Source organism: Fusibacter sp. QWL-12 (assembly GCF_058683495.1).
Map to the genome: position 1 here is coordinate 1611672 of NZ_CM178745.1, position 57032 is coordinate 1668703.

Annotated in this window: 69 protein-coding genes, 2 tRNA genes and 1 other RNA gene (2 of these 72 cut by a window edge); 54 read left to right on the forward strand and 18 right to left on the reverse strand. The window is 32.8% G+C overall.

All coding sequences use genetic code 11. The features are described 5' to 3' along the window. Both dnaN and dnaA read right to left on the reverse strand, forming a co-directional pair. Nucleotides 1-907, reverse strand: partial view of a DNA polymerase III subunit beta gene (gene dnaN, locus AC4PID_RS08075; RefSeq protein ID WP_492135058.1) — the 5' portion only. The gene continues 200 nt to the left of window position 1, outside the view; the window shows 907 of its 1107 coding nt (coding positions 1-907); the start codon lies at nt 905-907; its stop codon lies off the left edge, out of view. Nucleotides 908-1138: 231 nt separating this feature from the next. Further along, nucleotides 1139-2470 carry a chromosomal replication initiator protein DnaA gene (gene dnaA / locus AC4PID_RS08080; protein ID WP_492135059.1) on the reverse strand — a complete coding sequence of 444 codons (1332 nt, stop codon included), beginning with the start codon at nt 2468-2470 and terminating at the stop codon, nt 1139-1141. A gap of 618 nt (nt 2471-3088) precedes the next feature. Between dnaA and rpmH the strand changes: the two genes are divergently transcribed. The 17 genes from rpmH (at nt 3089) to AC4PID_RS08165 (ending at nt 17630) form a co-directional block, all read left to right on the forward strand. Continuing rightward, nucleotides 3089-3223, forward strand: coding sequence for a 50S ribosomal protein L34 (rpmH, locus tag AC4PID_RS08085; protein WP_492135060.1), 135 nt, complete (start codon nt 3089-3091; stop codon nt 3221-3223). A gap of 57 nt (nt 3224-3280) precedes the next feature. Beyond that, complete coding sequence (gene rnpA, locus AC4PID_RS08090) at nt 3281-3619, forward strand: ribonuclease P protein component (RefSeq protein WP_492135061.1); 339 nt, start codon at nt 3281-3283, stop codon at nt 3617-3619. A 5-nt stretch (nt 3620-3624) separates the two neighbouring features. After that, on the forward strand, nt 3625-3834 hold the full coding sequence (yidD, locus tag AC4PID_RS08095) for a membrane protein insertion efficiency factor YidD (RefSeq protein ID WP_492135062.1): 210 nt from the start codon (nt 3625-3627) through the stop codon (nt 3832-3834). A gap of 17 nt (nt 3835-3851) precedes the next feature. Next, nucleotides 3852-4571 carry a YidC/Oxa1 family membrane protein insertase gene (locus AC4PID_RS08100; protein WP_492135063.1) on the forward strand — a complete coding sequence of 240 codons (720 nt, stop codon included), beginning with the start codon at nt 3852-3854 and terminating at the stop codon, nt 4569-4571. Beyond that, nucleotides 4571-5206, forward strand: a complete 636-nt coding sequence (gene jag / locus AC4PID_RS08105; RefSeq protein ID WP_492135064.1) for an RNA-binding cell elongation regulator Jag/EloR — start codon at nt 4571-4573, stop codon at nt 5204-5206. Before AC4PID_RS08100 ends, jag begins: the two co-directional genes overlap by 1 nt. An 84-nt stretch (nt 5207-5290) precedes the next feature. Continuing rightward, the gene (gene mnmE / locus AC4PID_RS08110; RefSeq protein WP_492135065.1) at nt 5291-6655 is read left to right on the forward strand and encodes a tRNA uridine-5-carboxymethylaminomethyl(34) synthesis GTPase MnmE; all 1365 of its coding nucleotides are present in this window, start codon (nt 5291-5293) and stop codon (nt 6653-6655) included. Between the two features lie 64 nt (nt 6656-6719). Further along, complete coding sequence (gene mnmG, locus AC4PID_RS08115) at nt 6720-8609, forward strand: tRNA uridine-5-carboxymethylaminomethyl(34) synthesis enzyme MnmG (RefSeq protein WP_492135066.1); 1890 nt, start codon at nt 6720-6722, stop codon at nt 8607-8609. Next, entirely contained in the window at nt 8602-9300 is a 699-nt protein-coding gene (gene rsmG, locus AC4PID_RS08120) for a 16S rRNA (guanine(527)-N(7))-methyltransferase RsmG (protein WP_492135067.1), read from the forward strand. Before mnmG ends, rsmG begins: the two co-directional genes overlap by 8 nt. A gap of 90 nt (nt 9301-9390) precedes the next feature. Further along, nucleotides 9391-10158, forward strand: a complete 768-nt coding sequence (locus tag AC4PID_RS08125; RefSeq protein ID WP_492135068.1) for a ParA family protein — start codon at nt 9391-9393, stop codon at nt 10156-10158. 2 nt (nt 10159-10160) lie between these two features. Beyond that, a complete protein-coding gene (locus tag AC4PID_RS08130; protein ID WP_492135069.1) occupies nt 10161-11039 on the forward strand; it encodes a ParB/RepB/Spo0J family partition protein in 879 nt (292 codons plus the stop codon). A 1218-nt stretch (nt 11040-12257) separates the two neighbouring features. Beyond that, on the forward strand, nt 12258-13196 hold the full coding sequence (locus AC4PID_RS08135) for a diacylglycerol/lipid kinase family protein (protein WP_492135070.1): 939 nt from the start codon (nt 12258-12260) through the stop codon (nt 13194-13196). A gap of 122 nt (nt 13197-13318) precedes the next feature. Beyond that, complete coding sequence (locus AC4PID_RS08140) at nt 13319-14743, forward strand: helix-turn-helix domain-containing protein (protein ID WP_492135071.1); 1425 nt, start codon at nt 13319-13321, stop codon at nt 14741-14743. 546 nt (nt 14744-15289) lie between these two features. Further along, nucleotides 15290-15700, forward strand: coding sequence for a hypothetical protein (locus AC4PID_RS08145; protein WP_492135072.1), 411 nt, complete (start codon nt 15290-15292; stop codon nt 15698-15700). A 3-nt stretch (nt 15701-15703) separates the two neighbouring features. Then, nucleotides 15704-16093, forward strand: a complete 390-nt coding sequence (locus AC4PID_RS08150) for a hypothetical protein (protein ID WP_492135073.1) — start codon at nt 15704-15706, stop codon at nt 16091-16093. 12 nt (nt 16094-16105) lie between these two features. Then, nucleotides 16106-16819 (forward strand): hypothetical protein, encoded by a 714-nt coding sequence (locus tag AC4PID_RS08155; protein WP_492135074.1) that lies wholly within the window; start codon nt 16106-16108, stop codon nt 16817-16819. 3 nt (nt 16820-16822) lie between these two features. Then, on the forward strand, nt 16823-17548 hold the full coding sequence (locus tag AC4PID_RS08160) for an OmpA family protein (RefSeq protein WP_492135075.1): 726 nt from the start codon (nt 16823-16825) through the stop codon (nt 17546-17548). Between the two features lie 6 nt (nt 17549-17554). Next, a tRNA-Arg gene (locus AC4PID_RS08165) sits at nt 17555-17630 on the forward strand. An 85-nt stretch (nt 17631-17715) separates the two neighbouring features. On the opposite strand, the gene AC4PID_RS08170 is transcribed toward AC4PID_RS08165, so the two are convergent. The 16 genes from AC4PID_RS08170 to AC4PID_RS08245 form a co-directional block, all read right to left on the reverse strand. After that, complete coding sequence (locus AC4PID_RS08170; RefSeq protein ID WP_492135076.1) at nt 17716-18654, reverse strand: tyrosine-type recombinase/integrase; 939 nt, start codon at nt 18652-18654, stop codon at nt 17716-17718. Between the two features lie 96 nt (nt 18655-18750). Continuing rightward, nucleotides 18751-18957, reverse strand: coding sequence for a hypothetical protein (locus tag AC4PID_RS08175; RefSeq protein WP_492135077.1), 207 nt, complete (start codon nt 18955-18957; stop codon nt 18751-18753). After that, nucleotides 18954-19118, reverse strand: a complete 165-nt coding sequence (locus tag AC4PID_RS08180; RefSeq protein ID WP_492135078.1) for a hypothetical protein — start codon at nt 19116-19118, stop codon at nt 18954-18956. The genes AC4PID_RS08175 and AC4PID_RS08180 overlap by 4 nt, the downstream gene beginning before the upstream one ends. Nucleotides 19119-19129: 11 nt before the next feature. Beyond that, a complete protein-coding gene (locus tag AC4PID_RS08185) occupies nt 19130-19261 on the reverse strand; it encodes a hypothetical protein (RefSeq protein WP_492135079.1) in 132 nt (43 codons plus the stop codon). A gap of 4 nt (nt 19262-19265) precedes the next feature. Further along, nucleotides 19266-20375: a hypothetical protein gene (locus AC4PID_RS08190; RefSeq protein WP_492135080.1), complete on the reverse strand. Its 1110-nt coding sequence runs from the start codon at nt 20373-20375 to the stop codon at nt 19266-19268. A gap of 315 nt (nt 20376-20690) precedes the next feature. Beyond that, nucleotides 20691-20873, reverse strand: a complete 183-nt coding sequence (locus tag AC4PID_RS08195; protein ID WP_492135081.1) for a hypothetical protein — start codon at nt 20871-20873, stop codon at nt 20691-20693. A gap of 330 nt (nt 20874-21203) precedes the next feature. Then, nucleotides 21204-21926, reverse strand: coding sequence for a zonular occludens toxin domain-containing protein (locus AC4PID_RS08200; protein ID WP_492135082.1), 723 nt, complete (start codon nt 21924-21926; stop codon nt 21204-21206). Beyond that, entirely contained in the window at nt 21923-22243 is a 321-nt protein-coding gene (locus AC4PID_RS08205; protein ID WP_492135083.1) for a DUF5658 family protein, read from the reverse strand. The genes AC4PID_RS08200 and AC4PID_RS08205 overlap by 4 nt, the downstream gene beginning before the upstream one ends. Before the next feature lie 60 nt (nt 22244-22303). Continuing rightward, nucleotides 22304-22477, reverse strand: a complete 174-nt coding sequence (locus AC4PID_RS08210; protein WP_492135084.1) for a hypothetical protein — start codon at nt 22475-22477, stop codon at nt 22304-22306. Between the two features lies 1 nt (nt 22478). After that, complete coding sequence (locus AC4PID_RS08215; protein ID WP_492135085.1) at nt 22479-22655, reverse strand: hypothetical protein; 177 nt, start codon at nt 22653-22655, stop codon at nt 22479-22481. Next, a complete protein-coding gene (locus AC4PID_RS08220) occupies nt 22652-22870 on the reverse strand; it encodes a hypothetical protein (RefSeq protein WP_492135086.1) in 219 nt (72 codons plus the stop codon). Before AC4PID_RS08220 ends, AC4PID_RS08215 begins: the two co-directional genes overlap by 4 nt. Further along, nucleotides 22867-23043: a hypothetical protein gene (locus AC4PID_RS08225; protein WP_492135087.1), complete on the reverse strand. Its 177-nt coding sequence runs from the start codon at nt 23041-23043 to the stop codon at nt 22867-22869. The genes AC4PID_RS08220 and AC4PID_RS08225 overlap by 4 nt, the downstream gene beginning before the upstream one ends. A 1-nt stretch (nt 23044) precedes the next feature. Next, nucleotides 23045-24349, reverse strand: a complete 1305-nt coding sequence (locus AC4PID_RS08230) for a hypothetical protein (RefSeq protein WP_492135088.1) — start codon at nt 24347-24349, stop codon at nt 23045-23047. A 92-nt stretch (nt 24350-24441) separates the two neighbouring features. After that, a complete protein-coding gene (locus AC4PID_RS08235; protein ID WP_492135089.1) occupies nt 24442-24672 on the reverse strand; it encodes a hypothetical protein in 231 nt (76 codons plus the stop codon). 29 nt (nt 24673-24701) lie between these two features. After that, nucleotides 24702-24911 (reverse strand): hypothetical protein, encoded by a 210-nt coding sequence (locus tag AC4PID_RS08240; protein WP_492135090.1) that lies wholly within the window; start codon nt 24909-24911, stop codon nt 24702-24704. After that, on the reverse strand, nt 24904-25122 hold the full coding sequence (locus AC4PID_RS08245) for a hypothetical protein (RefSeq protein WP_492135091.1): 219 nt from the start codon (nt 25120-25122) through the stop codon (nt 24904-24906). The genes AC4PID_RS08240 and AC4PID_RS08245 overlap by 8 nt, the downstream gene beginning before the upstream one ends. Before the next feature lie 185 nt (nt 25123-25307). On the opposite strand from AC4PID_RS08245, the gene AC4PID_RS08250 reads away from it, so the two are divergent. The 37 genes from AC4PID_RS08250 to ispE form a co-directional block, all read left to right on the forward strand. Continuing rightward, nucleotides 25308-25649, forward strand: a complete 342-nt coding sequence (locus AC4PID_RS08250; RefSeq protein ID WP_492135092.1) for a helix-turn-helix domain-containing protein — start codon at nt 25308-25310, stop codon at nt 25647-25649. 4 nt (nt 25650-25653) lie between these two features. Beyond that, nucleotides 25654-25884 carry a hypothetical protein gene (locus tag AC4PID_RS08255; RefSeq protein WP_492135093.1) on the forward strand — a complete coding sequence of 77 codons (231 nt, stop codon included), beginning with the start codon at nt 25654-25656 and terminating at the stop codon, nt 25882-25884. A 267-nt stretch (nt 25885-26151) separates the two neighbouring features. After that, on the forward strand, nt 26152-26610 hold the full coding sequence (locus AC4PID_RS08260) for a nucleoside deaminase (protein ID WP_492135094.1): 459 nt from the start codon (nt 26152-26154) through the stop codon (nt 26608-26610). Nucleotides 26611-26616: 6 nt separating this feature from the next. Further along, a tRNA-Ser gene (locus AC4PID_RS08265) sits at nt 26617-26706 on the forward strand. 22 nt (nt 26707-26728) lie between these two features. After that, an RNA gene (ffs, locus tag AC4PID_RS08270) (signal recognition particle sRNA large type) lies at nt 26729-26993 on the forward strand. A gap of 149 nt (nt 26994-27142) precedes the next feature. Further along, entirely contained in the window at nt 27143-28999 is a 1857-nt protein-coding gene (locus AC4PID_RS08275; RefSeq protein ID WP_492135095.1) for an HD domain-containing protein, read from the forward strand. Continuing rightward, entirely contained in the window at nt 28989-30884 is a 1896-nt protein-coding gene (locus tag AC4PID_RS08280; RefSeq protein ID WP_492135096.1) for an HD domain-containing phosphohydrolase, read from the forward strand. The genes AC4PID_RS08275 and AC4PID_RS08280 overlap by 11 nt, the downstream gene beginning before the upstream one ends. Before the next feature lie 20 nt (nt 30885-30904). Next, nucleotides 30905-32563: a DNA polymerase III subunit gamma/tau gene (dnaX, locus tag AC4PID_RS08285; RefSeq protein WP_492135097.1), complete on the forward strand. Its 1659-nt coding sequence runs from the start codon at nt 30905-30907 to the stop codon at nt 32561-32563. Nucleotides 32564-32588: 25 nt separating this feature from the next. Further along, nucleotides 32589-32927 (forward strand): YbaB/EbfC family nucleoid-associated protein, encoded by a 339-nt coding sequence (locus AC4PID_RS08290; RefSeq protein WP_492135098.1) that lies wholly within the window; start codon nt 32589-32591, stop codon nt 32925-32927. A 9-nt stretch (nt 32928-32936) separates the two neighbouring features. Then, complete coding sequence (recR, locus tag AC4PID_RS08295) at nt 32937-33536, forward strand: recombination mediator RecR (RefSeq protein WP_492135099.1); 600 nt, start codon at nt 32937-32939, stop codon at nt 33534-33536. Between the two features lie 135 nt (nt 33537-33671). Further along, on the forward strand, nt 33672-34793 hold the full coding sequence (locus tag AC4PID_RS08300) for a CpaE/TadZ family protein (RefSeq protein WP_492135100.1): 1122 nt from the start codon (nt 33672-33674) through the stop codon (nt 34791-34793). After that, nucleotides 34793-35974, forward strand: a complete 1182-nt coding sequence (locus AC4PID_RS08305; RefSeq protein WP_492135101.1) for an ATPase, T2SS/T4P/T4SS family — start codon at nt 34793-34795, stop codon at nt 35972-35974. Before AC4PID_RS08300 ends, AC4PID_RS08305 begins: the two co-directional genes overlap by 1 nt. 95 nt (nt 35975-36069) lie before the next feature. After that, nucleotides 36070-36843 (forward strand): type II secretion system F family protein, encoded by a 774-nt coding sequence (locus AC4PID_RS08310; RefSeq protein ID WP_492135102.1) that lies wholly within the window; start codon nt 36070-36072, stop codon nt 36841-36843. Between the two features lie 53 nt (nt 36844-36896). After that, on the forward strand, nt 36897-37502 hold the full coding sequence (locus AC4PID_RS08315) for a hypothetical protein (protein ID WP_492135103.1): 606 nt from the start codon (nt 36897-36899) through the stop codon (nt 37500-37502). Between the two features lie 12 nt (nt 37503-37514). Beyond that, the gene (locus tag AC4PID_RS08320; RefSeq protein ID WP_492135104.1) at nt 37515-37754 is read left to right on the forward strand and encodes a hypothetical protein; all 240 of its coding nucleotides are present in this window, start codon (nt 37515-37517) and stop codon (nt 37752-37754) included. Further along, nucleotides 37754-38140: a hypothetical protein gene (locus tag AC4PID_RS08325; protein ID WP_492135105.1), complete on the forward strand. Its 387-nt coding sequence runs from the start codon at nt 37754-37756 to the stop codon at nt 38138-38140. The genes AC4PID_RS08320 and AC4PID_RS08325 overlap by 1 nt, the downstream gene beginning before the upstream one ends. A gap of 10 nt (nt 38141-38150) precedes the next feature. Beyond that, nucleotides 38151-38588, forward strand: coding sequence for a hypothetical protein (locus AC4PID_RS08330; RefSeq protein WP_492135106.1), 438 nt, complete (start codon nt 38151-38153; stop codon nt 38586-38588). Between the two features lie 60 nt (nt 38589-38648). Next, a complete protein-coding gene (locus AC4PID_RS08335) occupies nt 38649-39230 on the forward strand; it encodes a hypothetical protein (protein ID WP_492135107.1) in 582 nt (193 codons plus the stop codon). 111 nt (nt 39231-39341) lie between these two features. Next, nucleotides 39342-40910: an ATP-binding response regulator gene (locus AC4PID_RS08340; protein WP_492135108.1), complete on the forward strand. Its 1569-nt coding sequence runs from the start codon at nt 39342-39344 to the stop codon at nt 40908-40910. A 126-nt stretch (nt 40911-41036) separates the two neighbouring features. Beyond that, nucleotides 41037-42194, forward strand: a complete 1158-nt coding sequence (locus AC4PID_RS08345; RefSeq protein WP_492135371.1) for a THUMP domain-containing class I SAM-dependent RNA methyltransferase — start codon at nt 41037-41039, stop codon at nt 42192-42194. 21 nt (nt 42195-42215) lie between these two features. Further along, a complete protein-coding gene (locus AC4PID_RS08350) occupies nt 42216-43313 on the forward strand; it encodes a DUF5711 family protein (protein ID WP_492135109.1) in 1098 nt (365 codons plus the stop codon). Between the two features lie 12 nt (nt 43314-43325). After that, nucleotides 43326-44042, forward strand: a complete 717-nt coding sequence (locus AC4PID_RS08355) for a CvpA family protein (protein ID WP_492135110.1) — start codon at nt 43326-43328, stop codon at nt 44040-44042. 12 nt (nt 44043-44054) lie between these two features. After that, nucleotides 44055-44651: a sulfurtransferase-like selenium metabolism protein YedF gene (yedF, locus tag AC4PID_RS08360; protein WP_492135111.1), complete on the forward strand. Its 597-nt coding sequence runs from the start codon at nt 44055-44057 to the stop codon at nt 44649-44651. A 22-nt stretch (nt 44652-44673) separates the two neighbouring features. Then, complete coding sequence (locus AC4PID_RS08365; RefSeq protein WP_492135112.1) at nt 44674-44961, forward strand: putative Se/S carrier protein; 288 nt, start codon at nt 44674-44676, stop codon at nt 44959-44961. After that, nucleotides 44945-45151, forward strand: coding sequence for a DUF951 domain-containing protein (locus AC4PID_RS08370; protein ID WP_492135113.1), 207 nt, complete (start codon nt 44945-44947; stop codon nt 45149-45151). The genes AC4PID_RS08365 and AC4PID_RS08370 overlap by 17 nt, the downstream gene beginning before the upstream one ends. Before the next feature lie 116 nt (nt 45152-45267). Next, nucleotides 45268-45555, forward strand: a complete 288-nt coding sequence (rpsF, locus tag AC4PID_RS08375) for a 30S ribosomal protein S6 (RefSeq protein WP_492135114.1) — start codon at nt 45268-45270, stop codon at nt 45553-45555. Nucleotides 45556-45575: 20 nt separating this feature from the next. Beyond that, the gene (locus AC4PID_RS08380) at nt 45576-46019 is read left to right on the forward strand and encodes a single-stranded DNA-binding protein (protein ID WP_492135115.1); all 444 of its coding nucleotides are present in this window, start codon (nt 45576-45578) and stop codon (nt 46017-46019) included. A 17-nt stretch (nt 46020-46036) separates the two neighbouring features. After that, the gene (gene rpsR, locus AC4PID_RS08385; protein ID WP_492135116.1) at nt 46037-46258 is read left to right on the forward strand and encodes a 30S ribosomal protein S18; all 222 of its coding nucleotides are present in this window, start codon (nt 46037-46039) and stop codon (nt 46256-46258) included. A gap of 118 nt (nt 46259-46376) precedes the next feature. Next, nucleotides 46377-47339 (forward strand): YybS family protein, encoded by a 963-nt coding sequence (locus AC4PID_RS08390; RefSeq protein WP_492135117.1) that lies wholly within the window; start codon nt 46377-46379, stop codon nt 47337-47339. Nucleotides 47340-47369: 30 nt separating this feature from the next. Further along, complete coding sequence (locus AC4PID_RS08395) at nt 47370-49361, forward strand: DHH family phosphoesterase (RefSeq protein ID WP_492135118.1); 1992 nt, start codon at nt 47370-47372, stop codon at nt 49359-49361. Further along, a complete protein-coding gene (gene rplI / locus AC4PID_RS08400; protein ID WP_492135119.1) occupies nt 49358-49804 on the forward strand; it encodes a 50S ribosomal protein L9 in 447 nt (148 codons plus the stop codon). Before AC4PID_RS08395 ends, rplI begins: the two co-directional genes overlap by 4 nt. Before the next feature lie 255 nt (nt 49805-50059). Beyond that, entirely contained in the window at nt 50060-50977 is a 918-nt protein-coding gene (locus tag AC4PID_RS08405) for an AAA family ATPase (protein WP_492135120.1), read from the forward strand. Between the two features lie 8 nt (nt 50978-50985). Next, nucleotides 50986-52152: a DUF58 domain-containing protein gene (locus AC4PID_RS08410; protein WP_492135121.1), complete on the forward strand. Its 1167-nt coding sequence runs from the start codon at nt 50986-50988 to the stop codon at nt 52150-52152. Next, nucleotides 52142-54490, forward strand: a complete 2349-nt coding sequence (locus AC4PID_RS08415; protein WP_492135122.1) for a transglutaminase-like domain-containing protein — start codon at nt 52142-52144, stop codon at nt 54488-54490. Before AC4PID_RS08410 ends, AC4PID_RS08415 begins: the two co-directional genes overlap by 11 nt. A gap of 39 nt (nt 54491-54529) precedes the next feature. Further along, the gene (dnaB, locus tag AC4PID_RS08420; RefSeq protein ID WP_492135123.1) at nt 54530-55861 is read left to right on the forward strand and encodes a replicative DNA helicase; all 1332 of its coding nucleotides are present in this window, start codon (nt 54530-54532) and stop codon (nt 55859-55861) included. A gap of 4 nt (nt 55862-55865) precedes the next feature. After that, nucleotides 55866-56426, forward strand: a complete 561-nt coding sequence (locus tag AC4PID_RS08425) for a GNAT family N-acetyltransferase (protein WP_492135124.1) — start codon at nt 55866-55868, stop codon at nt 56424-56426. A 164-nt stretch (nt 56427-56590) separates the two neighbouring features. Further along, a protein-coding gene (gene ispE, locus AC4PID_RS08430; protein ID WP_492135125.1) for a 4-(cytidine 5'-diphospho)-2-C-methyl-D-erythritol kinase crosses the window boundary here: on the forward strand, nt 56591-57032 show its 5' portion. The gene runs 437 nt beyond the window's last position; 442 of the gene's 879 nt are visible here — the first part of the coding sequence; it begins with the start codon at nt 56591-56593; its stop codon lies off the right edge, out of view.

Sequence of the window (57032 nt, forward strand, 5' to 3'; positions counted from 1 at the left end):
TAGAGCTACCCATTTCTGAGTTAGAACTAATTTTAATGATATCGTCTTTTATTTCAAGTTTAATTGCTACATTTTTATTTTCTCTCGCCATTAAGAAAGATCGATCGATTGCAGTTAAAAATTGATCTGTATCAGTGATGACTAAAGATTTATATTCATTTGGAAGTATTTGATTATAATTAATAAACTCACCTGCAAGTAGTCGAGAATAGACTTTAAGTTCTGGTGTTGAAAATAATACTTGTTTGTCATCAAATGAAATTCTTAAATCGCCTTTACCTTCAGCTAAAGATAATAACTTATTGATTTCATTTAGCGTTCTGCCAGGAACAACAGCTTTTCTACTTAATTCTGTTTTGACAATCGCCTTTTTTATCGCCATTCTGAAGCCATCAATAGCAACCATATTGAACTTACCATTTTCAATTTCGAGTAAAGCACCTGTTAAAATAGGTCTAGATTCATCTTGAGATATGGCAAAGCTGGTTTGACGAATCATATTTGCAAACAATTCTCTATCAATTAAGAATGAATTGTTTTCGTCGATCACTGGTAGCTCTGGATATTCATTACCTGGTAATCCAACAATTTTAAAATTTGAATCACCACATGTAATATCAACCACACAATTATCATTGATATCAAATGTAATTAAATCATTTGGTAATTTTCTAATTAATTCAGAAAACAATCTTGCTGGAATAACAATGGATCCAGATTCAATAATTTCTGCTGGAATAGATGTTTCTATACTTAGATTTAAATCGTTACCGATCACTTTAATTGATCCATCCATAGCTTCAAAATAAATACCTGAAAGAATTGGTAAAGTTGTTTTACTTGAGACTGCTTTAGATACCATGTTAATCGCATTCGATAATAAATTTTGCTGACATTTAAATTTCATTTGAAGCCTCCTTTGGATTTAGCTATATAAACAAAAAAATATATAAACAAAGATAGTAATAGTAGTAGGCGTTGTTGATTTGTGGAAATGGTACTTGAACCATTGAAAAACTTATAAAAACTGTTCGAAATGTCTTGTTGATTAAATAATAAAAATTAAAGAGTTATCAACAGTGGATAATCGAAACAATTTTTATGAGTTATCAACAGATTTTTTATACACATACCAACACTACTCACCTTTAATTTCCTTAATGATGCTATCAATTTTATTTTTAAGATCAAAATCAGATAACATTTCTGTACTGATTTTTTCACATGCGTGAATAACTGTCGTATGATCTCTACCTCCGAATTCTTCTCCTATCTTCGGCAAAGATAAATCTGTGAGCTCTCTTGCTATATACATTGCAATCTGACGAGGATAAGCAATTTGACGCGTTCTTTTCTTTGATTCAAAATCTTCAATTTTCATATTAAAGTACTCAGCAACTGTTGATTTTATAAAATCGACATCTATTTTTCTAACTTTAGTAGTTGAGAAAATATCCTTTAATGCTTCATTGACGAGTGAAATATCAACTTCGCGTTTTGTAAGTGTTGAGTATGCAACGACTCTATTAAGAGCGCCTTCAAGTTCTCTAATATTTGATTTTATTTTAGTGGCGATAAATTCAAACACTTCTCCTGGAATATCTATTCTATCGCGTTCTGATTTCTTCTTTAATATAGCAATTCTAGTTTCGTAATCAGGTGCTTGAATGTCAGTAATAAGTCCCCATTCAAATCGCGATCTTAATCGATCTTCTAATGTTGGTATTTCTTTTGGTGGACGATCTGAAGAAACGATAATCTGCTTATTAGCTTCATAAAGTGCATTAAAGGTATGGAAAAACTCTTCTTGAGTTCTTTCTTTACCAGCAATAAATTGTATATCATCCACTAGTAGAACATCTACTGTTCTATACTTATTTCTAAACTCTTCGTTTTTATCGTCTTTAATAGAGTTGATCAACTCATTTGTGAACTTCTCACTTGATACATAATAGACTTTAGCATTTTTATTTTGAGATAAAATATAATGACCAATCGCATGCATTAAGTGCGTTTTTCCAAGACCTACGCCTCCATATATAAATAGAGGGTTGTATGATTTAGCAGGTGACTCAGCTACTGCAAGTGAAGCAGCATGCGCAAAACGGTTACTGTTACCAACGACAAATTCATTGAATACATATCTTGGATTTAAGTTAGTTGATTCGAAGAGATCATTTGTATCTGATTCTTTGGATTTATTATGTTCAAGTGTATTCTCTTCTGGAATAATGTATTTAATAATGTAATCCTGATTGGTTACGTACTTTATGGTATTGGTAATTAAATCGTTATATCTGTTTTCAAGAATATTACGATTCAAGTTACCTGAAGTTTGAAGAATCAGCGTATTCCCTTCTATAGCAATTGGTACTACATTTTCGATCCAAGTGCTAAAACTTAAGGGCATAAGCTCGTTTTTCATATTATTTCGCGCTTCTTCCCAAATTTCTACCAAACGGTTATCCATGATATGTCCTCCTAATAGTACTTGTTTATCCACAATAAATCAGTTGCATTGTTGATAACTCTTATATATTTTTTTTTGCATTTATTTAAATTTTCAGTAGAAAAAAATGTGGATAATATTATTGAAAATTGAGTTATCAACAGAAAGTGGCGTGTTTTATCAACACTATACACAGCTAAAAACTCAAAAAGCCAAAAAAAAATTGACAAATAATCAACAAAATCGAGTTATCCACAAATTACATAATGAAAAAATTTAATACTGTGAGTACAAATCATTTTAACAAATTTCTATCCAATTTTCAAACTTATCCACAAAAATAGTCCAAAGTTATTTTTGTGGATAAGCCTTGAAACGATTTAAATTTTAAATTTTTGTGGAATATTGTTCGATTTTATTCACATTTCTGTTGATGAATTGTGAATAACTACAATATATAACTTTTGACTCATTTTCCACAACTATATATAGTAGGTATTTTCGATTTTCTACTATAGTAAAGTCTTTCTGCTTATAACTTGACATAGCAAAGTCTTCAAGTTATAATGTTTTAGCAGACTTGTGAAAAAAATATGTTTATATATATGTATATGTAACGCATGTAAGGAGGTGGCTGAAGTGAAAAGAACGTATCAACCAAAAAAGAGACAAAGAAAAGTTGAACACGGTTTCCGTAAAAGAATGAAAACAAGTTCTGGAAGAAACGTGCTTAAGGCTAGAAGAAGAAGAGGTAGAAAGAAATTATCTGCTTAAAGGATTAAAAGACCGCAGCCAGTGGTCTTTTTTTGTAAGTAGTGTTTTGGAGGTATGATGATTTTTACAAGCTTAAAAAAACCTTCAGAATTCGCCAAAGTTTATAAACGTGGAAAGTCGTATGCTGATCGAAATATTGTCGTATATTACTTACCTAATAATACTGATGATCTTAAGATTGGGTTTTCTATAAGTAAAAAAGTAGGAAACGCTGTCGTCAGAAACAGAGTAAGGCGCTTAATAAAGGAAGCTTTTCGCAATGAGTTTCCTATATTAAAGGGATATGATATAGTTTTCGTTGCTAGAGTAAGGTCAAGTCAGGCCGATTATCATGAAATAACGAAGTCTTTAAAGTTTATCTTTAGGAGAATCGATATTTTTAATCAGAAAGTGTAATGAGAATGAAACATATACTAATTCTAATGATTAAATTCTATAGAAAATTCATTTCACCGTTGTTGGGTAGTAATTGTAGATTTTATCCAACTTGCTCACAATATTCTCTTCAGGCGATTGAGAAATATGGAGCTATAAAAGGGACGCGTTTAAGTATAAAACGTATTTCAAAATGTCATCCCTTTCATCCGGGAGGTTATGACCCATTAGAATAGTTTAGGAGGGTAAGGATTTGGCTATTTTCGCACAAATTTTTGGTTATTTGTTAGGTCTGATATATGGAGTTGTTAAGGATTATGGAATCGCCATAATCATTTTTACTTTAATTACTAAATTATTGTTAATGCCATTTACAATTAAACAGTTGAGATCTCAAAAAGCAATGGCAGATATTCAACCTAAAATGAAAGAAATTCAAGAAAAATACAAAGACAATAAAGAAAAGCAAAATCAAATGCTTGTTGAATTATATAAGGAACATAAGTACAATCCATTAAGTGGTTGTTTGCCACTTTTAATTCAGTTTCCAATCATCATTGGTTTATTTACTGCGATGAGACAACCTGAAACATATGTATTTGTTAACAATCCTGATTTACTAGCTCAAGCAACACAAGATGCTTTCTTATGGATTGGTAATTTATCTCTTCCTGATTTAATGAGTAATATTTTTAAATCAGGTCCAGAATGGTTTTTAGGCTTTCCAGGTTTAATGCCAATTATTTCTGCTGCACTTACCTACTTCCAAATGTCGAGTACAACTTCGTCAACTGGTGGGTCAGATGCGATGAATAATCAAATGAAAATCATGCAAATATTCTTCCCTGTAATGATCCTATTTTGGGGTAAAACAATGTCTGCAGGTTTGATTCTCTATTGGACTGTCGGTAGTATTTTCCAAATCGTTCAACAGTATATTATGAAACGACCAGCTAAGGGGGATGCTAAGTAATGAAATTTGTTGAGAAATCAGGAAAAAGTGTTGAAGAAGCATTAAGACTCGCACTTATTGATCTCGAAGTCTCTAGAGATCAAGTTGAAATTGAAATTTTGGAAGAAGGCTCTAAAGGATTTCTTGGAATTGGAGCTAAAGAGACGCGTATTAGAGTAACTAAAAAAAATGATGTTATTGAAACCGCAAGAAATTTTCTTTCGAATATTCTTAACCAAATGTCAATTAATGCTAAGCTAGAAATTGAACAAAATGATGAAGTTTTAAGCATTAATATGATTGGTGAAGATATGGCTATTTTAATAGGTAAAAGAGGACAGACTTTAGATTCTTTACAATATCTTGTGAGCTTAGTAGTAAACAAAGAAAGAGAAGATTATTTAAGAGTTGTGCTTGATACTGAAAACTATAGAGCAAAAAGAAAAGAAACTCTTGAAGCTTTAGCAGAAAAATTGGCTTCAAAAGTTAAAAAATCAAGAAAAAATGTTATTCTTGAGCCAATGAATCCTTATGAGAGAAGAATTATTCACTCAGCACTTCAAAATAATCCTAGTGTTAGTACGAAATCTGAAGGAGAAGAACCTTATAGAAAAGTAATTATCTACTATGATTATAAAAAAAATAAAACGAACTAATTCGTTTTGTATATCTAAATTTGACGATCTAATGATAACCCAGTTAACTAACTGGGTTATATTTTAATTTGTAAGGAGAAAGATATGATAACAGATACAATAGTTGCAATATCTACGCCTATAGGTGAAGGTGCAATCGGTATCGTTAGAATGAGTGGTCCTGAATCATTTGGAATTTTAGAATCAATATTTAAGTCAAGCCAAGTTTTATCAAATCATAGAGAGCTTGTGTATGGCCATATAATGAATGATGATCAAATTGTAGATGAAGTCATGGCAGTAAAAATGTTTGCACCTAAAACTTATACGAAAGAAGATATGGTTGAAATCAATTGCCACGGTGGTATACTGTCTGTCAAAGAAGTGTTATCATTGTGTATTCAAAAAGGTGCAAGACTCGCTGAAAAAGGTGAGTTTACACAGCGTGCTTTTCTAAATGGACGAATTGATTTAGCTCAAGCAGAGTCAATCATGGATTTAATTAGTGCTAAGACTAAAACTGGATTTTCAGTAGCTATGAATCAACTGGAGGGCGTTTTATCAAGAAAAATAAAGTCGACTCGTAACCAATTAATAGCAACAATGGCTCAGATTGAAGTTGGAATTGATTATCCAGAGGAAGACATAGAAGATATTACCTACAAACAGATTATTAATGAGTTAACCGTTGTAAAAAATGCTTTAAAACAATTGTTGGCAAATGCTGAAAATGGTAAAATCATCCGAGAAGGGTTAAAAACTGCTATTATTGGTAAACCTAACGTTGGAAAATCTAGCTTAATGAATGCACTTTTAAGGGATTCTAGAGCGATTGTTACAGAAATTGCGGGTACGACGCGCGATTTAATAGAAGAATTTATGAATATTGGCGGTATACCTATTAAATTAATCGATACAGCTGGTATTAGAGAGACTGCTGATATTGTCGAAAAGATAGGCGTTGAAAGGTCTAAGAGTGCTTTTAATGAAGCCGATTTAATTATTTTTATGCTCAATGCATCTGAAGCTTTAACGGATGAAGATTTGATGTTGATGGAGTTGGTAAAGGATCGTCACGCTCTCATTATCATTAATAAGACGGATTTAGAAATCGTAATTGATGAAGCATATATTAAAAATCATTTTGAAGATAAAATTGTTATAAAAACCTCTCTTGAATTAGATCAAGGTATTGAAGACGTTGAAAAATCAATACAGGAGATAGTATTTGGTAAGCAATTTGAAATTAATAATGATGAGATCGTAAGTAATTCAAGACATATAGCTTTGTTGAACTTAGCATATAATAACATTGTTGATGCAATTAGTGCTGCAAATGATAGAATGCCTTACGATTTTATTGAAGTTGATATAAAAGATAGTATTACTCATCTAGGTAATATTACTGGTGAGGCGGTTGAAAAGGATTTATTAAATTCAATATTTAGTAATTTCTGTTTAGGAAAATAATAATCTATAACGATTGGGTTTTAGATTTTCCACAAATGTATTGTGGTTCGATAAGGAGAAATAAATGGTAAGAACTTATGATGCAGGTCAATATGATTGTATCGTCGTTGGTGCAGGTCACGCAGGAGTCGAAGCTGCTTTGGCAAGTGCAAGAATGGGTGTCAAAACTTTAATATTGTCTATTAATTTAGATTCTATTGCTATGATGCCATGTAATCCATCAATTGGTGGAACTGGTAAAGGTCATTTGGTTAAGGAAATAGATGCTTTGGGTGGAGAAATGGGTCTAAATATAGATCGTTCATTTGTTCAAAGCAAAATGTTAAACAGTTCAAAAGGTCCTGCGGTTCATTCGCTTAGAGCACAAGCAGATAAAAATAAATATCATACTGAAATGAAACGTGTTTTAGAAAATACGGATAATCTATTTGTAAAGCAGGGTGAAGTCAAAGAGCTAATAATTGAAGACCATACTGTAAAAGGTGTTGTCACTCAGACGGGAGCGAGATATTTGGCGAAAGTTGTTGTTTTAGCGACTGGAACTTACCTTGGAAGTAAGATCTTTATTGGAGATGCCATTTTAAATAGTGGTCCAAATGGCCTTTCTGGCTCATATGATTTGGCTCAAAATATGAATGCTCATCATTTTAATCTGAGAAGATTTAAAACTGGAACACCTGCAAGGATTGATGCGAGAACTTTAGATTATGATGAGATGGAAATTCAGTGGGGAGATAAAAATTACGAACTGTTTTCCTTTATGAATGATCACATTGAACTTGATGAGCTACCTTGTTGGTTGACCTATACCAATAAGAACACACATGAAGTAATATTAAATAATTTAGATAAATCCGGTTTATTCACTGGTACAATTGAAGGTACTGGCCCTAGGTATTGTCCATCAATTGAAACTAAATTAATACGTTTTACAGATAAAGAAAGACATCAATTATTTATAGAGCCCGAAGGCAGAGATACACATGAGATGTATGTACAAGGTATGTCGACTAGTATGTCTGAGGATGTTCAACTCGCTTTTATGCGTACAATACCTGGACTTAAACGATGCGAAATTATGCGCCCAGCTTACGCTATTGAATATGATTGTATTGATCCGCTTGATTTAAATTTGACTTTGGAAGTTAAGTCAGTGCAAAATTTATTTTCGGCAGGTCAATTTAATGGAACTTCTGGTTATGAAGAAGCTGCAGCTCAGGGCATTATCGCAGGTATAAATGCGGCTTTAAAAGTTAAAGGTGAGCCACCATTTATACTTGATCGTTCAGAAGCCTATATTGGTGTATTAATTGATGATTTGGTAACTAAAGGTACGGATGAGCCATATAGAATGATGACTTCTCGTGCTGAGTATAGGTTGTTGCTTAGACAAGATAATGCTGATAAGCGTTTAACTGAAAAGAGCTATCAAATTGGTTTAGCTACTGAGGAACGTTATTTTAGATTTAAAGAAAAAATGCAAAATATTGAAGTTGAAATGACGCGCATATCCACTACGACACTTAAAGCAGACCTTGTTAATCCAATATTGGAAGAGCTTCAAATTCCAACGATTGTACATGGTATAAAAATTGTTGATTTGCTGAAGCGCCCTGAAATTCACTATGATCATCTATCAGATATAGATACAACTCGACCATCTGATTTACCAATTGATGTTATGAAACAAGTTGAAGTAAGTGTTAAATATGAAGGGTATATTAAAAAGCAATTGGCTCAAGTTGAAAAGTTCAAAGCATTAGAAGAAAAATTAATTCCAGATGGTATTATTTACAGTTCTGTAGACAATCTACGCTTGGAAGCTAGACAAAAACTGGATGAAATCAGGCCTGCATCTATCGGACAGGCTTCTAGGATTTCTGGTGTTTCACCAGCTGATATCTCAGTATTATTAGTTTATATTGAACAGTACAAGAGGAAGAATAATGATTGATTTAATACGTTCTTATGGATTTGATTTAAATGAAATTCAAGTCACTCAATTTAAAAAATACTATGATTTGTTAATTACTGAAAATGAAAAGTATAATCTTACTGCAATTACTGAAGAAAAGGAAGTATATGTGAAGCATTTTTTAGATTCAATATTACTTCTCTCTTCTGATATTGATTTAAGTGAAAAGTCAATGATTGATATAGGAACAGGTGCTGGTTTTCCTTCACTGCCTTTAAAAATCATGGCTCCTAGTTTAAAGGTTACTGGATTAGATTCTTTAAATAAGCGAATTAACTTTTTAGAAATGGTTAGTCAAAGTTTACATTTTACTCAGACTAAATTTGTTCATGGTCGCGCTGAAGATTTTGGACAAGATAAGTTGTATAGAGAGTCTTATGATTTTGCAGTTTCAAGAGCGGTTGCTGAGTTGAGATTACTTTTAGAGTTGGTTATGCCTTTTGTAAAAGTTGGAGGTATGTTTTATGCATACAAAAGCTTAAAGACTAAAACTGAACTGGATGAAGCCAAAAATGCATTATCATTAATGAAATCTTCTTTAGTGGATATCAAATCATATGATTTGCCTTTTGAAATGGGAACTAGAGATATTTTAGTGATTCAAAAAATGGGAAAAATTGACAAAAAATACCCTAGAAAACCGGGCATTCCTAAGAAATCACCTTTATAACGATTAAAACATAGTTTAAACCCTTTTTAGGGTTTTTTTTTATTGTGCAACTAGTGTATAATATTACTAGTATTCTCAAAAGGAGGTTATATGAGCAAGGCAATAGCTATTTTTAACCAAAAAGGCGGCGTAGGCAAAACAACTACTGCCGTAAATTTTTCAGCTGCCTTAGCTGAAAAGGGAAAAAAGGTTCTTTTAATTGATAATGACCCTCAAGGTAATTTATCTAGTGGTGTTGGAATAGATAAAAAGAGTCTTGAAATGACCATATATAATGTACTTCTTGGAGAAAATGATATTAGGGAAGTTATTATAAATACTGCTTTTGAGAACTTAGATATCTTACCAGGTAGTATGGACTTAGCTGGTGCAGAGATTGAATTGATTGAGTTTGAGAATAGAGAGTTTTTATTGAAAAATCAACTTTTAAAAGTTAAAGATCAGTATGATTATATTATTGTAGATTGCCCCCCTTCTCTGGGCATGCTTACAATCAATGCACTTGTCGCTGTTGATAGTGTCATTATTCCTATCCAGTGTGAGTATTATGCTCTTGAAGGTGTAAGTCAGCTTGTAAATACGTATAATTTGGTTAAGAGAAGTATTAATCCAAATTTGGAGATTCAGGGTGTACTATTAAGTATGTTTGATGGTAGAACCAATCTATCCATTCAAGTCGTGGATGAAGTTAAAAAACATTTTAAGCATTTGGTTTATGCTACGATTGTACCTAGAAATATTCGATTAGCAGAAGCTCCTAGTTTTGGTTTACCAATAATACACTACGATAGAAAATCTAAAGGTGCAGAAGCTTACTTGGATTTAGCGGATGAATTTCTTAACTTAGAAGAGGAGTAATTATGAGTGTAAAGAAGAGTGGTTTGGGAAGAGGGCTAGGGGCATTGATACCTAACGAAACTTTTGAAAGCATCGAAAGTAAAGTAACTGAGACGGGTGAGTTAATCCATGAGGTTGATATTAATCTAATTATGCCTAATAAGGATCAACCTAGAAAACATTTTGATATGGAAAAAATCATATCCTTATCTGAGTCTATTGATGAGCACGGTTTAATGCAGCCGATTGTGCTTCAAAAAAAGGGTAATGTATACGAGATTATTGCAGGTGAAAGAAGATGGCGAGCTTGTAAGTATCTAAATTTAAAAAAAGTGCCATCGATTATTAAAAATGTAGATGAATCAACCATTGCGCAGCTTGCTTTGATAGAAAATTTACAGCGTGAAGATTTAAATCCTATTGAAGAAGCTATGGCATATACACGTTTAATTGAGGAATATAGTATTACTCAAGAGAAAATGAGTAAAATAGCAGGAAAGTCTCGTGTACATATAACGAATACTATGAGACTCCTTAAATTAGACGATTTTATTAAGGATGGCATCGTTTTAAAATCTATATCTAGTGGTCACGGTCGTGCTTTGCTTGCATTAGATCATGAAAAGAAGAGAAAAAATGTTTTTGATTTAATTTTATCTGATTCTTTAAGTGTTAGACAGACTGAGGATATCGTTAAAAATTATGATAATTATTTTAAGGCGGCTACAAGTAAGGCAAAACCTGTTAAAAATAGAGAAATCTCATCGATCGAGGATGAATTATCTGTTTATGTTGGAACTAAGGTAAATATTAAAGAGCGTGATGGAAAAGGAAAAATTTCAATCGATTTTTATAATTACGATGATCTAAATAGAATACTTGATTTAATACAGAAAAAATAGATGTTTCACGTGAAACATCTATTTTTTTTACTATCTAGAGTATACTTATCAACATTTGTACATAATGTGGTATTTAAATATCGATGTGCAATTAAAATCTATAATCATATTCATAACATTAATTTTTCATTTACAATTAATTCATGGTGATTCATAGGTGATGTACGTCATTCCAGTAAGATCCGTTTAAAGTTAAGTATATAGCATTTATAATATCACACACTATTTATAGTATAATACAATATTTAATATAAGCCATTTCATTTTAAACTATGTCTTGGAAATTTTAATACTGTCAAAACGATATATCTAATTATCAATAGGTTAGAATGTATCAAATTAGTCCTATCTTGTGTTAATTATCTATGATAATTAGGACAAAAGCACTAAATATCTATTTGCTTATACAAAATCAGATTTTTGTACTATTTTGATTCAAGATGAGAGTGCTTATATGAAAAAAATAGAATGTTTCACGTGAAACATTCAAAAAACCCCTATATTTGACTCAGATTGATAATAAAACCGAATATATAGGATAGCATGTCAAATCAAATAAAACTAAATAGAGAAAAATATCAAAAAAAAATAATGTCAATATATTGGAAAAGCAGTAATCTTAATAACAAAATTTATGACTAAATCGAGAAAAGTAATTAAGAAGACCAATAACAGATTATTTAAAACAAATTTGTAAGTTTGATATGATTGAGAGGTAACTCCAATTATAAAATACTGAAAAATATGAAAAAAATCAAAGTGGAAAGCACATACAAAATTAAAAGATTACCCATAATATTAATTAAAAACTCATATAAAATATTAATTGGTATTAAGAAATTGATAACTTGTAATTGCTCGAGTGAAAGTTACATGTCTTTTAGAAGCATAACTTAAATCTTTTAGTTAAAGATCTAAATCAATAAGATAATATCTAGATCATTTAATAAGTAAAAAGACATAAATCTATGCTTACTAAAATGAGAGAAAATGATTTTAAAAATGAAAACAGGATCATCTACAAGATTTAGTAGGAAAATAAAAAAAAGGAATTTGGGTACACATTTAGTGCTTAATAGGGTAATATAGATACAAGAACATAAATAAAGAATAGTTAAAATTAGTCGACTATATCAGTATTCTTAATGAAGCAGCAAATAAAATAAAACACATACAATAGAATGTTTCATATATAAAAAAAATATGTTAGGAGATTCCATGAGTTCTTTTATAAATACAGAGTTTAATCCGAATACAAGGAATATTCTCTTTATCGTAAACCCTGTTGCAGGAAATGGTAAAACTAAAGAAGTATTACCAATTATAAACGAAAAGTTAGTTCAATATAGACATTTAATCAGCTACAAAATATTAATATCTAAGTTTAAAGGAGACATTATAACCGAAGTAAAAAATCATTATGATCAAGGTTACAGAGAATTTGTTGCAGTTGGAGGAGATGGTACTCTTTCTGAATTGATTAATGGTTTTATTTTGCCATTAGTAGATAAACCAACTATTGGTATTATACCAATGGGAACTGGAAATGATTTTGTAAGAAATATTGATTCGAATAGAGACGTGGATAAAATTTTTCATGCGATTATAGAAAACGAGTATAAAACAATAGATGTAGGTGTCGTGAATAATTACTATTTTTTAAATGTTTGTTCTTTTGGAATTGATGGTCCAATAATTGAGGATACGGATCGACTTAAAAAATATATACCAGGACAAGGATCCTATTTGCTAAGTACATTGAAAGCAGGTTTAACTTTTAAAGCATCGGAAGTAAGTTTGAAATATTCTGGTAAAAGTATTAAAGAAAAAATGATTTTGGTAGCAATTGGAAATGGCAAATATTTTGGTGGAGGTATGAAAATATTTCCTGATGCAAATTTAGAAGATGGTTACCTAGATATGGTGAAAGTTAAAAATGTAGGCAAATTAAAATTCGTGAAAGAAATGTCAAAAATATATTCTGGCAAACTTGATCAAGTAGAAGAAGTTACTTATTCAAGAATAAATGAGCTTGAAATTGATAATGATGAAAAAAAGTACTGGATTAATGCTGATGGAAATTTGGTGGGTAGGACGCCTGCAAAAGTTAGGATTATTTGTAAAGGAATTAATTATTTTGCATCAGATTTGGTATAATTTGTATAAAATATAGCCCTTAAATTCAATTTTTATATAACGACCTATATTTTTATATTAAAAGAGATTAAAATCGACTACGCGTCTAAATAGCGGGGATTAGAAAGAAACTAGGAGTTTTTATGGAAACGTCAATAAAAGATATAAAAAGTGTATACATCGAGACTGGAAGACTGAATAGAAATGTAATTGAAAAAGAAATTGCAATCTCATGGTATAAATGTAAATTACAAACTTTGCATCCAGGGGATCAAATAAAGAGAAATTTTACAGAATCAAAATGCAATTTTGAAAAGAAGTTTCTAAATTTTATAGATTCAATTATTGCAAATAAATTTCAGTATTTATTAGCAAATAAAAATCTACATGTATGCCATTCTAGATTGATAGATAATCCATTGAAGCAAATCAATAGTATAGATGATCTTTTTATTGGCACAAATGCTGGATATATTGCGAATAAATTAAAAGCAAACTATCAAGTTAAATACGACGAACATTTTTTAGATGTTCTTTCAGGCTACTGCACATATGGTATTTACTTAAGTGATGGAAATACCAGCTATGGCACCTTAACCTTAGTATCAAAAGACGAAATAACAAATTATGAAGTTGTTAAAATTGTTGAAAATCTTAATAAGTATTATCGTAAAGAAGATTTTGATGTAATGCCAGCTGAAGAAAAAAAAATAAATACGGATTTGTCTTTATCCGATCTTTTCAATTATGAACCAAGCTATTTCAATGAATTTGAGTATAAAATTAATCGTCTTATCAGCCAAACGCATACATTTCTGATAAAAGGAACACCAGGCTCAGGTAAAACAACACTTTGCCAGTACTTAGCTATGAGAAGAGAAGGGATCATTGGGTATATTGATGTTAAAGAGCTGAGTTATAAGTTACAAGAGCAATATATTATAAGGGTATTGTCTCAAAATGATACAGTAATAATTGATAACATAGAGTATTTAAATGAATCAGTTCTTAATGTGTTAACTGTTTACAGCGAAGGATTAATCACACAGAAAATACATCCTAACTATAGTGGTTTCAAATGCAATGGGTTGATATTGTCAACTGCTAACACCGCAGAAAAAAACGAACTTAACGCGCCAGAATCTAAAGCATATACAAAGCTAATCTCAAAGTTATCTTTATGTACTGTAAACCTTGTTAACAGCAATTGTTTTAAAGAAGAAAGTAACGCATTTGCAAGAAAATATATCGAGATGAGAAATATAAAAGCATCCAATTCATTTGTTAAAAAGGTAGCTGAGGACTTAGAAAAGACCAACTTTAAGAATGCAGTACAAAATTTCGAAAAATCACTTAAATTGCCTGCAAATACTGAATTAGACCAAGTTCGATTGCACATTTCTGATCACGAAATTAGCATTAAAACTCTTGAAGAATACGAACTTGACTATATTTTAAGAGTATACAAACAGTTTGATGAAAATATAGCTGCAACTGCAGAAGTTCTGGGAATAGGTAGATCCACTCTCTATAGAAAGTTAGAAAAAAAGAATAATGTATCAAAATGATACACAAATAAGAATTTTTAAATTAACTCAAAATGAAACATAGCTTAAGACGTATCAAAATGCAACACTTTTGATATATCTTAAGCTATTTTACAATTCTATTAATGATGTAAAGACAAAAATGCTTATGTCGATTAAATACTTCAGAAAGAGCCAATTTAACAAGGAGAAATAGTCAATTTTCTTACACTCAAAAAAAAAAGAATGTTTTATATTATCTAAAATAATCAATAATGATGCTGTTAAGCAGTATTAGTAAATAATATGACGTAATTTCAAGCGTTTCAAGTAGAATCTGTAAATCATATATAAGGGATATAAATAATATATAGGAAACTAGTAAAGTTTACTGTGTTTATATATATGCATTGAATTCAAAGGATCAAGGCGTTATTTTAATATTAAATTCATTTTAGTGAGATAAATAAAAATAGTATTTGAATAAAAGTATTAGATTATGTAGAATTAGATATATAGTTCAAATCCAGTTTATAAGCGAATTTAGTAATTTACAGTTAATTTACTGTAAACTATAGGGGGGTTGTTGTGTATAAGGTAAGTGATGTAGCCGAGCTAATCGGTGTAGAAAAAACTGAAATATTTGAAAAAATGATCACTCACAAAGCTTTACTAGATTTGAATATTTCCAAGATCGATGGCGTTACTTATTTTGATGAAAGAGGATTTGAAATTCTGAAAACTCTCTTTTCTAAGAATGAAGATATCATTCAGGTTGAAAAGATTGAAGTAAAGCCTATAAAGAGTATTTCAAAATTTGAGAAAGAAAGAGACATTCTGTACGATAAAGTCGAAATACTTAAAAATGAATTATATAATTTAGATTCTGAACTGGAGTTGAAAGACGAAATGATTCAGAAATTCCAGGAAAAATTACTTGAAGATGTAGAATTGCTAAATAAACTTCAATATCAAATGATGAAGAAATATGTGGAGTAGTATATGTATCGAGTTATAGAAGTAGCGAGAATGTTAGGAGTTAGTAAAGTAACTATTTACAAGAAAGTAAATAAGAATAAAAAACTTCTAAAGAATCACATTCATACAAGAAGTAATATCACATACATCGATGATATTGGTGTTGATATTATAAAAGACACAATTGAAATCAATTCTTCAAGCTCATTAGGTGGTATAAATGAACTTGATGATTTAAAAAAGGAGTATATAGACGATCTAACGGAAATGATTGATTATCTAAGTTCTCAAATACAAATTAAAAAAAAGCAAGTTCAAAAGAAAGATGAAATAATTGAGTCTTACAAAAGTATATTAAAAAGCAATAGAGGAAAAATACAATATCTTGAAAGCAAGATAAATCAAGTTAATTAGGAGGATAAAGCTGTGGTACCTAAAAAATCTATTTTCGAAAGAATGGGTTTAATCGAACATACTCAAAAAGAAGAAGAATTCGGAATTGAAGAGTCGAACGAAGCCATTGACTTAGATAATGTTCCAGAACCAGATTATGTACCGGACTTGACCCACATGGACTTAGACGTTAAAGAAGAAAAAAAAGTTGAGCAAAATGAAATTTCAAGCGAGAAAGTACTAGAAACTCAAGCTAAAATTGACGTTGATGATATTCCCAAAAATATTAGCGATAAGCTCGATTTAATTATTGGTGCATATGAAAAAAATAAACTAATGACCATAGATGAAATTTATCGTAATTCTCATCTTGAGTCAGAAGTAAAAAAGACAATTTTTATGACTGATGTTTATCTTAAAGCGATACCTGAGAACTTACCACTTGATATTAAAAGAGAAACAGTCTTAAATATCATGAATGTATCCAATATTAGTTTAGATGATTTATTAAATGACGCCTATAAGAGAATTGATTCACTTAATACGGTTTTAGAAGAAACCGTTTCAACAACGCAAGAAGTATTTAATCGAAATGATGCTACGATTAGAGAACTTGAAAAGAGAATTGAAGATATTAAAGAAATCAACAAGAATCGTAAAAAGTTCCAAGAAGATCAGAATACAATGATAGAATATGAAATTCAAAAAATCATCAATTTAGTAGAGTTTGTAAAACCGAAGAAATAGCTTATGGCAGATTATAAGTTAACGAGAAAAGGTAAAATCGTGTTGACTGTTTTTATCTTAGTTCTTTTGATTGGGTGGATATATTCCGGCCTTTATATATTGAATTATTTTAGAGATCAAGCAGTTAATGAATTGAGTTCGACAACTGATGAAGGAAGTTCAGAATATAGTTCATCCGATAGCTCAACAGAAGAAGATACGAGTGAAGCAATAACTTTAGAAACTGCTACAGATTCAAGTGATGAGTCTACAGAAGTGTTTACTGAAGAATCTACCGAAGAATCTACCGAAGAATCTACTGAAGATAAGCAGGAAGGTGATGGCTCACAGTCAAATATCTATTCAGTATATGATCTTGAGGATTTGAAATTATTTAAATTAATTATTTACTATGATAATGAACTGTCAAAATTAGTTTTAAGTAGTGAAGATCAACAATCAATATTCGAAATGCTTTCGTCGTATCCCAATGAGGTCATTGCAGTTTCAGGATATATAAATGGGTATCCAAAGTTTAATAACAGTGATAAACTTAAACTTGAGTCACTAGAAATGGCTAATAGTGTTAAGGAAATTCTAGTACAAAATGGACTAGAGGCGACGATGATCAATGTATATGGTTATGGAACCGATTATCCTATTTCCAAGGATTATGGAAATCAAGAAAAAAATAATCGCGTTGAAATATATTTTGAAAATCATTATGTTATTGGTAGTCAGTCAAAATAGTCATTCGCACTCGTAGCTCAGAGGATAGAGCAATCGCCTCCTAAGCGATAGGTCGGATGTTCAAATCATCTCGGGTGCGCCAAATAGTATTAAAGCCTTGTAATCAGTGGATTACAGGGCTTTTTTTATTTGTATTAAATTATTCAGTTTTCAGTATTGAGTATAGGTCACTTTTTACGATTCATGTTCTTTTGAACATTAGTAAGTATGCCATACCGTTGAGTCTTTATCAAATATTGATTTGCTAAATGAAGATATTGTCGGGTGACTCTAGTTGACTCATGCCCTAAAATCTCTCTAAGTTGCTCAATATCAGATACACCAGTAAGTGTAATTTGATTAATCAAGAATTTAGTAGCGAAAGTATGCCGAAAGTAATGAGCATTAAATTGTCGAATTTCTAATTTTTTTTGAAGTCTTTGAAGTACCATTTTCATAGACCATTCTGTCATAGGCTCTCGATCTATATTAATGAATACATTACAATGAGAAGTTAATGGTCTATTATTTATGTATTTCAAATATAGCTTCTTAGTAATACGACCAAGAGGTACATTCCTATCTTTTGAACCTTTACTATCTTTGATACGGATTAGGTCATTGATCACATCAACATTAAAAATCTCAAGGTTAAGTACTTCTTGTTTTCTAAGACCTGAATCTAACATCATATAAATCATGAGTTTATTTCTCTGCTGAGTCCAACCATTTTCGGGTAATTTCATAATCTGGTCAATTTCATGATCTTCAAGAATATCCAATACTTTTTTAGGTACTTTAAGCAATTTAATTTTGAATTTAGGAATAAGCTCATAATCAAAAAGATAGTTCATAAACGTTCTCAGAGTTCTAAGATAAGAGTTTATAGTTTCTTTAGATAAATCTCCGCCAGTTGGTTTAAAATCGTGATTATCGTTCTTTTGCTTATTTAGAAGATATAATCGATATTGAATGAAGTCTTGTTGTAATAATAATTCGATATCTTTATCTTTAGTAAAGTTGATAAAATAGCCTATATCTCGGAAATAATGAATTACAGTTGCATCTGATACACCTTCAGAACGTTTCTCATTAACAAACATTTCAAGAGCTTTTGATAATTTCATATATCCCCCATATTAAATTGTCTTATAATCTAGCGCTAAATTTGACGTATTATTTTCCTGATATTGACGTAATTTGACTGAAGGTAATTTACGTCATTATTTTAATGAGTAATTATGATTATTTTTATTTAATACATAGTGAGCCTTTAAGTATCGTTCAAGTGTACGAATAGAAATATTATACTTTTGACAAATATATATTTTTTTATCTGTTCGTCTTTTTGAAGGTCCCCAAAAAAAAGGATAAGAATTATGCCAATCAACATATTCAAGTGCAGCATTTTTAGTGTTGTATAATTTCATATATCCCCCATAAAAGTTAATTTAATTACATGAATAAGTTTCTTAAAACTGGTCATATTGTCTATAAAATCATAAGCTTCAATTTCTGATTTAAATTCAACAGTAATTTCTACTAACTCATTTTCAAAGTCACTCCATTTTAAATAAATTAATTCAAACATATGTCCTCCAATTATTCAATTTTTATATCAATAATATAAACATTACGATTATTATTTAAAAATGAAATAAATTCATTTAAATCGAAATATTCAATTTCGATAGCATCAGAATTAAATATGTTATAAAAAACCACAAATTTCATAAAATTATCCCCCAATCAAACTACGTTTTTTATTAACCTCAAGTGTAAAATCTTGATTCTTTTCATCAAGTAAGAAATATACATCAGCTAGCATTTCTCTAGCATATTCAGTAAAATCAGTAATTCCTAAGTGAGCTGCATCATTAACCATGTAACACTTTAACATATTAAGTAAATGATCACGAGAAGCACCTACTTGTTTATGTCTTTGAATACCGTTAATACTACGCCAGTCATTATCATAAGCATGAGATAAATCATCCCAAAATTTTTCAGTAGAACAACGAGATTTATGCTTATTATCTAATTTTACATAACGGATCCATTTGGTAGTTAAGTAAATCCAAATCGATTTAATTTCATTGTTGAGTTCTTCGTATGTATCAATCTTATGAATTTTCATGAACTCTCGATTAAGTTGAAATTCAACGTTAACTACAATGTCAGTTTCAGTGATACCATGTTCAGACCAAATATCTTGAAACCAAGTCTTTTTACTACTCTGAATAATTTCTAAATTCTTGTCATAAATTCTTAACCGAATAGGACTTTTACCAAAACTAAGACCAGTAAGATTTTGACCAGTCATAAATATTTGAGCCTTATTGATTAATTCAGCTGATGTATCATTATCAGCTGTTTCGACATGTAACTCTTTTGAAGTACTGCGAGTAACAAATTTTGAAAGCTTTAAAGAATTCATTTTAACTTTGTCAGTATGACAACATAAATCGCATCGAGATATTTTTACGTCGACTATCTTGTGAAACAGTTCCTCAAGAAATCGAATAGATTCATAATAAGCTTGATTTCTAAGATTCCATAAAAATTCAGACTTAAGCTTTACATAGATAGGAAAATTAGAAGATTTATCATTGTAAATTTGCTGGAGCTTAATTTCATACTTGCTATTATGAAGTATGTACTTATAGTTACGAGCTCCATTTGGTAATAGTTCAAAGGTTTCAGTACCAAGAGTAACAATCTCATTTGAACGTTTTAACTTTGCAGAATCTTGGTTTGCTTCTAATAGATCAAGCAGCTTCTCAATGCTTTTGTTGTAGTTGTGTGGTAGTGCAGTGTATACCAAAGTGTCTATATTGGGTAGAAACATTGAAATACCTCTTTTTAAATGGGATAGGGTGTATTTTAGACCCCCCATGATATCAAGGACGGGGGGAAATGACTTTTTAAGTCAAAAAATATAATCTAAAATTACCAATATTGAAAAAATAATTATGAAAAATAAAAATACTAAAGACCAAAAAACCGTTGTGGTAGAAGTAAGAAAATAATATAACTCATTCATGACTTAACTCCTTTGCCATAGCACTTAGGACAAGGTAAATGTTGAGTCATAGGAATATTAGGATAATCATAAATGCTAAAATTAACTTTCTTAATAGTTTTACCAGTTCCATTGCAGTACTTACATTTCTTTGCTTTCATGATCTATCTCCTTCCAAATAGTTTCGTTTCCACAAGGACAATAATCAACATTATATGGAGTACCAAACTTAGTTTCATTTTCAGTAGCGATACAATGTTTAGAACCATCAATATCTAATTCTGGACATTTAGCAATACAAATAAATTTTTTTAAATAACTCATGATCTATCTCCTTTCCGTTTTCTAGGTTCAAATAGAGCTGCGATTGTATAGCATATTAAAATAAAACACGCGATAACGAAAAATACATCAGTCATTTTTTCACCTTCTTTCTTAGTAAACTAGAGTGAACTGCAGAGCTCTTTGTGTTATGCCTGTCTCCCTCGTATATGGTTAAATCTAAATAGGGCTACGCAGCTTATTAGATTAAAATAATTCACTCGGTCATGTTAGCCAGTATAGAAAGGCATTCATTAGAGTGATTATGAATATAGGGTAATTTAGTTAGTGTTGCTGTAATGCAGTGCCACCTAAGATTTAGGCGGCACCACATTACAATGTCTCAATCTCATCTTCTTTAATCGTAGTAAAAAGTCTTTTAAAAATTGGTCTTTTAATATGAGGTGGTATTTTCTCGAATTTCGATAGATCGTGAATAGGTATATCTTCTGGAATCCACCATGAGTTAAAAAGTTTAAAGTATAAAGGTCTTAGAAATACACGCCATGAGAAAAATATACGAAACTGATATTTATCTACGATGTCATTTGTCATTTCATCAATACCAACGTACTTACGAATAGGTCGAATTAAAGTGAAAAACGGAAGATAATTCAAAAGGTAAATTTCAGTATAAAGTCGTCTTAAAGTCACATCTATATCATTATAAGATTGAGATACTACAACAGTGGTACAGCGATAATGACGAATTAACTTAAACCATCTAATTTCTAGTTCAGTTAAATTCATTTTTCTATTATTGTAATCAATGGAACCTTCGTCAATTAAAAGTAAAGTATCCTGTAATGCACCTTTTTTCATTAAAGCTCGTATATCATCAAAATGAGTAACTCCACTAATAGAAGCATTACTAACAATATGTTTATATTTACTTTTACCTTTAGCCATACGTTTCTGCTCCTGGATCGCCAGCTTAGAAAGAAAAGTAGTTTTACCAGTACCAACATTAGCAAAATAAAGAACTACTCCCCGAGGAGCAGGAGGTTTAAAAAACCAAAATAAAAAAGCTAATACAAGTATTATTAAAATAATCATAGTAAGCCTCCATTAAAGTAAGTGTAAAAAATTGAGATGTGAAAAATATTGATAATTGCATAAGCAGAAAAACAAATATTAATCAGTTTATTATTAAATTTACGATTGTGATCATTAAAATAAGATACGATTGCTAAAAGTAAAGAAGTATATAAAATTTTAAATAACAAAGCATAGATAAAATTGACATTAAAAAGCCAAATCATAAAAGGATTTCCTTCAATAATGATACCAAGTTCAATTCCGATATATGTAAACATGAAATCCATAATTACAAGTGTAAAGACTGTTACAAGTTTAAAATTAATAGTTTTCATAATATACTCCTAATGGTAATGAGTGGACCAATAAGGTCCACTCTGAATGATTGCTAAAGATTAGTGAGCAAATTTTTTGAAAAGGCCAACAACAACGCCAAGTACGCCAAGGCCAAAAGGTAAGAGTAAAATCGGTTCTGCTATTACAGCAGCTGCCACGCTTCCAATCCAACCAGTTACAGCAGTAATGATTTCTCCAAATGAAGTTAATAGTGTAGTCATACCAGTTTCCATATTATCTCCTTTCTTTAGAATTTGTTTGGAAATTTGCTAATGAAAAAATGTTTTGAAATATAATCAACACTATTGCTAGTGCCATTAAAAAAATAAAAGGTGTATTAGGAATTTCATGAGCAATAACTTGAACAAAATATAAAGCTAAATTAACACAACTAACAACTGATTCAGTCATTTTGCCCTCCTAGAAAAAGACTTTTGAAAATTAGAGATAAGAATAAATAAACCAACGAAAAATAAAATAAGAATAATTGAAGCAACAATATATTCAAGATCATACTGATTAACAATTTGTTCTGTTACATTCATATCAGCATCAGTAAATATGTTTTTATATATCTGAGGTTCACCGATAATCTCTCTAAGTAAAGTAATCAATTGAGGAATCATTTACTATTACCTCCGTTATAAATATTCATTTTGATGAGTTTGACAAAAATAGCAGCTAATATAGCAAAGAAAAATAATTGCCATAGCTTAACAGATATATCATCTCTAAAAGGGATCTCAATCTGTAGATTTGCCCATATAAAATTAATAAAAAGACCAATAAAATCAATCATATTAACCTCTAGCTAATTTAAAAATAGAAAAAATAAAAATAGCGCTAATAATAACAACGATAAAGCCAGATACTTCATCAGGTAAAAAACCAAAAATAGCTTTAAATAAATTACTAATAGATGTCATCCAAGACATAGATTCATTTAACCAATTATTAATTATTAAGACAGCAGAACCAATAGCTTTAAATGGTAATTGAATAAAATATATTAATTTATCAAAACCATATTTCATTTGACCAAGAATTGAATCATCATACATATCACTAGTTGGTATATCAACAAAATCACCTATATTTGGTAGTGGTCTTTCTACGTACTCAGGTTCATTAGTATTATCATCAAAACCATCGTTATTTTCATCTACAAAAGCAACGATTTCAAAATCAATTTGATCAAAAAGATATTCACCTTGATGTGCAGAAACTTCTGGACCTGCATCTATTTCAATATCAACATTACCTAAAAAATCAGAATTAAACTGAATCAAAACAGAATAAATACCAGATGCAGTTTGTGTTTCAGGATCCCAATTATAAGTCCTTAATCGAGTACGCCAGTCCTTTACATTTTCATTGGTTTTAAGATATGTGTATTCAAGATTTACAAAATCAACAAATCTAAGTCGAATACCATCACCGGGATTTTGAGCATCTTGACCAAAATTAGAAGTAGCAGGTCCATCAAGTTTTAAAGAATAATTTATGAAAATTTCTACTTCTTTTGAGGTTGTTTTATAGTTATCTTCAGGAGCAGTAATATTGAGATAATAAGCTGGAGTACTAGTTGGCATAGCATCTGAAATATCAGAAGGTAAATCAGGATGAGAAGTACTAAGATTTTCAGATGTTGAAGTTTTATTAATAACAGTAAAATCAGCTTGAAAAAAGATTTCATTTGAAAATGTTTTAGCAAAATTTTGTCCAGAAGAAACAATGTAGTTCTGTTCCAATGGGTCATATTCAAAGTAAACGACATATCTAATTTCAGTAGATAAATTAACATTTCTCAAATATAATTGAATAGCATCATTGGTTAAAGAATGATGAATTAAAGCATAAGTATCAGCTTGACCTTCAATAGAATAAATTGCTACTGCTTTATAAGTTCCATCATTATAAATAACAATTTTACGATCAGAAATATCAAAGTTTAAAGTAGGATTGAAAAGAGAAATATAGTAATCAGCATTATCACAAAGCTCATCATAATTAGTAAAATAAGTAGTATATGTAACAGAAAAAGATAAATTAAAACCAATAATGAAAAATGTAAGAACAATAAATAAGATAATTACTTTCTTCATAACAACCTCTTAAAACTATTGCCGAGTTTTGATTCCAAGACCCGGCTTAACTTGTCAGTTACACTATGTAACTACTTTGATAGGATTTATCATTATTGCTTTAGGAAGCAACTAACTGCTTTGTCGCGTCCACTAAGTGGTACATTGATACTAAGTTCGACAATATCGCCAACAAATGAATTTTTGGGTTCTTCTTTAAGGAAGATTTCAGCTACTTCAAAAACATCATCGACCAAAACCTTTGCGATAGTGTACGTACCTTTGTTGTCTTTCTTAGGAAGCGTTTTAACTTCCAATAATTTACCTGTCTTAATAATATTCATGTTATTCTCCTTTCAAGGCTCTTCCGTCCTCAATTTATTATTATTTCAGAAACGATATAAAAACCGTCCCAAGAAACTTTAACCTTTAGATTGTGTTGATGTGCTTCAAATGAGTATGTATCGATATTATGTAATTGAGCACCTTTATTAGTGAAATCTTGTTGTAACTTAATTAGATCAAGAATTGCTTCAGATTTAGTAGTAATCATAATAGGAATTTCAATTTTAGGATTATTCATGAGAACACTCTTTCTCTAGTGAAGAATAAAAAGATTTAAATTCAATAAAAAGGTCAGAATACTTTTTAGCATCTTTAAATCTTTCATCTTGAATAGAATCTGAAAGTAACATAGCAGCTATTCTGGATGAACTACTAAAAGCTTCAAATGTAGTTAAATCGTATTTTTCAATACACTCTAAATAATTTTCAATTAACATATTATTTCTCATAATATTCTCCTCTCGTGGCACTTCCGTCCTCAAATATAATTAATTTATTAATTAAATACTAGATTTGCTAATATTATATCACATAAAATTAACATATCAATAATAATAATTGCATTTGTTGTATATTTATTGAATTTTACAACATTAGGGTATAATTGAAACGTAAATATTAAAGGAGCAGATATATGTTTGATGGTGAGTTAATAAAAAAATTAAGAAATGAAAAAGGAATTAATCAAAAAGAATTAGCTAAAATATTAGGAATAACTCAAGCAAACATTAGCAGCTATGAGACTAATAGAACACGTCCAGATTATGAAATATTATTGAAAATAGCTGATTATTTTAATATATCAATTGATTATATGTTTGGTCGAAATAGAGAAGATTTAAGTTCATTAAGTGAAAACGAATCATATATTATAGATACTTATAGATCATTAAGACCAGAAACAAAGGTTGATTTTTTATCAACTGTTAAAATGATAAAAACGCTTAGAGAAATACAAAAAAAGAATATGGGGTGATAATATGGGAAAAAAAATAGATTTAATAGCAGCTTTATTATATATAATAGGTTTAGTGATTTTTATTCCAGTAATAACAATGTTAGGATTTATGTTAGGAGTAGGAGAAGAATCTTTTAATGCAATAACAATTCCAATAGTTATAGGTGCAGGAATTCCATTAATTATCGGTTCATTATTAATAATAGGATTTGCAAGAATTATTGAATTGTTAAATGATATCAAAAATAAATAGGTATGGTCGTTCCCCCCATGCCCCCCAATAAAAGGAAATGAAAAATTAATAGTTATTTAAATGAAATACATAAACGTTGAAATTTCAACATTTTATAAGGTTAAAAAAAAGGTCAAATCCGATTATACTGACTCCTAAGCGATAGGTCGGATGTTCAAATCATCTCGGGTGCGCCAAAATGAATGAAAGCCTTGTAACTTAATAGTTGCAGGGCTTTGTTTAATTAAACATTCGGCAGCAACATTAATTTATAAGGGGTTAATATAAATGTATAATGAACATGAGAAATTTATGCTTGAGGCGATTAATGAAGCTGAAAAAGCGCTTATTATGAATGAAGTTCCTATTGGAGCTATAATTGTGAAAGATGGGGTCATAATTGCACGAGGGCATAATACGCGCGAAGTTCAAGAATCAGTAATTGGTCATGCAGAGATAAATGCGATACAACAGGCAAGCCGTAAACTTGGTACCTGGCGATTGACAGAGTGTGATATGTATGTTACAATTGAACCCTGTCCGATGTGTTCTGGAGCTATATTTCAGTCGCGGTTACGGGCAGTTTATTTTGGATCAAAAGATGAGAAAGCTGGCTTACTCGGATCAAAATTCAACTTATTTTCAATTGAAGGTTTGAACCATTATGTACAAGTTAATTCAGGTCTACTGGAAGAGCGATGTAAGGCATTAATGACAAACTTTTTTAAGAAAAAGCGAAATAAATAAGAATTTGGAGAGATGTCCGAGTTGGCTAAGGGGCACGCCTGGAAAGCGTGTAAGGCTGTCATGGCCCCGCGGGTTCGAGTCCCGCTCTCTCCGCCAATCATATATTTATAAAGCTATGCCGTGCTAGACGGGGAGGTAGCGGTTCCTTGTAACCTACAATCCGCTGTAGTAGGGTTGATGCTTAGCTGAGGACACCATTTGTAGAGTCTGCGCCTATTAAGTGATGTTGAGAATTGGGTCTTACGCAATAGATACTTGTGAACCTCGTCAGGTCCGGAAGGAAGCAGCGATAAACTTGACCATCTATGTGCCGTAGGGTCGCCTGGTTTGAGTCAACTGGTAGGTTAACGTCTGTAGATATCTGCTCGAAGCTAAGTGCACGGCGTAATAAAGAATCATCACCATTTATTTGGGGATGATTTTTTATTTATCCAAAATTATGTAGGTCATAAATATGGTGTTTGTTTCTTTTAATTTGAGACATTTTCTAATATAATTTAAAGTAGGGCAAAAATAACAGAAGGAGAAAACCATGAATCTATCTAGATTGGAAAAGCGAAGATTATTAATTGGATTTAGTAGCGTTTTATTTCAATTGTCTTTGATTCTATTTTTGACACTGTTATTGGTTAATGGTTTTAATTTAAGCATTTCAATATCATTTCTAGCCATTCTAGGTGTCACGATGGTTTTAATGATACTGATGCTATTTTCAAATGTATGGCTCATTTCAGTTATAAGAAGAGACAAATCTTTTTTAATTATAGATATTGATGAACTTTCGAAACCGGTACCATTTGAAGAACTTTCCCCTTTAAGAGAGTGCTATAAAGAGAAGTTAGACAAAATTAATCTACTAAAACGAAACTTTGAAGAAGAGAATCATAGTTCTAATGAAGTCTATCAAGATTTGAAAAAGAATCAATTGATTCTTAGAACGACAAACTCAGAGTATAAAATAAAAGAAGATCGTATGAGTAAATTAAGTGATGGATTCTCAAAGATTTCGAATAGTTTACCTTCACATGTATGGTTAACAGACTACCAAGGCAACCTAATTTTTCTTAATGAAAGTGTCAAGCAGAAAATTGATCTCCCAATTTTAAATGACAACTTAGAGATTTATGATCTATTAGATATTTCTTCTATACAATTTGATCTTTTTAGGAGAAGAAATTTTCAAAGTATAGATATGCATTTTAAAAACAATAATGTGACAAACGGTAAAAATGCGAGAATCTTCTATGATGAAAGCATTAAGCGAATTTTATTTATTGCTGCCATCTCAAATCAAGATAATCTAATGAATAAAACCTATCTAAAAAAGAGTAGAGATTTACATTTTGTCAATGAGATTAGTAAAATTATAAGTGGTCAAAATTCAATTGAAACAACCTTACAAGATGCAATCGATCGTATCGCATTTTTAGGGAATTATAATTCTTGCAGTATAAGATTAGTTAATGATAATAATGAACTTGAAATAAAAGCTTTGGGCGGGTATAGCCATGAATTTGTAATGAAAAACAAGAAAAACCCAACAAATTCACATTTAGGATTTAGCTTTAAAAATAATCGAATCGTAATTTTAAATGACATTAGTCAAATGTTGTTTGAAGAAGCGGATATCGAAAATGTTTTAAATCATAATAAGAGAGTACTTTATATCCCACTTACAAACTACAATAAAACACTCGGTGTATTAGCAATAGTCAGTGACAATAAATTTGATGAGGATAGTATTCAACTCCTTGAATCCATTTCGATTAACGTCACAATTGCACTTGAAAAAATCTTATTATATGATCGATTAAAATCAAATTACTTTAAAACGGTTGAAGCTTTTGTTACAGCAACAGACATTAAGTCTGATCGATTTAATGGACACTCTAGGAGAGTAGCTGATATTTGTAAGCTTATTGCTGAGAAACTATATCTAAGTCCAAATGAAGTTGATGAAATTTATATGGCAGGATTACTTCACGACGTTGGGAAACTTGCATTTTCAGATCATTCTCTAGATTATTATTATGATATTGACAATCATGGTTCAATTGGAAGGCGAATGGTAGAAAAAGTGGGTCTGACTAAGGATATCTTAGAAGGAATAGAGTTTCATCATATAAATTATGATTTATCAAATTGTAAAATTGACGGTTTAAATGAACAGCCTTATTATGCGCAAATCATTAGAATTGCAAATGATTTCGATCTTTATATGAATTATGAATCAACAGAACCTAATGCTCCAATGTTCATTAAAGAAAATCAACATTTGGCAGGTACGGTTTATTCTAGTCAATTTTTAAGAATAATGAACGATATTATTGAGAATCATTCAGATGAGTTAAGTAGAATATACTCTAGTGAGGGGCAATATGAAGCATAAATACAGTAGTAAGCTGCTATTACTTACTTTTTTAACCATATATTTACCAATTGCTTGTATGTCTGTTTGGGTATTAACCTCTGTCATTATAGGATTGTCGATTGGTATGAGAATCATTCTTATAATTTCGACGCTTTTATTTGAAGGATTTATCAATTATATCTTCTTCTTAAAATCACGTTTGATTTTCACTGAAGATTTTGAGGCTTTGAATACACTTGATTCTGATTTGACGGATATTGATGTACTCAAGTATAAAATTGAGATGTTCAGACAAGCTGAAGATATGTATCAAAATGAGATAAATACCCTGAAAATTCAAAAGACAAATAACCTGTCTGAAATAGATAAAATAAAGCACCAAATTGATGAATTAGCTGTAAAGGATTTAAATCTAACTGAGGAAATAGAATTACAAGACAAGCTGAATAAAGCTCTAACGGAGCTGACAGCACAGTTCATTCTCCAGGTTGACTCGGAGGGGAATGTTTTAAATATCAATACCTCATTAGCCTTGCGTCTAGGATATTTATCAAACGAGTTAATTGGCCATCCCATTGGCGAGTTGTTTATGAATGATCAAGCGACCTTTTCTGGTATAAAAAGTTCTATTTTTGACCCAGTACTCAATACCAAACAATGGCTAATTAAACTTGAAGGGTCAATAAATGAACCCGTTGCTGCGTATTTGAAGGTCAAGTCAAACAATCCGAATGCCTGTGAATACATTCGGTTTTCATCAACTAAGTTATCTGATGGCACGTTGATTTGTGTTGGCAAATCCATAAACGATGAACTTGCAATGCAAAGTAATATTTTACGCAAAAACAGAGAATTTGAATATATTAATCAAATAAATGAAAGTCTAATCAGTAACTGGGACATCGACGCCTTATTGGTCAATATTATTAATCGAATAGAGTATTTATTCGATACAAAAATGGGTGCAATATACGTCTTAGATGATTTAAAGAAATGGCAACTAAGATCAGCTAGAGGTAAAAATTTAACGGAGCAAGAAATAAAGGAACTTGAAATAGAGAAGTATTTTGATCATTCTGTTTTAAATGAGACAAATATAAAATCAATTGAAGTTGGTACTGACTACTATAACTATTTAATACTTGCACCTCTTGAAGTAGAAAATGAAGTCATTGCAATTCTCGTAATTGCCCTTGCAAAAGAAATGAGTCCTAATGATATTAGCATTTTAAAAATGCTGAAAAACCAAGCATCAATGGTTATTCAACGTGCTATTATCTACGATCAACTCAGAAATCAATATTTTGGTACAATAGAAGCATTAGTAAATGTTATTGAAGCGAAGGACAAGTATACAGAAGGGCATTCAAGGAGAGTTTCAAGATTTTCAGTTGAAATAGCCAAGGAAATGGGCTATAGTAATGAAGAAGTTGAAAATATTGAAATTGCTGGGTTGTTACATGATATTGGCAAGATTGGTATCGACCAAAATATACTAGCAAAGCGCGGTAAGCTAACTCAAGAAGAGTACGAGGTTATTAAAGATCATCCCGTCAAAGGTATTCAGATCCTTGAGGCGATTAGTTTTGATGAAAAAATTAAGGAAGGCATTTTATACCATCATTTAAGATATGACTTAAATGGTTATCCAAAATGTGATTTAAGAGAACTTCCAGACTATGCCGCAATTATTGGACTTGCAGATGCTTTTGATGCAATGACCTCTGCAAGATCTTATTCAGTTGCAAAATCGATGGATGTTGCACTTGATGAGGTCATCAGAAATAAAGCGACTCAATTTGAACCAATCGTGGTAGAAATTATTGAGCGATTAATTAAAGAATCACCTGATAAAATTCAAGATATAATAAACGATGTTGAAATCGTACAATTCATAAACTAGATTGAAATTAAGGAGACAATATGTCATATCAAGCTCTATATAGACAATGGCGTCCAATTGACTTCGATGAAATCATTGGTCAAAGTCATATAACGATACCATTAAAGAATCAAATTCAGTCGCAAAGCTATGGACATGCCTATATATTTTCAGGTACAAGAGGAACTGGTAAAACATCAACAGCTAAGATATTTTCTAGAGCGGTTAATTGTCTAGATAATAAAGATGGGAATCCCTGTAATAAATGTGCCAATTGTTTAAGTATTTTAGAGGATCAGTTTATAGATGTTGTTGAAATGGATGCTGCTTCAAATAATAGTGTCGATGATATTCGTGAATTACGAGAACATATAAAATTTGCACCCTCTAGGGGAAAATATAAAGTTTATATTATAGATGAAGTTCATATGCTTTCAACAGGTGCCTTTAATGCACTTTTAAAGACATTAGAGGAACCACCTGAATATGTGTTATTTATCTTAGCGACAACTGAAATTCATAAAATTCCAGCAACGATACTTTCACGTTGTCAAAGGTTTGATTTCAAACGTGTTTCATATGAACAAATTTTGGGTCGCTTAGAGCATATTTGTGGTCAGTTGGATATAGAGTATGATGTTGAAGCTTTAAAATTGATTATTCAAAAAAGTGATGGCGCTGTTCGAGATACGTTAAGTGCACTTGATCAATGTTTGAGTATCAGTGAGAAGAAACTCAGTATCTCAGATGTAGTTGAGATATTAGGTGTCGTTGAGAAAACACAAATATTAACATTGGTACAATTCATTGAACAGAATCAGTCAGAGGAAGTTCTGTTAACGGTTGACAATATACTGAAGCAAGGCAAGGATTTAAACCAGTTCGTTAATTCGATGATAGAAGTTTACCGGGATCTACTGATTGTTAGCATGGTAAAGGACAATCACTCACTGTTAATTGATGCTTCAACAGAATATATCGAGTCACTGAAGGATTTAGTTAAAGCAGTGACACCATCACATTTTTCCAGAGCTTTGGATCATCTTTTGGAACTATCAAAGCAATTGAAATATGCACAGAATAAACGTGCATTATTTGAAGCGGTGTTGATTCGACTGTTATATCCTCAAACTGAATCGAACTATTCTAGTCTACTAGAGCGAATTTCAAGACTAGAAAAGATTATTGAGAATGGTGAAATATCAGTTAAGAAAACCAATCAACTCAATACTTCGCAAAGGAGTTTTGATGCACCCAAATCTCAAACGACTCAAACTGTTACTGAAAAGACCACAACTCATCAAACAGAAGTTGCAACGAAACAAAATGAAATTGAATCCTTTATAGAATTTACAGATAAAGAAGTAACAATTACAAACATTAATGAAATATGGCAACAGTTTATTGAGCAAGCGTCTGTAGAGAAAAAAGGCATTATGCCTATGCTACAGGGGGCATCTCCGTATGCTTACAACGGTACAAAGTGTCAGGTTAACGTAAGCCCTGAAAACAAAATGTTTTTATCAATTTTAAATAGCAATGCAAATGTCAATGCTTTAGGTTTAATGTTAAGTCGACTGGTTAAAAAGAACATTCAGCTAGAGTTTGTATCAGAAGAGGTTCAATCGGGCAAAGAAAGTGAAGAAGAACAAATTAAGGATTTTTTCAAGGACTATACCAATGTTCTTGAGATTAAATAGAAAAGAAATCTAAGGAGGTTTTATTATGGCTAAAGGTAGAGGACCAATGATACCAGGCAATATGAATAATATGATGAAACAAATTCAAAAAATGCAAAAAGATATGACGGATGCACAAGAAAAAATTGAAGCTGAAAGCTACGAAGCAACTGCAGGCGGCGGTGCAATCAAAGTTGTCGTAAATGGAAAAAAGGAGCTTATTTCAATTGATTTAAAACCTGAAATTGTTGATCCTGACGATATCGAAATGTTACAAGATTTGATTATGGTTGCAGTTAATGAAGCAATGAAAATTGCTGATGAAACGATGAATAAAACAATGAGTAAATTCACAGGCGGCATGAATATGCCGGGATTGTTCTAGGAGAATTAAATGTCAAAGTTTATCCCAGCTATTGGTCGGTTAATTGACGAATTTGCAAGATTACCAGGTGTTGGCAAGAAAAGTGCTCAGCGACTCGCTTTCCATATTGTAAATATGGAGCAGAGTCAAGCGGTTGCATTTGCTGAGGCCATACTGGATGTCAAAAGAAAAGTGAGATATTGTGATAGATGTTTTAATATCACAGATCAGGATATATGTGAAATTTGTCAAGATGTGAAAAGAGATCAGCAGCTCATTTGCGTAGTTGAAACACCACGTGATGTTATCGCTATTGAGAATACCAAAGAATATCATGGTTATTATCATGTACTACATGGTGCAATATCGCCAATGGAAGGGATTGGACCCAATGATATTAAGATTCGTGAACTGATCATAAGATTGCAAGGCGACGAAACAAAGGAATTGATTATTGCGACAAACCCAACAATAGAAGGCGAAGCAACAGCGATGTATATTTCTAAGCTGCTAAAAGGTACCGATATCAAGGTGACACGGTTGGCACATGGGATACCAGTTGGAGGCGATCTAGAATATGCCGATGAAATAACTTTAGCTAAAGCTATTGAGGGTAGAAGGGTGTTATAACAAAGTTAAAGACAAAAAAGTGTAAAGTGTTAAAAGAGTATCGGTTTAAGATACTCTTTTTTATTTGCAAAAAAATAATTTACAGAATATGGTAATGATGATATAGTATTTACAAATTATGGTAAAGAGGTATGCATGCAAATCTATATCTACAGCACAGAGGTTATTTTAGAAGAACAATTGGATTTTTTAGAAGATAATACAATTGTTTGCTTTGACGAGATTGAAAAAATAAAGGATGGAATTAGTGAAGAATGGCTACCTATATTATTAGTGTGGTCACAGCCGAGTGATGAAACAATAAAATCACTCAATCAACTTAAGTGGTACAAAATACTGTTAAGAATGGGCATTAGATATAAAAGGGATGAGTGTTTGCATTTTGACAACTCGAATAAATATGAAATCCTAAAAAGAATAAATGCGCAATACAATATAGATCTAAAAAAATCATACCTAGAAACAATCAGAGATTTCATTCTTGAAAAGGAGGATTATCAATATCTATCGGATTACTATAATGAAATTGACTTAAAGGATTTTAAAGAACATAAAGAGAAGCGTCAAAAGGGATCTTTTAGCGGTATGCTCACTTTAGTAGGACACCAGATAATTTCAAAAAAGCAGGTTCAGACGATTGCAAATAATGTAAATGGAAAAACACTTCTGATAGATGGTAATGTATTAACCCCATCTTTAGATGAAGTTTATGGTATTAGTCAATTGGAAACGGGTATCAAATCGCATTTGACAGGCATTGATAATACAGGAATCAATGTCGCTTTAGATTCGATATTAAAAGGTGTTGATATAAAGAGTTGTGTTGACTTGTTGGTAAAAAAAATATCATCAAATTTGGATGTTATGTTGGGAAATTACAATATTTATAATTATGAACACTATGATGTCAATACTATCAAAATACTGCTCTCAAAACTACAGCAACACTATCAATGTGTGATTGTTGTCGTATCTGGATTTCCTTATGACGAAATTACACTGCTATCCCTGCATATGAGCAATACAAATATTTTCATTACATCAGGCGCATTATCAGAAACTAGGCATCTGTATCAGTTTATTAATTTACTTGAAGCAAAACAAGGCATTGCTAAATCAAAGAATAAAATAATACTAAATAAATCGAGAAAGCTAAAAGACATTAAAAGAAATACTGTATTAAAATTTTTATTTAAAGAGCACTATTACAGCTCAGATGAAGAGATTGTTAGGAAGGGGATTGGAATAAAAAAATAATGGGAGTAATAAACAGTCTAATAACACCATTTGATTCAAGTGGTCAAATTGAACTTAAATCGAATCTAACGGTCATTAACGAGCTAATAGATGATTTAATGCTCAATTATGCAACTTTAATAGCTGATGTTGAAGAGGGCCGCGTCAATGAACTGGTGTTAAAAAAAGAGATAGAAAAAAGAATTAATAAGCAAAAAGGCGTGTTTGATCCAGAGGAAATGAAGCGGATTATATTTGATACGATCTATGGCTATGGCCTACTTCAACCTTTTGTAATGGATGAGGAGATATCAGATATTGATGTGCCACATTATGATTATATTTTAGTAAAAAGAAGAGGAAAGCAGGAAAGAGTAACCTTGAAGTTTGAAAGTGAAAAATCATTTACTCGTTTTTGCAAGCTATTAGTCACTAGAAATGGTGGCGTTATTAATGAAGTCGATAATCATTGCCGTGTTAGTGATAGCCAACATTTTTTGAGAATTAATGTCTGTATTTCTCCAAGAAATAATGATGGCACCTCCCTAAACATAAGAAAGCACAAGAGGTTTTCGTATAGCTGGGAAGAATTACAGTCACTTGGTTTTCTAGATGCTGCAAGTATGAGTCTACTGAAAATGATTAATTTTGAAAAGAAAAACATGCTCATCTGTGGAAAAGGTGCAGCTGGTAAAACGACACTTTTAAGAACCTTGATTGATTCTGGGGATGAATTAGAGAGAATGTTGATATGTGAGACAGATTCTGAAATTTATCCACAGAAAAGAAATGTTATTTCACAAAAGATAAAAAAATCTGAAATCGGGGGTAAGCCTTTAGCGTTAAAAGATTTGATTAGAGAAGGGTTAACGATGAGTCTCGATACGTATTGTATCGGAGAAATTATTGGTGAGGAGTCATGGGATTTTATACAAGCTGGTTATACCGATCATAGAATATTAGGAACAGTTCATGGCTCAAATGTTGTAGGTGCAATGGATCGGCTGATAATGTTAATTGAGAATAATTCTAAAATTCCATATGAAAAGCTAGCAGATATGATCGCTAGTACCATTGACTATATCATCTATCTTAAATCATTTAAGGTTGTAAACATAAGTCGTGTTTCAGGTTTTGATATGGCGACCAAACAATATATAACAAAGTCAGAATATACATATGGTGATTGCCAATGTCAATAGCCATCTTATGTTTAAATGGGTTGTCCACTTATGTGTTATTTCGATTATTAGTTAAAATCGATTTTCGCAATAAACTTAATCACTCTCAAATCGCAATGATTTCCTTTTATAAAAATGAACACATTATACAAAGACTTAAGCAAAGATACATTGATGAACTACTGATTGAAGAGAATATTACATTTTCTGAAATGCTAGTATTCTATATAATTTATATCGCTTTAGTTATACTTATCGTATTAATGTCAGGGCTGAATCCATTTTATCAATTGAACTTAAGCATTATGTTGATAGCTACGCCATTAATTGCAATTGAAATAATACGGAATCATCTCATTAAGAAAATTGAACGCGGGTTATTTCAATTGCTTACGCAGTTCAATTCTAGATTAATGAAGAAAGAAGATGTGATCTCGGCGATGTACGAAATCGAAAGGGTTATCGATAACCAACCAATACGAAAAATACTTCGACGTTTCAATCAATCCATACAAATTGGTATTCAACCAGAACAAGCATTTCAAAACACGAAGCGAATTTGTATTAATGAATACTTCAGGTACATTATTACAAATATTGAAATCGTATATAAAAGAAGAGGTAATGTTACTGAATTAATGAGAGCATTAGAAAATGAATATACCTCAATACAAGTCGAAGTCAACAAAAGAAAAACAGAGCTAGTACACGAGCTCAGGATGATCTTGGTATCTTTAATGTTGGTAATTCTAGTTACAATTAAAGTTATTAAAGACAATGACTACATCGTAAGTTTTTATAGTGGTCACTTTGGTCTCATAATTATAATTTCACTTGTCGTAATTATGGGAATTATTCTAGTGATTAAAGGCTATATGAAAACATACTAACCTTTGAAGTTTGAGGGCATAAGAGTCTTAAACATTGTAATAGGAGAAGTTACATGACTGAAGCAATCATTATCATAGCTAATTTATCGACTGTAATTATTTTATTAGTGTATTTAGAAGGGGTTGGTCAGTCAAGGCGAATTAAAATTCCAATAAAGACAGCTCAACTCTTCGATAAGCTGAGAAAAGAAAGACTTAATGCAACGCTTCTTACAAAAAACTTTTACAGAATTTATAAATATTTATATGTTCAAACCGCTTCTGGTGCAAGATCAGAAGACATATTGAAAAGCATGCATCAAATTGTCGATCAAAGCACTTTAAAAAAAATACTGATTTCAATGTCTGCTATATTAGCGCAAACCAATGACATAGAAGAAGCTTTAAACTATTTAAAGATCAAGTTTGATCACGAAGAGGGTGAGATTCTAGTAGGAATATTGAAAAGTATAACCGTAAGTGGTTTGTCACAGGAATCATTTCTTAGGTTGGATCAGATGCTTTTTCAAAAATACCTCGCCCAACTGAGGAGAGATACAACACAAATAAAAAGGACGTACTTTTATGCAATTGTGTGCTTTACAGTTGCGGCATCGATGATTATTTTTATTCCATTGCTGGAGCAAATGCTCAATTCAGCAAATATAATATTTAGTTAGGAGGATTAGAGGATGGTAAAGGTTGTGAAAAGAGCTAAAAATAGCTTTCAGAATAAGTTCAACAGAACGGTTATTGCTCTTAAGTCTGAAAAAGGGGAATTTGGAATTAGTTCGGTTATAGGAATTGCAATTGGATTAATAGTAGCAGCATTCATATTGATTCCAGGCATTCAAACATTCGCAAGTAAAATTATTTCAGATATGCAGCTATGGTGGACAAATTCGATTAGTACTCAGATATTTCCAAATTAATGAACATTGATCAAGTAGTCGTTATAGGGATATTAATTGTCGTCATTATGGCGGTATTTGTTTCCGTGGTTGATTTGGCTACCCCAATTATAAAAAAACTGGAATTCAATTCAATCTGCAGAAATTATACTTTAATTGCAGAATCTGAAAACGGACTTTCTGATGAAATGCGACAGAATTTAGTAAATGATCTTAAAAATAGTGGATATGAGACTGTACTGATTCAATCGGCTAAAAATGACAGTGTAATGAGAGGCAAAACAGCTGTTTTAATCGTTGAAGTAACCTATAAAACATCAAAGTTAATCAATTTGTTTAATAAAGTCGATGAAACGATTCTATTCAGATATGAACAAGGTTTTATCGCTAGAAGGATTGTTATGTAGCATGAGGAAGATGAAAAAAACGAAAGCTTCAAGTGAAATTGGAATTGTTGTAACAGCCTTTTTTTTATTGCTATTCATTGTTATGCCTATTTACTTAATGATTCAAGAATATGCACTCTTTACTCACTTTAATCAAGAACTAGAAGTGAGTATAGAAATTGCCTTAATGAATCAGTTAATGTCATTTAGTTCAAATGCGTTTAGTGAAGCTAGACTTGACTTAGAAGGCGATAACTTAAATCAGTTTACTGAGAATCTTAAAGGAGTAGATGGGTCATTAATTAACCATGAGATTAAGAATCTTCAAATTAGTTTGGATACAGATCATTCTAGTGCCAATATTTTAGTTACATTCAATTATGATTATGTATCGAAAATCATTTTAAAAGGGCATCTCAAAAAAGTAATGAATGTTCGTTTAAAATATCAGTTGCCAATGAATCTATGATAAATTATTGAAATTCTTTGTAAATTTAATTTAACTAAGGATTTTGAGTTGTGAGGATATATGAAAAAGTTAGTTATGGTTATAGGTTTACTAGTATTTGGGCTTTTGCTAACCTATTATGAGGTCAATTCAATTAAAACGGTTAATAAAAATGCATTAATAGAAGTTGTGTCTTTAAAGAACACACTTGAAGCAGGTACCACGATTACATTGACTGATATTGAATATGTGTTGGTTGATTCTTCGTTTGATATAGGGCATTATTTTGAAAATGATCAAGAAGTGATTGGCAAAAAAATATCGGTTACATTAAATGAAGGTACGCTATTAATGGATCAGTTTATCAAACAAGAAGGACAACTTTCACCTGATAAAAATCATGCAATTACCAGTTTAAAAGTGCTCCCGGAAGAATTTGTCTGTTGGCAAGTGGATTTAGGCGATAGTATTGATCTTGTCCATGTTTCATTTGATCATGTGATGACTCAACTTGGTGAAGTTGTTATTAAGGGGATTTATGATCAAAATCTTAAAAGTCATGCAAGTATGCCAACCTATGTTGTTATTGAAGGTAGTTTTTCTACAATTGAGAAAATCATATTACTTAGAGATCAAGGAAGAATAGAGGCAATAAAAAGATAAATAATAAATGAAAAAGGTAAGTATGAAGTTTGGCTTTAATAATTAGGCGTTAAAGACATTGTATCAATTGTTAAATTCTCTGATATAATAGAAAAAAATAGGAGGTTTCTGATGAACTATAGCAAGCTTTCTAGAGAGTCGTTGATACATGAAATTGAACAATTGAACAAGGAAAAGGAACAAATTAGGCTTGAAGCGATTGGTTCAAAGCTTGGAATCCATGAAAGCTTGAACGATTTAAGCGTTCCAGCATTCATCGTAAATTCAGATTATAATATTATATGGGCAAATCGCTTTTGCTCTAATAATTTTAATGACATTCTTTCCCAAAAGTGTTATAAAGTCTTTTTTGGATTAGAGGATGTTTGTTTTGGTTGTCCACTTCAAAATTGTTTTAGTGAGTTTTCGCATGAAGACTTTATAACAACACGGTTCTCAGAGGGTTTACTGAAAGAAATCGGGATAAAACTGTTACCAGTTATAAAAAATGAACAAGTATCAGGTGTTCTTGAAATTCAGACTGAAAATCATAAGCAGCAGTTTACAAAAAGAATTACAAGTATCGTGGATGCTTACGAACACTTAAAGCAAAAACACGAAGACCTCCTTAATTTTATTCAACATTATTCTAAATCACTGAGGGTGCCATTAAGATCATTTATTGGCTATTTTCAAGCCTATTCTAGTATTGAACCAGATAACAATGTTCAAGCTGAGTATTTAAAAATGCTTGAAACGAACTCAGAAATGCTTTATGAGACTTTGAACCGTTTAATGGTTTATATAGAAACTGAGAAACTTGCATATAATGCTAAAAAGATTACCTTTAGCTTAAAACAGGCGATCAACGAAGTTCTTGATCAAGTCTTAGCACTTGATCAAATCAGTGAACACTCTAGTTATAGCTTACAATATACAGAAACTTTACCAGAGGTTGTTGTTGGTGATGCTTTCGGTCTGAAAATGACGCTTGCATATTTATTGGAGTTTGCTTTACATCTATCTGCAAATCAACTGATAGAGATTAGAATTTCAGAAGTTTTACAGACCCATTCACAACTTGCGTTAAAAATAACGGTATTGACAAAGTTTGATCCAAATAAGACAGATAAGCCATTTGATTATTATAGAATACGAGATAATATGGCCTTTGATTCTTTGGCTGAGTTTTCTCAAGTACTTGGAATTGAGCTCGCAAGAGAAATCGTTGAAAGTAACAAGGGGACATTAGTTTTAAGTTCAGGGATAGATAATTATGTTTATATGGATATAAATTTGCAGTTTGACAAAATCAATCCAAAGTTTGAGGATAATGTTGATGAAGTCAAACGTGAACGACCTAAGATTTTGATTATTGATAATGAAAGGTTAAGACTTTCACTAGAGATCTTTAAGGCATATGATTTTTATTTTGCATCAAATGGCGAAGAAGCAGTCGCTGCATACTTTAAAAATGAGCCTGATCTAACCATTATGAACGTTATGATCACAGGTAGCGATGGGTTTAAGGTTTTTGATGAGATAGAAAGTAGAAGGCGAAAGGTAAAACCGATTATTGCAATTTCAAATAAGCTAATCGATAATGAAAGGGAGTTTATGAGGGACTATGGATTTGATGAATACTATCCCAAACCCCTAGATGAAGATAAACTTTTAAGTATTATAACCAGCTACATTTAACACTATCAGGGACGCGCATAGCGTCCTCTTTTATGTTATAATGGAATATGAATGTGGTTTTGAAGCTTATAATTTTCAGAGTGGATTGACATAAAAAAAACGAATTTAAGATAAATTGGAAGGTGAATCATGAAGTTTAGAGGGATTGCAAGTGCAGTGTTTGGAATGGAAGCAATCGTAGGTCAAGAGCTTAAGGACTTAGGCTTTGAGAACGTAGTAGTAGAAAATGGTAGAGTCTTATTTGATGCGGATGAAGCAGGAATTGCAAAAGCAAACTTATGGGTGAGAACCGCAGAAAGAATTTACATTATGGTAGGTACTTTTAAAGCGACAACTTTTGAACAGCTTTTCGACAAAGTCTATCAACTACCATGGGAATTATATATTCCTAAAGAGGCGGCTTTTCCAGTTAATGCAAAATCAGTTAAGTCGAAACTTTTCAGTTTATCTGATATTCAAAGCATCAGTAAGAGGGCAATTGTAAAAAGATTGTCAGGACTTTATAAAGTAGAATGGTTTAAAGAAGAGGCTGAAACTTATAGCATACATGTAAATTTTTTAAAAGATGAGGTAACCGTTAGCATAGATACTTCAGGAACGGGTCTTCACAAGAGGGGATATCGTGCAAAAGGCAATGAAGCACCACTTAAAGAAACACTAGCAGCTGGTTTGTTATTAGTGAGCAAGTGGAAACCCTTTATTCCATTAATAGACCCATTTTGTGGTTCTGGAACAATTGCTATTGAAGCAGCTATGATTGCAAAAAACATTGCACCTGGATTAAATAGAAACTTTGATGCTGAAAAATGGCGTTGGATTGATGCTAGCATATGGAAAAATGCTAGAAAAGAAGCTTATCAAGCAATCAAGCAGGATGTAGAGATTAAGATCGAAGGCTACGATATAGACCGTCGTTCAATTACAGTAGCTAGAGAAAATGCTGAGCTTGCTGGTGTTGAGGACCTTATTCATTTTCAAGTTAGAGATGTAAGGGATTTCAGTACAAAAAATCAATATGGTTATTTGATTTGCAATCCGCCTTACGGTGAAAGACTTGAGGATGAGGCAGCTGTCAAATCGTTATATGCTCTTATGGGTAAAGTGTTTAAGGACTATCCAACTTGGTCAAAATACATTATTACATCCTATGACCACTTTGAAGATGCTTTTGGTTCAAAATCGACAAAAAATAGAAAATTATATAATGGTAGAATTAAGACTTACTTTTATATGTATTTTGGTGAAAAACCACCAAGAAGAAACAAAGAAATTTCTGAAATGTGATTAAATCGAGGATAAGCCAAAATGAAGAAAAGTATCTCTATTGCTATTTTGATTATATGCATTATTTTTGTCATGCAGTTTGAAAGAATTGTTTCATTAGCAACGCGATTGGTAGACGAAAATTATAAGAAATCAGATAGTATTTACTTTAATCTAAATAATGACTTTGAAAATCGTGCACAAGTGTATGCACTTAAGGATGCTTACATCATTGTCGGGAGAACGAAGCTACAATACATTTCCGACAAAGGGATTCTCATATGGGAAAAGGACATAACCTCACAAAATGTTAGTGTTGATACTGAGTCAAAGCAAATGTTATTAGCAGAAAAAAAGGCTGGTGACCTTTTTCTAGTGAATGAATCTGGTGAGATCGTTCAAAAAAGGTTTGCCATAGGTAATATTGAGTCAGTTAGATGCTTTAGCGGTGGTTATTTTGGCGTATTAAAATCTGACCATGAGTTTTTACTTTTAGATAAGAGCTTAAAAACGGTTTCCAGTACAGAATTACCCTCAGGTACGATTATTGATTACAAGATGAATCTAGAAAGACAAAATATTGCTTTTTTACTTCTCGATTTAAAACACGCTGAGTTTAACACTAAGCTGATCATAACCACTTTTAATGGAAACATTGTAAGTGGTAGTAACATCTCAGAGGACATCGGATATGCGATGCATTTAAAAAAGGATAAAATTGTGGTTTTGGTTGATCATGCGATGATGAGCTTTGACTATGATGGTAAAAAATTGAGCGAAGCAACTTTCGATCAGACGATTAGTCAGTTTAAATTAAGTGATCATATTTATCTGTATCTTAATAATGCAAATAATAGCGCTATGACAGTTGAGACACCAGAGGAACAGGTGGTTGTCTATGATGACAATGGCAATTTACTTGCAAATTTCAAACCGCCATTTTTAGACTTGCTTGGCGTTAATCTTTTAGAGGATAAGATTCTTCTCTATAATTCTGAAAATGTAGTAATAACAGATTTAACAGGTAATGTTAAGGAAACTTACTCGGTTTTAGAAGCCATCGTTAATGTTCATGTAATGAATAGCCAAAGCTTTGCAATAGAATTTTTAGATCATTTGGACGTTTACACATTACGATAAATGGAGGCATAAATGAATTGGACAGATATCGCGGTAGTTGTGATACTAGGCAGTAGCATCTATTTTGGTTGGAAAAAAGGATTTATAGTTGCTGCAATAGATTTCGTAAAATGGATTGCGTCTTTGTTTGTAGCACGTGTTTTCTTCGTTCAATTTACAGATCTTTTAATCGGTATATTTGGCGATCCAACTGATAAAATCAAAACACATGTCAGTCAATATTTGTACGATTTGTTTGGATTTAGTATGTCTTCCCCACAAGCGATGACAGGCAGTGAAGTGGATGGTGCAGTAGCAACATTAAAGCTTCCTTTGGATTTTGAAACTGGAATCAAATCACAACTTTCTTCAATGGTGACAAAGACAACAACTGATTTTGTTAATATAGCAACACAAGAAATGAGTAAAATGATTTTGTATGGACTTGGTTTTATCTTACTTGTTTTTTTACTCTTAATCGCTTTTAGTATCTTTCAAACAGTTGCAAATATGATCTCTAAATTGCCAATTCTTAAAGAATTGAATCAAGGTGGCGGTATGATTATTGGTGGTATCATTGGTGTGATTAGCGTCTATTTCATTATGGCAATACTCGGTTATTTGAAGACATTTACTTGGGTTCAGGAAACTCAAGTCGCTATAGAGAACTCACAATTTGCAATATATTTTTATAAATACAATATTCTGCAATATTTGTTTAACCATATGTTGATAAAGGGTCAATTTTAATGGAGGATTGTGATGGAAGTGAAAATTGATGCACGTGGACTGGCTTGTCCTAAGCCTGTAATTGAAACAAAGAAAGCATTAGAAGGCATTAATGAAGGCAATATTATAACTTTAGTGGATAATGCAGTTGCAAAAGACAATGTATCAAAACTGGCAAAGAGTTTAAAACTTCATTTTAGTGTTTCAGAGGCTGATGGTAATTATGAAATTAGTATTTTTAAAGGTGCATATGCGCAGTCGCCTGAAGACATGGTACAAAAGAGACCGGACTTGGCCAATTTAGTGATCTTGGTGGGAAAAGACACTTTAGGCGATGGTGAAAGAGAGCTGGGTGAAACTTTAATTAAGAGTTATTTTTATGCCTTATCTGAATCAGAACCTTATCCCAAAGCAATTTTATTTGTAAATTCAGGTGTAAAACTCACGACTTTAAACAGCCAAGTGATTGAGCATCTTAAAAAACTATCAGATTATGGAACTGAAATTTTGAGCTGTGGTTTATGTCTCGACTACTATCAAATCAAAGACTTCTTGCAAGTTGGTGGCGTCACAAATATGTACAATATTATTGAGCTAATGAATGAGGCCAATAATACGATTACCTTATAGTTCGAGGAGCAATAAGTATATTATGGAAAGAAATTATATGATTATCACTTTTAGTTCAACACACCAAGCCATTCACTTTGAACGTTTGTTGTTGGGACGATTTGCAATAGAAATGATACCGACACCGAGAGATATAACAGCCAGTTGTGGTCTTTCTTTAAAATTTGAAAAAGAAGATTTGTCTTCAATTTTAGAAGTATTAAAATCAGAGGACCTTACGGGTAAACAACTGTATGAGTATATTGAAGAAACACAAATTAGAAAAATGATTACAATAGGTTGGGAGGATGTATATGCCGCTAAAGCTTGAAGTAGGCGATCAAATAACAACTAAAAAGCCGCATCCCTGTGGTAGCCATAGTTTCAAGATTATGAGAATTGGAGTCGACTTTGTAATCAAGTGTGATCAGTGTGGTAAAGAAATTTGGATTCCACGTGTAAAAATTGAGAAAAGAATCAAAGATATCTATAGAAATGGCACTAAAATTCCAAAAGAATAAAAAAAAACTTGCCATGTGTATAGGTCGATGATATAATTCTAATGTTGTAAGTGCGGCAATGCCGCTACTTCTCTGCCCTTTTTTAAGGGCCATTATGTCCATAGGGAGGTGTAAAGATGAGAAATTACGAGACTATTTTTATTTTAAAACCATCACTCGAAGAAGAAAAAAGAAATGAAGCAATCGAGAAATTCAAAGCGATTATCGCTGCGGATGGCGAAATAGAAAAAGTGGAAGAATGGGGTAACAGAAAATTAGCTTATGAAATCGAAAAGATTAGAGAAGGATACTATGTATTAGTAAACTTTAAGGCTAATTCTACTCTTCCAAAAGAGCTTGAAAGAAATTTCAAGATTTCTGATGACGTAATTCGTTATATCGTCGTTAATTTAGAAGACAAATAATTGAAAATGGGGGCTCAGTAATGAATAATGTTGTTTTAATCGGACGTTTGGCAAGAGACCCAGAACTCAGATTTGTTCCCGGCAGCGGGATGGCAGTAGCCAACTTTACGATGGCGATCGATAAAGGATTGACACGTGAAAAAAAGCAGGAATTTGAAAGCCAAGGGAAACCAACAGCTGATTTTATAAGAATCGTTGTTTGGGGAAAACAGGCTGAAAACTGCTCACAATATTTAGCAAAAGGCAAACTCGTGGCTATACAAGGTTCTATTCAAACCAGCAGCTATAAGTCGAATACAGGAGAGGTCAGATACACGACCGAAGTACTTGCCAACCGAGTCGAATTCCTCGAATGGGGAGAAAAGACACAGTCATCAGCGTCTAAAGGAGACGATTTCAGCTTCGGAGCTGGAAGTTTTGAAGATTTTCAATCTATTGAAGATGATGATGATGTTCCATTCTAGAAAAGGAGGGAAAACTAATGGTTAAAAGACGTAGAAAGAGAAAAGGTTGTTCTTTCTGTCAAGATAAAGTAGAGTCTATCGATTACAAAGACACTAAGAAACTTCAAAAGTATCTTACTGAAAGAGGCAAAATTTTGCCTAGAAGAGTAACTGGTACTTGTGCTAAACACCAAAGAATGGTAACTAGCGCAGTAAAAAGATCTAGAATTATCGCTCTTTTACCTTTCGTTAACGATTAAGTTTCGAAAGCAAAAGTATAAAATTAACGCTGTCCGATGGGCAGCGTTTGTTTTTTAGTGTATAATCAATAGAGGTAAGACTAAATGACTATTTTCCAAAACGTGGAGGTTTTTCACATTGAATAAGACAAGACAAATAACTGAAGCGGGATTATTTGCAGCTTTGATTGCAATTATGATTGTTGGGGCATATTATGTGCCTATCATTGGAGGCGTACTCGCCTTTTTACTACCAGTTCCTGTTATCGTTCTGACTATGAAAAATAAGCCTTTGTATGTATTTGTCGCTGGTGTGATCGCAAGTTTGATTTCTGGGGCAATCATATCAATCATCAATGGTTTGACCCTAGGTGGACTTGCATTGATCATTGGACTTCCAATGGGGCTAGCTATAAAGAATAGAAAATCTAACTTAATGACACTTTTTATCGGTACCGTTTCAGCAGCAATAGGATTATTTATAATCTTTACATTGCTTGAATTTGTATTTGGCGTTTCTTTTATAAGTGTTATTGAAGATAGCTTTAGAGTATCGATGGATCTACAAGCCAGTATTGGAACAGCAGCAAGTGATCTTGGCGTTGATACAGCTGCATCTTTAGATGAACTTCAAAAGGCAATGGATCAATTGCTTTATATCACTCAGCTGGTAATGCCCGCACTGATGATTGCGATGGCAATGCTGTATTCTGCTTTAAATTTGTTGGTTTCACATCAGGTATTAAAGAGAATGAAAATTGATCATATACCACTTGGCACTTTTGATGAGTTTAGATATCCTAAGCATCTTGCTTACGGTAGTATGGGAATGCTGTTTCTAGCCTACATCATCAGTTATTTAGGATATGTGGACTCGGAGCTTCTTATGTCCAACTTAATGTATCTGTTTATCACCGTCTTTTCAGTTCAAGGCTATGCATTATTATACGCTTTCTTTAAGAAAAGAACTGGAAAATCAATGTCTATCATTTTACTTGTTTTATTGACATTGTTTGGATTTACTCAGTTCATTGCATTCCTTGGTTTCTTTGATGTCATGATGGATTTAAGACGCCTAGACATAAAAATAAAAAAAGATTAAGTAGACGTTATCGATAGAAAGGGATATTTTATGGGAAACAATAAAATGAGCAATCCATTTAAAGAAACGGTCAACTTATATTTAGTTGTTATAGCATTGCTTGTAATCGGGCTTGCATTTTATAATCCTTTACTAGGTATTATAGGGGCATTTATTTTGATTAGTCTCATCATATACAATTGGCTTTCTGATCGAAATAAATCGAGAAAGTGGCGAAAGTATGTTGAGGCATTATCCACAAATATTGATAATGCAGCTAGGTATGCAGTGTTTAATTTACCGGTACCACTGGTTGTCATCGATATCGACGGTAAGATCAATTGGTACAACTCAAAGTTTACAGATATGGTTTCTGAAAAAAGTGTCATGGGTAAAGGGATCGTCAATTTAATTCCTGCGCTTAATTTAGAAGCATTCAAGCTGTCTGAAAATCAAGAAGCGGTTCGAATTGGAGATCGTACTTATGATGTCTATGCCAATATGGTTAATCTTGAGGATGACAATCCTCAAAACCTTGTGATTATGCTATATTGGTTTGATGTGACGCCACTTACAGATCTTCAAATGCGATATGAGGAAGAAAAACCCGTTTTGGCTTTGATAAATGTCGATAACTTTGAAGACGTTATGAATGAGACAAAAGAGGAGAAAATTCCATTTCTTACTTCTGAAATTGAAAAACGCGTCAATCTTTGGGCAACTCGTATGAATGGCATGATAAAACGTTATCAAAAGGACAAATATATCGTTATCTTTGAAGCAAAGTACTTAGAAAACCTTGAAGCTAAGAAATTTGCAATATTAGATGATGTAAGAGAAATAGATGTTGGTAATAAGATACCAGCGACACTGAGTATCGGTATTGGCTATAATGGTAATACGCCAGCGCTTATTGAAGAAGACGCATATGCTTGTTTAGAGCTCGCTTTAGGTAGAGGCGGGGATCAAGCGGTTATCAGAAGAAACAATACATTTGAGTTTTATGGCGGAAAGACAAAGGCAGTTGAAAAGAGAAACCGTGTAAAAGCAAGGGTTATCGCTCATGGATTTCAAACGCTCATCGACGAAAGTTCGAAGGTCATCGTTATGGGGCACAAATCACCAGACATGGATTCGTTTGGTGCTGCAATAGGCATCTACAGAAGTGTTATCAATCGTGGAAAAGAAGCTGCTATCGTTTTAAATGAAATCAATGAAGGCATTGAAACGGTTTATGGCACAGTTAAGGATAAAGACATCTATCAGTTTGTAGATTCGTTGCAAGCACTTGAAATGCAGGATGAGAAAACACTTGTCGTAGTGGTAGATACACATAAACCAAGCTTGACTGAATGCCCTGATCTTATAGAATCCGCAACAAGAGTGGTCCTTATCGATCATCACCGTAGAAGTACGGAGTTTATCGATAAAGCAGTTCTAAAATACATGGAGCCTTATGCTTCTAGTACTTCGGAACTGGTAACAGAGATTCTTCAGTATATGGAGAATAAGCCGAGAATTGAAAGAGAAGAAGCAGATGCACTCCTTGCGGGTATAACTGTAGATACGAAGAATTTCTCGCTTAAAACAGGGGTAAGAACGTTTGATGCGGCAGCTTATCTTAGAAGACAAGGTGCAGATACCATTCGTGTCAGACAACTGTTTCAGGACGATCTCGAGACTTTTATCGAAAAGGCCTCTATTGTGGGGACGGCAATCCGTCATAGAGAAAGTATCGCTATATCAAGCTCAGACGTTCAAAGTGAAAGTATTCAACTAATCGCTGCTCAAGCAGCAGACGATTTGTTAGATATAAAAGGTATTAATGCATCCTTTGTAATTGCACAAAAACTGGATGGTACAGTCTTTATATCTGGAAGATCCTTAGGTGATGTTAATGTTCAAATCATCTTAGAAAAACTAGGTGGAGGCGGTCATCTTGAAGTTGCGGGTGCACAGTTCAAAGATGCAAATATCGAAGAAGTGAAACAACGACTTATTGAAAGTATCGATCAATATTATGAGGAAGGGGCATCGAAATGAAAGTCATACTCTTAAAAGACATAAAAGGCACTGGAAAAAAAGGTGAGATTATAAATGCAAGTGATGGACATGCTAGAAATTACCTTATTCCTAGAGGGCTTGCAAAGGAAGCAACAGATGGTAGTGTTAGGGAGTTAGAGCACCAAAATGCAGCTAAGGAAAAGCGTGCACAAGAGGAGCTTGATGAAGCGAAGGCACTTGCAGAAAAAATCAATACCTTTGAGATTACTTTTAAAACAAAAGCAGGTGAGGGTGGCAGATTATTTGGTTCTATTACCAATAAAGATGTTGCAGAAATGATTAAAAATAAATACAGCCTGGACATCGATAAGAAAAAAATCGTTATGGATCAACCGATTAGAACGCTAGGAACGACTAAAGTTACGATCAAAGTTTATCCAAAGGTTTCAGCGGAAATGAAAGTTCAAGTTATCGAAGAGTAATCCTTTTCATGAGAATTGCATTAAAATTTGTGGCAATTTATGACCTATTTTTAACGTAATTTTCTGAAATATAAACAAATCTTAAAGCAAATTTGCTTAAAAATAGGGTATCATTTTATTAGACAGCAAGGAACGACAGAAGCATCTAGGATATGACAGAAGCAACAATGGATATGACATCAATAATAAGAAGATCGAAAGATCTTCTTATTTTGTAGGCGGAATTATCAGAAAAATCAGATAAAGGGGTGTGCCATGATAGAATCCATCAAAAGTGAAATTAGGAAAACACTTGTTGGAAAAGACACAGCAATTGAGAGTATATTGATCGCAATGCTTTCAGGGGGGCATGTGTTGATTGAAGATTTGCCTGGGTTAGGAAAAACGACGCTTGCTAAAGCATTTTCTGCAGCTATGGATTCAGAGTTTAGAAGAATTCAGTTTACACCTGATTTAATGCCTTCAGATTTGATTGGTATCTCAATATTTTCAAAGGAGAAGGAACAGTTTGTGTTCCATCCAGGTCCAATTTTTACTAACGTGCTTTTAGCGGATGAGATCAATAGAACCTCTCCTAAAACGCAATCTAGTTTATTAGAAGCAATGGAGGAATTTCAAGTAACTGTAGATGGACAGTCGATTAAGCTTGAAGCGCCATTTATCGTTATTGCTACTGAAAATCCTATAGAGCTTCAGGGGACGTTTCCACTTCCAGAAGCACAGCTGGACCGTTTTATGATGCGGATTTCTTTAGGTTATCCAACTGTAGACGAAGAGGTCGACATCTTGAGCTTGAAGGAAAAAAGTGTGGCAATTAATCCTGTCATAACAAAAGAGAACTTTCAAAATGCGGTAAGTGACATCGAAAAAGTATACGTTGACCCTGCGCTTAAAAGTTATGTGGTCAAGCTCGTCAAAGCGACACGTGAGCATCATTTAATCAAACTAGGAGCAAGTCCAAGGGCATCCGTTCATTTGTTTAAAGGTGCTAAGGCAAAAGCCTACTTAGAAGGTAGAACGTTTGTAATCGCCTCAGATATTTCAGACATTTATGAGGCGATTATTGGACATAGACTTATCCTAAAAAGTGAGGCCATTCATAGAGGTGCTGGTCTTAAAGGTCTTTTACAGGAAATTGTCGATTCGGTTGAAGTACCTAAAGTAGTACGTTAGGGGGATTTATGACAAAGGGATTTCGCAGATCTCTGTATGTCTTAATGGCCTTTCTTTTCGTCGTATCGGTTCTTTCAGGGGGAAAAACGCTATATTATTTATGGTTACTGACGTTTTTGATATGGCTTAGCATGGTACTCATGCTTAGGCACAATGAACGTAACCTTTATATCTTATATTATACAAGTGACAACGTTGTTTCTTCTGGGGATGCAGTTAACATCGATTATAAACTGTCAAATACGAGCATCGTGCCAATTCTACATGCAGTGATCGAATTTAAACTCGATAAAAAAATGGATACTGACTCAAGCTTAAAGGAAATCGCATATTTTAAGAATTTTGATCGCATTAATTTTTCTAAGGATATCATCTGTAAGTATAGGGGCTACTACAAGCTCGGAAAAGTTAAGGTTGATTTATACGATCCATTAATGCTGGGCAAAAGAACCATTGATTTTAACAAAGAGGTAGATATTACCGTCTATCCTAAGGTTAAGCCTATCAAAGAGCGCGTCCTTCAATCGATGGACTTTTTTGGAACGCTTAAATCCAATCGTCAAACACTTGAGGACCGTACCAATCTGGTTAATATAAGACCTTATCAACCAGGTGATCAGCTTAAAAATATCCACTGGAAAATCAGTGCGAAGAAGGACGATTTACACACAAAAGAGTTTGAACAAACCGTTAGCACAAAACTAGTAATTCTCTTAAATGGACAATATTCCGATGGACTTAATCTTTTAGAGGAAGAGGAAATGGTTTCTTTTGTCGCATCGCTTTCAAAGCGATTTTTAGATGATGAGATCAATATGAAGATTATTGTTAACAATCAATCAGGTACGGTTCTTGAGGGCAATACAGGAAGTGATTTTCACACCTTTTTAGAGGATTTAACCTCATTTGAAAGTGATTCTGAGTTTCCTTTTGCTAATTTTGTCAATCGGTATATGAACGCGGACTTAGTTAAGTCTGGACAAGAAATTGTACTTGTCAGTCAGCGTCTGACGCAGTCTTTTTTTGAAACTTTATCTCAAAATCATCAGAGATTGACCATATTCACTTTTTCACCTAAAACACTGGAAGAAAAAGAGCTCTATTCAAAATATCAAAGTAGGCTTTTAAGATTACACTATATTGATCGAATAATGGACGTGGCCTATGGACAATAAAATTAAACTGACCAAATGGGCAACAGGATATGTGATATTACTTGCGGTTCTTTTAACCGTTAATTATTTTATTAAGCTGTCTGTGGATGGTGTTCTATATTTTAGCATTTCAGTTATGGTTTTCTTCGGTTTTTACGCTCTTTACACGTATAAGAAAGTAACCTACAAGGTGATATTGATTTTGATTGCCTTACTGATGTGTCTTTATATAGCCGATGCCGTTTTAACTTATATGAACCGACAAGAACTCGTTGTTGAGGAAACTTTAACCCCTGTTGGTGATGGGGAAAATGTTGCGATTAGGCATGAAGTGAAATGGATTCGAGATCTTAGGGACCGTTTGGATTATGAAAAGTTTGTGCCATTTGGTCAATGGTTTGTAGATGAAAAAATTAACAATGCACCAACGCAATTAGAGGATTCAAAGCAACGACGCTACGAGTTGTATTTGCTGATTATTTTGGTATTGATCATTACGGTTTTAATATTCTTAATCTATCGATACCGTTGGCTTAAGCCAATATTGGTTTTGCCAATCCTACTATATGTTTGGTTTTGGTATCAGTTTTTAGACCTGCCGTGGCTGTACAGTGCCCTTTATATTGCGGGTGTGGTGGCTTATTTTGTTATGGACCACCACGACAAACTCATTAAAGCTCACCCGGGGTTCAATACAGCCTATTATCCTGCAAGGAATCTCATGCTAACCAGTTTGGTTTTAGGACTAGTAATTGTTCTTGTAGCGGGATTTGTTTCTGTTGCCTTTCCAATCAATCAGGTGAATTTTCTGGTTGATTTGGTAACGCCTAATCTGTGGGGAGCTAGAAGTGGCTATGAAGGATCGAAACTTCAAATGTATTCTCTTAAGGAGACTGCATTTCAGGGAAGTGGCGACATCCTAGGAGGCCCTCTAGGTGAGATCAATAGTGTGGATCCTTTATTTTGGGTAAAGTTTGATAAGCCTATTACCCAAGCGGTCTATTTGAAGTCTACAATAAAAGACAATTACGATGGCTTAAAATGGAACAACAACGGTATAACCTATAAGACAAATTATAAATATTATCTTTCGAATCAGGACAACATTGACCTTCTGACAAGTGGTGATTATGATGGAATTTCAGGTTCGATTAAAATCAATCGAAAGTTGACTAAGACAGTAACGCTGTTTACACCAATGGGGCTATACAAGACAAGTCTCGGCAACAATAAGGTCTATGCTTCAGCAGAAAATGAAGCGTTTTATAAAACGGGTGCTTTTGTTAAATACCTTAAGGATTATGACTTTTATGCCACTCGAAGAGATTTCTTTCTTTCACCAGAGGTGGATTACCTTCAGGTTTCAAATCGAGTTGAGACAAGAACCATTGAGCTTGCAAAGCAAATTGGCTCCTTTGGTGAAACCGATTATCAGAAGATGCTCATGCTAACACAGTTTTTATCGCAGAATTACACCTATAGCTTAACACCAATCAGCAATAGAGAACGACGCGATTTTGTTTCAAGCTTTTTATTTGAAACAAAAAAGGGCTATTGTACTTACTTTGCATCTGCACTTGTTGTAATGGCGAGAATTAATGACATTCCTGCACGTTACGTTGAGGGCTTTAGAGTGGATCCAGATGAGGTCGATCCTAATGGGGATTACTCTAAGGTGACTGAAAAGGATGCACACGCTTGGGCAGAAGTCTATATAGAGGGATATGGTTGGATGATTTTTGAAAGTACACCAATTTACTCTGAGGCTGAAAGTGAAGCGCTTGCACCAACTTTAGAGGATTTGATTCAAAAAGAAGAGACAACTGTAAATGAAGGTGGCATAGGTAATGTACCAACCACACAAGAACCGATTGATTTAGAGGATCTATTGGCTGAAGGTGACGGTGGAAGAGGTGACTTTAATTCTAATGTAGATACCGAAGTCCTTTCACAACCATCTAAGTGGACCAAATGGATTGTCATGGGCGTCATTTTTATCGTTTTATTGATTTTAATTTATTTAAGATTGCCATTCCGATATTTAAGAAGAAAAAATACGCATGCCTACGCGATCAGGATCATCTATTTACTGGCTTATTTGCTAGCGGAATCAAAGGATTATCCGCTTCATGAACCTGAGTATGTATTCAAGCGAGCAGATTATCCTAAGGGTGAGGTTAATTTATGGCTTAAATTGCTATATAGTAAGCCTGAGTTGGTGACTGAAGAGCAGGTTATGAAAGCCATTGATCAAGCCTTAGCACACTACAAGGATGTGGCAATGAACTATCGTCTGCGTAAGGGAAAACTGAAATATCTAAAATTTAGGTACTTTGACATAGTAAAATTCATTCCTTAACTGTGTTATAATAAGAAAAAATGCACTAGGAGTATTACCATGAATTTGAAGACAATGCCACACGATATTAACGCAGAACAAAGTGTTTTAGGTTCTTTATTGCTTGACAGTGACTTGATCGGCGATGTTATGGATGTCATCTCTAATGAGGACGAATTTTATCATGAAGCCCACAAGGAAGTATTTAGAACGATTAAGCAATTGTTTTCAGAAGGAAAGACGGTTGACTTAATCACCGTATCAGATGAATTGACAAAAAATAAGCTACTGGAAACCGTTGGTGGCTTCGAATATTTAACTGAGTTATCAGATGTTGGTACTTTAATCGCCAACGTTTCAAATCACGCGAAAATCATTCATGAAAAGTTTATGCTCAGACGTCTGATTCGCGCTTCTACAGAGATTGTCGATAAAGGCTATGAGTCACATGATGCTGAACTCTTATTAGAAGAGGCAGAATCGAACATCTTCGAAATTTCGCAAAACAGAGATAAGAAAGGGTTTCAAGCCATTTCTGATGTCCTTCAGACGACTTATGAAAAAATCGTTCAATTGCATGAGGATCCAAATGCGATGACGGGTATATCAACGGGTTTTGATGCACTTGACGAAATGACCAATGGCCTTCAACGATCAGATATGATTCTAATCGCTGCTCGTCCTTCCATGGGTAAAACGGCTTTTGCACTGAACTTATGTCAAAATGCTGCAGTTAAAGATAAGAAGAGTGTCGCTATTTTTTCTCTAGAGATGGCTGCAGATCAGCTGGTACAACGTATGCTCGCCGCGCAGTCTCTCGTCTCCATCGGTGATATCCGTACAGGCCAAATTGAGGATGACGATTGGTTTAAACTTGCAAGAAGCTCTGCTCAGCTTGCAGAGGCAAAGGTGTTTATAGATGATACACCAGGTATCACGGTAGCTGAAATTAGAAGTAAATGTAGAAGATTAAAGATGAATCACGGTCTCGATATGATTATGATCGACTACTTGCAGCTGATGTCAGGTGGCGGAAAGTCTGAAAATAGACAACAAGAGATTTCGACGATTTCCCGTTCGTTAAAAGGGATCGCTAGAGAGATGAATTGTCCAGTAATCGCACTATCACAGCTTTCCCGTGCATCTGAACTGAGAGCGGATCATCGTCCGATCCTTTCCGACCTTCGTGAATCCGGCGCAATTGAGCAGGATGCCGATTTAGTTATGTTCCTTTATCGTGATGAGTACTATAACCCTGATACAGTGGATGAAAAGCTAAAGGGGATCGGTGAGGTAATCATCGCAAAACAAAGAAATGGTGAAACCGGTAAAGTTTACCTAGCATGGCTGGGTAAGTATACGAAGTTTGCAAATACCTCACAAATGAGGTGATCTTATGCTTGAGTTTAGGAAATTTAAGCGAAGTGATATCTATGCGTTTGAGAAATGGGGTGCACATGAGGACCCGCGATTTTTTCAATATAACTTTCCCTTTAGATACAAAGAGGAGTTTGATGGCTGGTACGACTCAAAACAGAAGTGGATTCGCAAAAAAGTATATGGTCTCTTTATAGACGATTATCCACTTGGGTTTGTAACTTTAAAGAACATCAAGTGGTTAAAAAGACGTGCAGAGCTTGGAATTGCCATTGACCCCAATTATTTAAGTGAAGGGTTTGGGACTGAAATGTTGAAAAGATACCTCGAGTATGTTTTTGAACATTACCCGATTGAAGAAATGCAGCTTCGCGTTTCACACTTTAACAAACGCGCACAAAAGAGCTATGAAAAAATTGGCTTTAAAAAAGTCAAAGAGGTTTTTGAGCCTTTTGAAGAGCAGAGCTTTAAGGACGTTATAATGGATAAGTATCCCGACCAATTCCAGATGGTTAGAGGGGTACTTTACACGACCTTTTATGTGATGGTCTTTCATAAAAATCAGTTACCATTTAAATAAACGCGTATTAAGTCTGTCTTAGAGTTACTTCTTAAGGCAGATTTATTTTTTTTTGAAATTACACTTTATAATTTATACAAAATGACATATAATTGAGTATAATGTATTTTTATTGTATTTTGTATTCATATACTTGATAGAATAGATGAAGAAGAGGTGTTCAATTGGATTCAAATAATGCTCAAAGTGTACAGATAAAAGCGAGAGCAAAAATTAATCTTACACTGGATGTTCTTTCAAGAAGACCTTCCGGATATCATGATGTAGAAATGATCATGCAGCAAATCGACTTATATGACCTTGTTACCGTGACTCTGATTTCTGAAACGAAAATCGAGTTAACTTGCTCAGATTCATTTTTACCAACGGATGATCGCAACATTGCCTATAAGGCGGCTAAAATAATGATTGAGCGCTTTAAGCTAAAGGTTGGATTTGAGATACAAATTGATAAGAACATACCTGTAGCAGCAGGACTTGCTGGCGGAAGTACAAATGCAGCTGCAGTCATAAAGGGTATTAATCAGCTATGTCATCTAGGCTTATCGACTGAAGAGATGCAAAGTATTGGTTTTGAGCTTGGTGCAGATGTCCCATTTTGCTTTT

Bases quoted from the DNA above. Each gene is read 5' to 3' on its own strand.
- AC4PID_RS08425 (WP_492135124.1), top strand. From the start codon at position 55,866: ATGCTTGAGTTTAGGAAATTTAAGCGAAGTGATATCTATGCGTTTGAG.
- AC4PID_RS08340 (WP_492135108.1), top strand. From the start codon at position 39,342: ATGAACTATAGCAAGCTTTCTAGAGAGTCGTTGATACATGAAATTGAA.
- AC4PID_RS08255 (WP_492135093.1), top strand. From the start codon at position 25,654: ATGGGAAAAAAAATAGATTTAATAGCAGCTTTATTATATATAATAGGT.
- AC4PID_RS08305 (WP_492135101.1), top strand. From the start codon at position 34,793: ATGGGAGTAATAAACAGTCTAATAACACCATTTGATTCAAGTGGTCAA.
- AC4PID_RS08350 (WP_492135109.1), top strand. From the start codon at position 42,216: ATGAAGAAAAGTATCTCTATTGCTATTTTGATTATATGCATTATTTTT.
- AC4PID_RS08410 (WP_492135121.1), top strand. From the start codon at position 50,986: ATGACAAAGGGATTTCGCAGATCTCTGTATGTCTTAATGGCCTTTCTT.
- AC4PID_RS08220 (WP_492135086.1), bottom strand. From the start codon at position 22,870: ATGATTCCTCAATTGATTACTTTACTTAGAGAGATTATCGGTGAACCT.
- rsmG (WP_492135067.1), top strand. From the start codon at position 8,602: ATGATTGATTTAATACGTTCTTATGGATTTGATTTAAATGAAATTCAA.
- AC4PID_RS08130 (WP_492135069.1), top strand. From the start codon at position 10,161: ATGAGTGTAAAGAAGAGTGGTTTGGGAAGAGGGCTAGGGGCATTGATA.
- AC4PID_RS08290 (WP_492135098.1), top strand. From the start codon at position 32,589: ATGGCTAAAGGTAGAGGACCAATGATACCAGGCAATATGAATAATATG.
- AC4PID_RS08175 (WP_492135077.1), bottom strand. From the start codon at position 18,957: ATGAAATTATACAACACTAAAAATGCTGCACTTGAATATGTTGATTGG.
- AC4PID_RS08315 (WP_492135103.1), top strand. From the start codon at position 36,897: ATGACTGAAGCAATCATTATCATAGCTAATTTATCGACTGTAATTATT.
- recR (WP_492135099.1), top strand. From the start codon at position 32,937: ATGTCAAAGTTTATCCCAGCTATTGGTCGGTTAATTGACGAATTTGCA.
- AC4PID_RS08160 (WP_492135075.1), top strand. From the start codon at position 16,823: ATGGCAGATTATAAGTTAACGAGAAAAGGTAAAATCGTGTTGACTGTT.
- yidD (WP_492135062.1), top strand. From the start codon at position 3,625: ATGAAACATATACTAATTCTAATGATTAAATTCTATAGAAAATTCATT.
- AC4PID_RS08330 (WP_492135106.1), top strand. From the start codon at position 38,151: ATGAAAAAAACGAAAGCTTCAAGTGAAATTGGAATTGTTGTAACAGCC.
- AC4PID_RS08230 (WP_492135088.1), bottom strand. From the start codon at position 24,349: ATGAAGAAAGTAATTATCTTATTTATTGTTCTTACATTTTTCATTATT.
- AC4PID_RS08240 (WP_492135090.1), bottom strand. From the start codon at position 24,911: ATGAATAATCCTAAAATTGAAATTCCTATTATGATTACTACTAAATCT.
- AC4PID_RS08260 (WP_492135094.1), top strand. From the start codon at position 26,152: ATGTATAATGAACATGAGAAATTTATGCTTGAGGCGATTAATGAAGCT.
- AC4PID_RS08200 (WP_492135082.1), bottom strand. From the start codon at position 21,926: ATGATTATTTTAATAATACTTGTATTAGCTTTTTTATTTTGGTTTTTT.
- AC4PID_RS08180 (WP_492135078.1), bottom strand. From the start codon at position 19,118: ATGTTTGAATTAATTTATTTAAAATGGAGTGACTTTGAAAATGAGTTA.
- AC4PID_RS08125 (WP_492135068.1), top strand. From the start codon at position 9,391: ATGAGCAAGGCAATAGCTATTTTTAACCAAAAAGGCGGCGTAGGCAAA.
- dnaB (WP_492135123.1), top strand. From the start codon at position 54,530: ATGAATTTGAAGACAATGCCACACGATATTAACGCAGAACAAAGTGTT.
- AC4PID_RS08275 (WP_492135095.1), top strand. From the start codon at position 27,143: ATGAATCTATCTAGATTGGAAAAGCGAAGATTATTAATTGGATTTAGT.
- AC4PID_RS08325 (WP_492135105.1), top strand. From the start codon at position 37,754: ATGAACATTGATCAAGTAGTCGTTATAGGGATATTAATTGTCGTCATT.
- AC4PID_RS08320 (WP_492135104.1), top strand. From the start codon at position 37,515: ATGGTAAAGGTTGTGAAAAGAGCTAAAAATAGCTTTCAGAATAAGTTC.
- AC4PID_RS08205 (WP_492135083.1), bottom strand. From the start codon at position 22,243: ATGAAAACTATTAATTTTAAACTTGTAACAGTCTTTACACTTGTAATT.
- AC4PID_RS08140 (WP_492135071.1), top strand. From the start codon at position 13,319: ATGGAAACGTCAATAAAAGATATAAAAAGTGTATACATCGAGACTGGA.
- dnaA (WP_492135059.1), bottom strand. From the start codon at position 2,470: ATGGATAACCGTTTGGTAGAAATTTGGGAAGAAGCGCGAAATAATATG.
- AC4PID_RS08415 (WP_492135122.1), top strand. From the start codon at position 52,142: ATGGACAATAAAATTAAACTGACCAAATGGGCAACAGGATATGTGATA.
- AC4PID_RS08245 (WP_492135091.1), bottom strand. From the start codon at position 25,122: ATGAGAAATAATATGTTAATTGAAAATTATTTAGAGTGTATTGAAAAA.
- AC4PID_RS08170 (WP_492135076.1), bottom strand. From the start codon at position 18,654: ATGAAATTATCAAAAGCTCTTGAAATGTTTGTTAATGAGAAACGTTCT.
- AC4PID_RS08185 (WP_492135079.1), bottom strand. From the start codon at position 19,261: ATGAAATTTGTGGTTTTTTATAACATATTTAATTCTGATGCTATCGAA.
- AC4PID_RS08310 (WP_492135102.1), top strand. From the start codon at position 36,070: ATGATTTCCTTTTATAAAAATGAACACATTATACAAAGACTTAAGCAA.
- AC4PID_RS08235 (WP_492135089.1), bottom strand. From the start codon at position 24,672: ATGAATATTATTAAGACAGGTAAATTATTGGAAGTTAAAACGCTTCCT.
- rnpA (WP_492135061.1), top strand. From the start codon at position 3,281: ATGATTTTTACAAGCTTAAAAAAACCTTCAGAATTCGCCAAAGTTTAT.
- AC4PID_RS08280 (WP_492135096.1), top strand. From the start codon at position 28,989: ATGAAGCATAAATACAGTAGTAAGCTGCTATTACTTACTTTTTTAACC.
- AC4PID_RS08150 (WP_492135073.1), top strand. From the start codon at position 15,704: ATGTATCGAGTTATAGAAGTAGCGAGAATGTTAGGAGTTAGTAAAGTA.
- AC4PID_RS08195 (WP_492135081.1), bottom strand. From the start codon at position 20,873: ATGAGTTATTTAAAAAAATTTATTTGTATTGCTAAATGTCCAGAATTA.
- AC4PID_RS08365 (WP_492135112.1), top strand. From the start codon at position 44,674: ATGGAAAGAAATTATATGATTATCACTTTTAGTTCAACACACCAAGCC.
- AC4PID_RS08135 (WP_492135070.1), top strand. From the start codon at position 12,258: ATGAGTTCTTTTATAAATACAGAGTTTAATCCGAATACAAGGAATATT.
- AC4PID_RS08380 (WP_492135115.1), top strand. From the start codon at position 45,576: ATGAATAATGTTGTTTTAATCGGACGTTTGGCAAGAGACCCAGAACTC.
- AC4PID_RS08190 (WP_492135080.1), bottom strand. From the start codon at position 20,375: ATGTTTCTACCCAATATAGACACTTTGGTATACACTGCACTACCACAC.
- AC4PID_RS08395 (WP_492135118.1), top strand. From the start codon at position 47,370: ATGGGAAACAATAAAATGAGCAATCCATTTAAAGAAACGGTCAACTTA.
- mnmE (WP_492135065.1), top strand. From the start codon at position 5,291: ATGATAACAGATACAATAGTTGCAATATCTACGCCTATAGGTGAAGGT.
- AC4PID_RS08370 (WP_492135113.1), top strand. From the start codon at position 44,945: ATGCCGCTAAAGCTTGAAGTAGGCGATCAAATAACAACTAAAAAGCCG.
- yedF (WP_492135111.1), top strand. From the start codon at position 44,055: ATGGAAGTGAAAATTGATGCACGTGGACTGGCTTGTCCTAAGCCTGTA.
- mnmG (WP_492135066.1), top strand. From the start codon at position 6,720: ATGGTAAGAACTTATGATGCAGGTCAATATGATTGTATCGTCGTTGGT.
- AC4PID_RS08300 (WP_492135100.1), top strand. From the start codon at position 33,672: ATGCAAATCTATATCTACAGCACAGAGGTTATTTTAGAAGAACAATTG.
- rpsR (WP_492135116.1), top strand. From the start codon at position 46,037: ATGGTTAAAAGACGTAGAAAGAGAAAAGGTTGTTCTTTCTGTCAAGAT.
- AC4PID_RS08225 (WP_492135087.1), bottom strand. From the start codon at position 23,043: ATGATTGATTTTATTGGTCTTTTTATTAATTTTATATGGGCAAATCTA.
- AC4PID_RS08355 (WP_492135110.1), top strand. From the start codon at position 43,326: ATGAATTGGACAGATATCGCGGTAGTTGTGATACTAGGCAGTAGCATC.
- rplI (WP_492135119.1), top strand. From the start codon at position 49,358: ATGAAAGTCATACTCTTAAAAGACATAAAAGGCACTGGAAAAAAAGGT.
- rpsF (WP_492135114.1), top strand. From the start codon at position 45,268: ATGAGAAATTACGAGACTATTTTTATTTTAAAACCATCACTCGAAGAA.
- dnaX (WP_492135097.1), top strand. From the start codon at position 30,905: ATGTCATATCAAGCTCTATATAGACAATGGCGTCCAATTGACTTCGAT.
- AC4PID_RS08250 (WP_492135092.1), top strand. From the start codon at position 25,308: ATGTTTGATGGTGAGTTAATAAAAAAATTAAGAAATGAAAAAGGAATT.
- AC4PID_RS08405 (WP_492135120.1), top strand. From the start codon at position 50,060: ATGATAGAATCCATCAAAAGTGAAATTAGGAAAACACTTGTTGGAAAA.
- AC4PID_RS08210 (WP_492135084.1), bottom strand. From the start codon at position 22,477: ATGGAAACTGGTATGACTACACTATTAACTTCATTTGGAGAAATCATT.
- AC4PID_RS08335 (WP_492135107.1), top strand. From the start codon at position 38,649: ATGAAAAAGTTAGTTATGGTTATAGGTTTACTAGTATTTGGGCTTTTG.
- jag (WP_492135064.1), top strand. From the start codon at position 4,571: ATGAAATTTGTTGAGAAATCAGGAAAAAGTGTTGAAGAAGCATTAAGA.
- AC4PID_RS08215 (WP_492135085.1), bottom strand. From the start codon at position 22,655: ATGACTGAATCAGTTGTTAGTTGTGTTAATTTAGCTTTATATTTTGTT.